Here is a 56222-nt window from a genome sequence, read left to right as displayed (position 1 = left end):
ACATCGTGCAGCTGCCGCTGCCGAAGCACCTCGACACCGACGCGATCCTGGAACGGATCGACCCGGCCAAGGACGCGGACGGACTGCACCCGACGAACCTCGGACGTCTCGTGCTCAACGTGAACGCGCCGATCCACACCCCGCTGCCCTGCACTCCCCGCGGTGTCATCGAGCTGCTGCTGCGCAACGACTACGACCTCAGGGGGAAGCACGTCGTGGTGGTCGGACGCGGTGTCACGATCGGACGCTCGATCGGGCTGCTGCTGACCCGTCGCGACCTCAACGCCACGGTGACGCTCACCCACACCGGGACGGTCGATCTGCCCCGCTTCCTCCGCGAGGCCGACGTCATCGTCGCCGCGGCGGGCGTGGCGCATCTCATCCGCCCCGAGGACGTCGCCCCCGGCGCGGCGGTCCTCGACGTGGGGGTCACGCGGGAGACCGATCCCGCCACGGGGAAGAGTCGGGTGCTCGGCGACGTGGATCCGGCCGTCGCCGAGGTCGCGGGCTGGATCTCGCCGAATCCCGGTGGCGTCGGACCGATGACGGTCGCCCTGCTCATGACGAACGTGGTCGAGGCCGCGGAGCGCGCCGCCGCAGTCTGACGGCTCCGGCGGGCGGCCCGCGTCGCGACGGGAGACTCAGCGTCCGGGGTGGACGGCCAGGATCGCGTCGAGCACGGTCTCGTAGACCGCGTCCGCGTCGACGACCGGCGGGCAGACCCGGGAGAGCTCGAGGCTCACGGCGCCGTGCACCTGCGCCCAGACGGCGATCGTGTCGCGCAGATCGGTCTCGGAATCGATCTCGGCGGATCCGGTCAGCGTGCGGATGAGGGGGAGCAGCGCGGTGCGCGCACTGGGCGGCTCCGCGGCGCCGCCGCGCGGATCGACCGTGCCGCTGAACATCAGCCGGTAACGGTCCGGGTGAGCGAGCGCCCAGGCCCGATAGGCGACCCCGAGAGCCCGGAGGCCGTGCGGCTCCGCCTCGCGCTGTGCTCGTCCGAAGGACGCGAAGGCGTCGTCGACGACCGCCGCGAAGAGCTCGGCCTTGCCGCCGAACAACGAGTAGACCGCCGAGGTCGACGTGTCCGCGGCCAGGGCGACCTCCCGCACGGAGAACCGCTCCGGTCCGTCCCGGTCGATCATCGCGGCCGCGGCCGCGAGCAACGCGGAGCGCAGGGTCGCATCGTGGGTGACAGGTCTTGCCATGAGGTCCAATCTATCGTAACGTCGTTCTGTAACAGTGTTCCATAACAACGTGATGAAGGGATCCCGCGATGGGTGCCGACGTCTTCCCCGGCCGCTACACCGCCTCCGTCGACCGCGAGGGCATCACCGTCTTCGTGATCGGCATGCGGGCCAACAGGTGGTGGCAGTTCGCCCGCGTGCAGCGCGTCGCGCGGAACATGCCCAAGATCCTGCGCCACCTCGCCACGCACCCGGAGGCGGGGATGCTCGGCGCCGAGAGCTGGCTGGGCCGCACCACGATCCTGCTGTCCTACTGGGAGAGCCCGGAGCATCTGCAGCGCTTCGCCGCCGATCGCGACGCACCGCACCTGCAGCCGTGGCGCGATTACATGAAGACGCTGCTCGGCTCGGGCAGCGTCGGGGTGTGGCACGAGACCTATCAGGTCCCCGCGCGGGATCTCGAGGCCGTCTACGCCGACATGCCGCTGTTCGGCCTGGCCGCCGCGACCGCGCACGTGCCGATCACCGCGGGCCGCAACACCGCCCGACAGCGCCTCGGACGCTGATCGGGGGCGCGTGGCCGCGGCGGGAATCGCGGCCGCGATGACCCGGCCCCCCCGGCCGGCGGGTCACTAGGATGACGCTGACCGTGACCGGAGGAGCATCCTGTGGAGATCGCGCTTTTCATCGCCGAACTGATCGTGGTCCTCGGCTGCATCGTGATGGGGACCCGCTCGAGCGGCGTCGGGCTCGGCCTCTGGGGCGGGACCGGGGTCGCGATCCTCGTCTTCGTCTTCCGAGTGGCCCCCGGCTCTCCGCCGGTCGACGCGCTGCTGATCGTGCTGACCGTGGTGCTGGCCGCCTCGATGATGCAGCTGGCCGGAGGGATCGACTGGATGGTCTCGGTCGCGGCGGGCATCATCTCGCGCAGCCCCCGGCAGATCACCCTCATCGCGCCGCTCGTCGCATTCCTGTTCTCCGTCGGCGCCGGCACCTCGAACATCCTCTACCCGCTGCTGCCGGTCATCCAGGATCTCGCCTACCGCAACGGCATCCGTCCCTCCCGTCCACTGTCCCTCTCCGTGGTCGCGACGGGCGTGGCGCTCGCGTGCAGCCCCGTCTCCGCTGCGATGGCCGCGATGGTCACCCTCACCGACACCGCGCCGTGGGACTTCGAACTCGTCGACATCCTCAAGGTCACGATCCCCGCGGCGATCGCCGGGATCGTCGTGTCCAGCATCGTGGTGAACCGCCTGGGCAAGAACCTCGCGGACGACCCCGAGGTGCAGGCGAAGATCGCCCGCGGCGAGCTCGCGCCGCCGCGGTCGGGGGCGGGCGAGGTGAAGGCCGACGTCACGGTCACTCCGGCCGGCCGCAACGCGGCGATCATCTTCCTCCTCGGCGTGGCCCTGATCGTCCTCTTCGGGCTGTTCAAGCCCCTCCGCCCGCTGGACGCGGCCGGGATGCCGATCGCGATGACGCCGATCATCGAGATCGTGATGTTCGTCGCGGGCACGGTGATCCTGCTCGTCGCGCGTCCGAAGGTCGCGGAGATCCCCGGTATGACGGTGTTCCGGGCCGGTATGGTCTCCGCGATCGCGCTGTTCGGCCTGGCCTGGCTGACCGACACCTTCCTCGGAGCGCACTCCCGCCTCATCGCCGAGGGCGTCGGCGGACTGGTCAGCGCTGCGCCGTGGATCTTCGCGCTCGGCGTGTTCCTCGTCTGCGTGCTGACGACCAGCCAGTCCACCGCCACGCGCACCATCGTCCCGATCGGTCTCGCGGCCGGGATCCCTCTGGGCCTGCTGTCGGGCATGTGGGCGGGCGCGTTCGCCGGAATCTACCTGCTGCCGACGAACGGGTCCCAGATCGCCGCCGCGAACTTCGACACCTCCGGCACGACGAAGCTCGGCACGAAGCTCGTCGACCACTCCTTCTTCGTCCCGACGCTGGTGCTGGCGGTCACGACGATCGCGTTCGGCGCGCTGTTCGGCGTGCTCTGGGGAGGATGACGCCCGCCCCGATCCTCCGGCGTCCTCAAAGCGCGCGGTAGAGGTCCCACGTCCGCCGGCAGGCCGCGGCGAGCGCGTCAACGCGCTCCGGATCCTCCGACACCCAGTCCGATCCCGGACGGTGCAGCTGCGCGGTCGCGGCGTCGCCGAGGAGGAACTCACGCAGGAACTCCGCCTGCACGGCGTCGAGTTCCGCGCCCGACTCCCGCGCCTGATCCCCGACCTCGCGGAAGCGTGCGCCGGCCGAGCGGATCTCCTGGCTGCCCAGATACGGCCGGTTCAGCGTGACGTCGCCCGCGGCCTCCACCCGGAAGCCCGCGCGATGCGCCTCCGCCAGGGCGCGCAGCCGCGCCGGATCCATCGTCGGCGGATCGGCCGGGTCACGCTCCTCGCCGCGCTCGCCCCCGCGATTCGACAGCGCGACGACCCGGGGCAGCCGGTCCTTCTCCGCGCGCGGCACGTCCACGGCGCCCTGGCGGGTCGTCGTCGTGTTCATCGTGTCGTGGAAGGAGAGGCGGGTGAGCCGCCCGCCGTGCGCGAGCCGGGCCGTCAGGAGCCGCTCGGTGAGGTCGTCCCGGATCTGTTCGTACACGCCGAGGCCTCGCTCGGCGACCTCCGCGAACGCCTCCACGAGCCGGCGCATCTCCGCATCCGTGTCGGGCACGCGCAGCAGGGGGAAGAACGAGAACGTCACGGGACGGATCGCGTCGACGCCGCTCAGGTCGACCGGGTTCCCCGGACCGGCCGCGCGCACGCGCCGGAGCGCCTCCGTGAGATCCGCGGCGACGTCGGCGGGCTTCGGGCGGTTGGGATCCCGGACCAGACGCGGGTGCGGATTCACGACCGCCACGACGTGCGGATCCTGCGCGGCCCACCGCCGCACGACCGAGGCGGTCGAGACGTCCGTGAAGTCGTACTGCAGCCGACGGGTCAGGGCGGGGGACAGGAACTCCGCGAGCTCCTCGGGGATCGCAGCGCCCGCGTGCGGGGCGCTCACGAGCACGTCGGCGTCCTGCAACGCCTCGTCGAGGGTGCGATGTGCGGGATCGGCGTAGACGACGATGTCGTCGAGCGCGAACGTGCGGCCGGCGGGGATGGTGTCGAGGGCGCCCATGCCGGCCATGCTAACCGGCGGGTCGTGCTCCGCGGGGGAGGACGAGGGGGCCGGGATCAGGCCTGCGCGGGCTGACCGAGCTGCGACTCGACGCCCGCGATGCGCGCGTACTCGTCGAAACGGAACGTCGCGCTGCCGCTGGCGTCGCTCACGACGGCACCCGAGTAGGCGTCGTCCGTCCACTGCATCGACCATCCGGCGAGGCGCGCGAGGTCCCAGACCGAGGAGCGCGGGTCGGAGAGATCGAGCCCGCTCAGGACCCGCGGCAGCGCGAGGACGGCGTCGGCCACGGTAAGCGGGGGAAGGGGGGCGTCGAGCAGGAACACGGCGCGGGTGCCGCTGCCGACCGGTGCCGAATAGTACGGGGAGCGACCGGTGATCTCCTCCGCGACCGCGCCCACCTGGTGCGCGGCCGCAGCGATCCAGGCCTCGACGTCCGCGTCCGCCTCGGCGGGGAACGGAAGCTCCGGCTCCGACAGCTCGGCGATCGCGTAGGTCGTCCCGTAGTCGCGCAGCCCCGCGATCGACGCGTCCGCTCCTCCCTGCGGGTGCGCCCAGGCCCACATCAGCGAGCGGGGACCCGGTGCGATCGTCGCGACGAGCGAGGCGCGGGCGACGAGCTGCCGGCTCGGATCCGCCTCTGCGGTGAACGTCAGCGTGCCCGCGGCCAGATCCGCGTCCCAGCGGTGCTCGCCGAGGGCGGCGGTCGCCGTGACGAGCTGATCCTGACGGAGAGCGGCGAACAGGGCCGCACGGTCGGCGAGGGGCGCGAGAGCGGGGAACGTCATGGCATCATCCTGCCGTCCGTGGCTATGAAAACGCCAGTCGCATCCCGGGAGGAGCGTCGCGACGGCCCGGCGCCGCGTCAGTAGCTGGGACGCGGCTCGTCGGCTTCGGCGTCCTCGGTGGACGGAAGGTAGCGGGTCGCGAGCGCCTCGGACGCCCGCGCGAGCAGGGCGACGTCCGCGCCCACCGCCACGAAGTCGGCGCCGGCGGCGACGTACGCGTCCGCCGCCGCGGGATCGAACGCGTTCACGCCCACGGCCTTCCCCGCCTTCTTCACGGCCGCGAAGACGTCTGTGACGGCCTCGACCACGGCGGGGTGCGTCTGCTGGCCGAGGAGCCCCATCGACGCGGCGAGGTCGGACGGTCCGACGAACACGGCGTCGACGCCGTCCACGCCGGCGATCCCCTCCGCCGCCTCGACGCCCGCGACGGACTCGATCTGCACGGTGAGGGAGACGTACTGATCGGCATCGACGAGATACTTCTCCACCCTGTTCCAGCGGGCGCTGCGGGCGAGAGCGGATCCGACTCCGCGGATCCCCTCGGGCGGGTAGCGGGTCGCGGCGGCGGCGGCGAGGGCCTCGTCCACGGACGACACCATCGGCACGATGAGATTCTGCGCGCCGAGGTCGAGCACCTGCTTGATCGCGACGGCGTCGTTGAACGGCACGCGCACGAGCGGCGTGACCGGATAGGCGGCGGCGACCTGCAGCTGCGTCTGGATCGTCTCGAGCGTGTTCGCGGAGTGCTCGCCGTCGATGAGCAGCCAGTCCAGCCCCGAGCCCGCGGCGATCTCCGTCACGAGGGGGCTGCCGGTGCAGGCCCACAGTCCGAACAGCGGTCGCACGGCCACGCCGAGCTGCTCGCGGAACGTCGGGTTCAGTTGAAGCGGCATTCGATGACTCCCATCTCGCCATAGTCGCATCGCACCTCGTCGCCGGCGGACACCCACATCGGCCGGGTGAAGGATCCGGCGAGGATGATCTCGCCCGCCTCGAGCCGGGCGCCGTGCTGGTGGAACTTGTTGGCGAGCCAGGCGACGCCCGTGGCCGGATGGCCGAGGACGCCCGCGGCGACGCCCGTCTCCTCGATCTCGCCGTTGCGGCTGAGCACGCCGGGCACCCAGCGCAGATCGATCTCGTCGGGACGCTTGTGCACGGAGCCGAGCACCATGGCGCCGTACGCGGCGTTGTCGCTGATCGTGTCGACGATCGTGCGCCCCTCCAGTTCGATGTGCGAGTTGAGCACTTCGAGGGCGGGGACGGCGTAGTCGATCGCGGCCAGAGCGTCGTCCAGCGTGCAGTCCGGGCCCTCCAGCGGGGTCTTCAGGACGAACGCGAGTTCGACCTCGATGCGCACGTTGGAGAAGTCGGAGGTGGGGATGACGGATCCGGACGGGTAGACCGTGTCGTCGAACATCACGCCGTAGTCGGGCTCGGTGATGCCCGTGGCCTGCTGCATGGCCTTGGACGTGAGGCCGATCTTGCGGCCGACGAGGCGGCGGCCCGCGGCGATCTGGGCGTCCCGCCAGACGCCCTGGATCGCGTACGAGTCCTCGACGGTCGCCTCGGGATGGCGCGCGGTGATCCGCGGGATCACGCCGTGGGTGCGGTCCGCCTCGGCCAGCTCGGCGGCCAGGGCGGCGATGGTGTCTGCGGGAAGCATGGGGACATCCTCTCGTGCGGATGGGGCGTTTCGTCTCGGTCGCTGCGCGTCCTCGCTCAACGACCGTGGGGTGGGGCGTTTCGTCTCGGTCGCTGCGCGTCCTCGCTCAACGACCGTGCGGGTGGGGCGTTTCGTCTCGGTCGCTGCGCGTCCTCGCTCAACGACCGTGCGGGTGGGGAGGCGAATCGGGGACGTTGAGCGAGGACGCCGAAGGCGACCGAGACGAAACGGCGTCTCCGAGACCTCAGAGCTGGTGGCCCAGCTTGTACTCGCCCTGCTTCCACTCCGGCATGCCCTCCGCGGCGGCGCCGTCCTCGGGGGCGCGGGTGTAGCTGAAGCCGTCGGCTCCGATCGTCACCGCCATCTCGCTGCTGTCCGTGCGTGCGACGACCGGCTGCGGGTTGCCGTCCAGGTCGAGCACGAGCGACGCGTCCGTGTACCAGGACGGGACGACGGGGTTGCCCCACCAGTCGCGGCGCTGATTGTCGTGCACGTCCCAGGTGACGACCGGGTTGTCCGGGTCTCCCGTGTAGTAGTCCTGCGTGTAGACCTCGACGCGGTGGCCGTCGGGGTCGCGCAGGTACAGGTAGAACGCGTTCGAGACGCCGTGGCGGCCCGGGCCGCGCTCGATCGCGTCCGAGCGGCGGAGCGCGCCGAGCTTGTCGCAGATCGCGAGGATGTTGTGCTTCTCATGCGTCGCGAAGCACACGTGGTGCATGCGCGGGCCGTCGCCGCCGGTCATCGCGGTGTCGTGCACGGTGGGCTTGCGGCGCATCCACGCGGCGTAGACCGTGCCCTCCTCGTCCTGGATGTCCTCGGTGACGCGGAAGCCGAGGTCCTGCATGTACTTCACCGCGCGCGGAACGTCCGGCGTGACCTGGTTGAAGTGATCCAGGCGCACGAGCTCGCCCGGGATGTGCAGGTCGTAGCGCCAGCTCATCCGCTCGACGTGGTCGGTCTGGAAGAAGAACTCATAGGGGAACCCGAGCGGATCCACCACCCGCACCGAGTCGCCGATGCCCTTGACGAAGCCGTCCGGGTTGCGGCGCACATCGCAGCCGAGCTCGGTGTAGAACGCGACGGCGCGATCGAGATCCTCGGGCGTCCGCACGCGGTACGAGAACGCGGCGACGGCCGCGACCGGACCCTTGCGCAGCACGAGGTTGTGGTGGATGAACTCCTCCGTGGAGCGGAGGTAGATCGCCTCGTCGTCCTCCTCGGTCACGTACAGGCCGAGCACGTCGACGTAGAACTGGCGGGAGGCCGTCAGATCCGTCACGACGAGCTCCATGTAGGCGCAGCGCAGCACGTCGGGCGGGCTCGCCTGCGGCGTCGGGATCGGGTTGTCGGTGGCGATGGGCGCCTCCTGGCTCGTGAAGAAGCCGGAGGAGGTGAGCGTCATGTCGGCGCGGTTGGTCATGTCAGCGTCCTTGCGTGAGAGAAAGTCGGTTCGGGTTCTGCTCCCGTCGCGATGGCTGTCGGTATGAGCGCGTCAGAGCGGCAGGAATCGCGACGGGAGCAGGGGGAGCGAGCGGGTCCGAGCAGGGGATCCGGTCAGCGGGGGTCCGGGTCGTCGAGGTCCTGCTCGGCAGGCGGCGCCTGCTTGCCGAAGACCGGGTTGTGCGGCTCGCCCAGGGTGATGTGCACGCTCTGCTGATCGGTGTAGAAGTCGATCGAGCGGTAGCCGCCCTCGTGTCCGAGGCCCGAGGCCTTGACCCCGCCGAACGGGGTGCGCAGGTCCCGCACGTTGTTCGAGTTCAGCCACACCATGCCGGCCTCGACGGCGCCCGCGAAGTTGTGCGCGCGCTTGAGGTCGTTCGTCCAGATGTAGGCGGCGAGGCCGTAGCGCGTGTTGTTCGCGAGGGCCAGTGCCTCCTCGTCGGTGTCGAACGGGGTGATGGCGACGACCGGTCCGAAGATCTCCTCCTGGAAGATGCGGGCGTCCGGGGAGACGTCGGCGAAGACCGTCGGCGCGACGTAATTGCCCGTGGGGAAGCCCTCGGGGCGCCCGCCGCCGGCGACGAGGCGGCCCTCCTCCTTGCCGATCTCGACGTAGCTCATCACCTTCTCGTAGTGCTCGGGGTGCACGAGCGCGCCGACCTCCGTCGTGGGGTCGTGCGGCAGGCCGACCTTGACCCGCTTGGCCTGGGCGGCGTAGCGCTCGACGAACTCGTCGTAGACGTCGCGCTGGACGAGGATGCGGGATCCGGCCGTGCAGCGCTCGCCGTTCAGCGAGAACACGCCGAAGATGCAGGCATCGATCGCGGTGTCGAGATCGGCGTCGGCGAACACGACTGCGGGGCTCTTGCCGCCGAGCTCCATCGACAGCCCCTTGAGGAAGGGAGCGGCGTTGCCGAAGATGATCTGCCCTGTGCGGCTCTCACCGGTGAACGAGATGAGGGGGACGTCGGGGTGCTTGACGAGGGCGTCGCCCGCGTCCTCGCCGAGTCCGTTGACGAGGTTGAAGACGCCCTGGGGCAGCCCCGCCTCCTCGAAGATGCCGGCCCACAGCGATGCGGACAGCGGGGTGAACTCCGCGGGCTTCAGCACGACCGTGTTGCCGGTCGCGAGCGCGGGGCCGAGCTTCCACGACTCGAGCATGAACGGCGTGTTCCACGGCGTGATGAGGCCGGCGACGCCGATCGGCTTGCGGTTGACGTAGTTCATCTGCTTGCCGGGGACCTTGAACGCGTCGTCGGCCTGGGCGACGATGAGGTCCGCGAAGAAGCGGAAGTTCTCGGCGGCGCGTCGGGCCTGACCCAGTGCCTGGGTGATCGGCAGGCCGGAGTCGAAGGACTCGAGCTCGGCGAGGCGCGCGTCGCGCGACTCGACGATGTCGGCGATCCTGTGCAGCACGCGCGAACGCTCGCGGGGGAGCATCCGCGGCCAGGGGCCTTCGTCGAAGGCGCGCTTCGCGGCGGCGACGGCGAGCTCGATATCGGCCTTCTTGCCGGCGGCGGCGTGGGCGTACGTCTCGTTCGTGACGGGGTTGAGCACCTCGAAGGTGTCGCCGTCGATCGAGTCGACGAACGCGCCGTCGATGTAGTGCTGGATGGTCGCGGGCAGGTCCGCGGGGGTGTAGACGTCGGTCATCATCGTCCTTCCGAGGGGGTTCTGTCGGGTTCGTGCGGTTCGGGTGGTCAGTCGGCGTGCGGATGGCGGCTGGCGAGGAACGCGTCCATCGTGCGCCAGCGGTGGTTGCGGGCCGCGAGCTCGATCTCGAGCGGATCGGCGCCGGAGCGGATCAGGTCGAGGATCTGCACGTGCTCCTCGACGGAGTGCTCGGCACGGCCGGGCACGAAGGCGAACGTCGAGTCGCGGATCCCGCTGAGGCGGGCCCAGCCACGGTGCACGAGGTCGAGGATGTGCGGATTGGGGCAGGGCTCGTACAGCACCGAGTGGAAGGTCTTGTTCAGCTCGGTGAAGGTGTGCGCGTCGAAGTGCGCGAGCAGGTGCGTCATCCGGTCGTTGACCTCGGCGGCCCGATCCAGCGCCTCGGCGTCGAGGAAGGGGGCGGACAGAGCGGTCGCGGCGCCCTCGATGAGCCCGAGCGACTGCATCGTGTGCACGTACTCGCTCTCGTCCACGAGGGAGACCCTCGCGCCCACGTTCCGCTCGAACGTGACGAGGTCCTCCGCCTCGAGCCGCCGGATCGCCTCGCGCACCGGGACGACGCTCATGTCGAGCTCCTCGGCGATCGTGCCGAGCACGAGGCGGAATCCCGGGCCGAAGGCGCGCGACGCGATGCGGGAGCGGATCCATTCGTATGCCTGCTCCGACTTGCTCCCGGTGAGGGCGGTGTCGGTCATCGCCGGCCTTCCCGGCCGTCCGCGAGCCAGGCCTCGTACGTCGCGCGCCACGCGGCGTTCATCGGGAACAGTCCGTCGACGGGGTGGCCCGACTCGACCTGCTCGGCGATCCATGCATCCTCGTCCTCCTGGGCGAGGGTCGCGTCGACGACCTCCTCCACGAGCGCAGGAGGGATCACGACGACGCCGTCCGCATCGCCGACGATCACGTCGCCGGGCTGGACCGCCGCCCCGCCGCACGCGATCGTGACGTCGACGTCCCACGGGACGTGCCTGCGCCCGAGCACGGAGGGATGAGCGCCCTGCGAGAAGACCGGAAGCCCGATCTCGGCGACCGCGGCGAAGTCGCGCACGCCGCCGTCGGTCACGACGCCGGCCGCACGGCGGGCCTTGGCGCGCAGCGCGAGGATGTCGCCGAGGGTGCCCGAGGTGGCGTCGCCGCGGGCCTCGATGACGATGACCTCGCCCTCCTCGACTGTGTCGAAGGCGCGCTTCTGCGCGTTGTATCCGCCGCCGTGGCTCGCGAACAGGTCTTCGCGGGCGGGCACGAAGCGCAGCGTCTTGGCGGTGCCGACGATCTTCGCGCCGGGGAGGTTCGCGCTCACGCCGTCGATGAAGCAGTGGTGCAGGCCGCGCTTGCGCAGCTGGGCCGAGAGCCCGGCGGTCGGTGCGGCGAGGAGCCTCGTGCGCAGCTCGTCGCTCAGCCGGGGCGCGGTGCGGGGCGTTTCGTCTCGGTCGGCTTCGCCGTCCTCGCTCAACGACCCCTGGGGGTGGGCGGCTTCGGTGGTCTCGGTCGACGACGCCTGGGGGTGGGCGGCTTCGGTCGACGGGTCCTCGGGGGGCAGACCCGCCTCCTCGCGCGAGCCCCACGCCTCGGCGCGCTGCAGATCGTCGACGGCGGGCAGGGATCCGAGCGCGCCGTCGAAGGGCACGTCGCCCTGCGCGACCGTGGTGCGCAGGCCTCCGGAGGTGTAGGTCTTCGCGGAGTGCGGCGCATCGACCTCGACGACGACGACGTCTCCCGGCTCGATCACGCTGGATCCGGCCGGGGTGCCGGTGAGGATCACGTCGCCCGGCTCGAGGGTGAAGTGCTGGGACAGATCGGCGACGAGCTGCGGCAGCGGGAAGAGCAGACCGGAGGTCTCGTCGTCCTGACGGAGGTCCCCGTTGACCCAGGCGCGCACCCGGAGCGAGCCGGGATCCACCTCGGCGGCCGGGATGAGGTCGGGGCCGAGCGGGGTGTAGCCGTCCCCGCCCTTGGAACGGACGTTCGACCCTTTGTCGTTCGCGCGCAGGTCGTAGAGCCCGAGGTCGTTCGAAGCGGTCACCCAGGCGACGTGCGACCACGCGTCCTCGACCCCGACGCGGTGCGCCGCGGTGCCGATCACGAGCGCGATCTCGCCTTCGAAGGCGAGGAGCTCGGTGCCCGCGGGACGCTCCACCGTGGCGTTGCTGCCCGCGAGCGAGGAGGAGGGCTTGAAGAAGTACGAGGGGGCGGCGGGGGTGCGTCCGCGCTGGTCCGCCCGCGAGCGGTAGTTGAGGTGGATCGCGATGATCTTGCCGGGCCGGGGGATCGGGACGGACGTGTCGGTCATCAGAGGGCGCCTCCTCGCGCGGATCGGCCAGGATCGGTTCCTTGGCGTCGTATTCGAAATCGTATATTATCGTGCAGGAGGGCGGCAAGCACCGATCCGGTCGCCTCGGAAGGCCCGCCACCACGGGCCGCGACGACGACGTCACCACGCACGACGTCATGCAAAGGAGCAGACAATGTCCGCAGAGCCAGGAGGCTTCACTCCCACGGGGACCATCGCCTCGCCGGCCGACCGCCGCCGCGTCGTCTTCGCGACGGTGATCGGCACGACCGTGGAGTGGTACGACTTCTTCATCTACGCCTCGGCGGCGGGGCTCGTCTTCGGCCAGCTCTTCTTCGCCCCGGCCGGGGAGGGATTCGCGCAGATCCTGTCGTTCATCACCGTCGGGATCAGCTTCCTCTTCCGTCCGCTCGGCGCCTTCCTCGCCGGACACCTCGGCGACAAGCACGGACGCCGGTTCGTCCTCATGCTCACCCTCGTGCTCATGGGGGCCTCGACGACGCTGGTCGGCTTCCTGCCCACGTTCGCGCAGATCGGCGTCGCGGCGCCGATCCTGCTCGTGCTGCTGCGGATCCTGCAGGGCATCTCGGCAGGCGGCGAGTGGGGCGGCGCGGTGCTCATGGCCGTCGAGCACGCGCCGAAGGCCAAGCGCGGCATCTTCGGGGCGTCGCCGCAGATGGGCGTCCCGCTCGGTCTGCTGCTCGCCTCGGCGGTGCTCGCGCTGCTCGCGATCCCGGGGCAGGCCTGGTTCCTGGCCTGGGGCTGGCGCGTCGCGTTCTGGCTGAGCGTCGTGCTGATCCTCATCGGCTACTATGTCCGCCGCAGGGTCGAGGAGAGCCCGGTCTTCCTGGAGCTCGCGGAGCGCAAGGCCGAAGCGCGCATGCCCATCGTGCAGCTCTTCCGCAAGCACGCTCTGCTCGTGATCATCGCGGCGCTCGTCTTCGCCGGCAACAACGCGGTCGGGTACATGACCACCGGCGGATACATCCAGCGCTACGCGACCGACCCCAAAGGTCCGATCGGCCTCAGCACCTCGGACGTGCTGTGGGCCGTCACCCTGTCCGGCGTCACCTGGCTGATCTTCACGTGGATCGCCGGTCTGCTCGCCGATCGGATCGGTCGCCGGACGACGTACATCGCGGGCTGGATCCTGCAGCTCGTCGGCGTGTTCCTGCTGTTCCCGCTCGTGAACACGGGGAGTGTCGGGATGCTGGCGCTCGCCCTCGTGATCCTCACCGTCGGCCTCGGCCTCACCTACGGCCCGCAGGCCGCTCTCTACACGGAGCTTTTCCCCGCCTCGATCCGCTTCTCCGGCGTCTCGATCTCGTACGCGATCGGCGCGATCCTCGGCGGAGCCTTCGCGCCGACGATCGCCCAGACCCTCGTCCAGGCGACGGGCTCGACGCAGGCCGTGACCTGGTATCTCGCGGGCATGACCGTCCTCGGTCTCATCGCGACCCTGCTCCTGCGCGACCGCAGCGGGATCCCGCTCGGCCCGGAGGCCGAGGAGGAGCAGGCGAAGAGTCCGATCTACGGCCTGTCCCGCGCCTGACGCATCGCGTTCTCAGGCTCGTCCCGCCGTTCGGGGAGGATCCACGTCGGATCTGCCCCGAACGGCGGATCCGTCCTGAGACGGGTGCGCTGGGTCGCGGCGACAGGGCGCGGGGACGGATCCCGGTGTTGGCCGTGTTCAGGCCCCGAGGGACTCGCGGATGGCCTCTGCAGAGCGCAGCAGCCGCCCGGCGATCTCGGCGTCGGTGCGATCCGTCGCCACGTGCACGACCGCGATCGCCGCGGGCCGTCGGCCGCGCAGGGCGAGCGGCACCGCCACCGACTGCACCGTGGGGATGACCTCGTCGTGGCTCGTCGCATAGCCGTCGAGCCGGGCCGCCGCGACCGACTCGCGCAGCCCGCGCGGGACGGGAGCCGGCCACTCGGCCTCGACGAGCTGGGTCAGGATGGCCTTGCCCGGGGCGCCGACCGTGACGGAATGGCGTGCGCCGGGGCGCTGGGCGACGCTGGCCACGGCATGACGGGGCTCGACGCTGACCAGGGTGATGCACTCCTGCCCGTCGAGCACGACGAGGAAGCACGTCATCCCGAGGTCGTTCGCGACGGAGGTCAGCTCGGGGAGCGCCTCGGACTGCAGATCGTGGGCGACCCCGGCCGCGAGGGCCGCCATTCGGGCGCCGAGCGCGACGAGCCCCGCGCGGTCGCGATCCACGAGGCCGTGATCCTCGAGGGTGCGCAGGAGGCGGTAGGCGATCGAGCGGTGGACGTCGAGGCGTGCGGCGATGTCGTCGATCGACAGGGATCCGCGGGCCTCTGCGAGGATCTCCAGGATCCTGATGCCGCGACTCAGTGTCTGCGACGCCGGCGCTTCGGCCATCGGCGCTCCTCCTCGGGGTGAGACCTTGCCCGATCCCCGGGGCTCGGTTACGCTGTGTTCAATAGTAGAACGGTGTGTTCGAATATAGAACACTGGGTGCTCATACGCAAGAGCGGATGACGCCTCCGGGCAACCGCCGTTCCGAAGCCCCGACCCCGACGGCGCCGTCAGGAAGGAATCGACGACGATGCAGTTCCACCACCACGGATACGTCTCCGGCGACCCGCGCGTGCTTCCCGCAGCGGGGGCGGGGATCGACCGCCCCGACGCCCTCCCGGATGAGACCGACGTGCTGATCGTCGGATCCGGCCCGGCCGGCATGCTGCTGGCCGCGCAGATGTCGCAGTACCCGAGCGTGACGACGCGGATCATCGAGAAGCGCGAGGGCAGGCTCGTGCTCGGGCAGGCGGACGGCATCCAGCCGCGCAGCGTCGAGACGTTCCAGGCCTTCGGCTTCGCCGAGCGGATCGTTGCGGAGGCCTACAACATCGGGTGGATGAACTTCTGGGGCCCGGATCCCGAGAACCCGCAGAACATCGTCCGCACTGCGCGGACCGCCGACTATGCCTACGACATCTGCGAGTTCCCGCACCTGATCGTCAACCAGGCCCGCGTGCTGGACTACTTCGCCGAGGCCGCCGCCGACGGCCCCGGTCGCATCCGCCCCGACTACGGCGTCGAGTTCCTCGGCCTCACCGTCCACGACGAGGGCGAGTACCCCGTCGAGGTCCGCGTGCGGCAGAGCGATCCCGCGACGGGGGACGCCGTCGAGCGGACGATCCGGGCGGCCTACGTCGTGGGCTGCGACGGCGCCCGCAGCGGCGTGCGCGAGGCGATCGGCCGCACGCATGTCGGCGGGATCTCCGCGCACGCCTGGGGCGTTATGGACGTGCTCGTCAACACCGACTTCCCGGACTGGCGCACCAAGTGCGCGATCAACGCCGAGGCGGGCAACATCCTGCACATTCCCCGCGAGGGCGGCTACCTCAGCCGCATGTACATCGACCTCGGCGAGGTCGCCGCCGACGACAACCATGCCGTGCGCTCGACGCCGATCGAGGCGATCATCGCGAAGGCCAACGACATCCTGCACCCCTACTCGATCGACGTGAAGCAGGTCGCCTGGCACAGCGTGTACGAGGTCGGCCACCGCATCACCGACGGCTTCGACGACGTCGACGAGGGCTCCGAGGCGACTCCCCGCGTGTTCCTCACGGGTGACGCCTGCCACACCCACAGCGCCAAGGCGGGGCAGGGCATGAACGTGTCGATGCAGGACGGATTCAACCTCGGCTGGAAGCTCGGATCCGTGCTCACCGGTCGCGCCCCGGCCGCGCTGCTGAAGACCTACGGCGCCGAGCGGCGGCCGGTGGCGCAGCAGCTCATCGACTTCGACCGCGAGTGGTCCTCGCTCATGGCCCGCAAGCCCGAGGAGATCTCGGACCCGCAAGAACTCGCCACCTACTACCTCGCCACCGCCGAGTTCCCGTCCGGTTTCATGACGCAGTACACGGAGTCGATGATCACGGGGTCCGCCGCGCACCAGGCGCTCGCCGAAGGCTTCCCCCTCGGCAAGCGGTTCAAGAGCGCGGAGGTCGTGCGGGTCGGCGACGGCAACGCGATCCACCTCGGGCACCACGCGAAAGCGGACGGGCGCTGGCGGGTGTATGCGTTCGGGGATCGCGACGGATCGGGACTGGACGCGTGGGCCGCGGCCGCCGCGCCCGTGTTCGCCCGGTTCACGCCGGCGGACGCAGACGTGGACGCCGTGTTCGACGTGAAGGCCGTCTATCAGCAGCCCTACGAGGACGTCGACGTCACCCGGACGCCCGCGCTGTTCCAGCCGAAGACGGGTCCGCTGGGGCTGACCGACTGGGAGAAGGTCTACGCCGCTGCCCCGTCGCATTGGTCGAGCACGGACATCTTCGAGGCGCGAGGGCTCTCCCGCGACGGCGTCGTGGTCGTCGTGCGCCCCGATCAGTACGTCGCCGCGATCCTTCCCCTGGACGCGGTCGCCGAGCTCGACGCCTTCCTCGGCGGTGCCTTCCGGGAGGCGTGAGCCTCCCTCCGGGGCGTCAGCGGATCGGGGTCGCGCCGCCCGTGACGACGATCCCGCCCGTCTCGGGGATCGAGACGGTCAGCAGACTCGGCCGTCCGACGTGCGCGCCCTGGTGGATCCGGATGCGACGCGACGGCGGGACGCGACCGGTCTCGCGCAGGTAGGCGCCGGTCGCCGCGGCGGCGGAGCCCGTCGCGGGATCCTCCGTGATCCGGCCGACGGGGAAGACGTTGCGGGCGAGGAACTCGTCGTCCGCGACGGCGTGCAGCAGCGTGATCGTGCCCGACCAGCCCTGCGCGCGCATGAGCGCGGCGACCGGCTCGGGCGCGAACCGGAACTGGTGGAAGAGCTCGCGATCGGTCAGCACGAGCACGGGGTGCCAGTTGCCCGCGAACGACTCCCGGGCGGGGTACGCCGGATCCAGGTCGTCGGGGCGCAGGCCGAACAGCTCCAGGGTGCGGGCGAGGACTTGCGGATCGAGCTCGCGCACGATCGGGTCGACGCTCGTGAACGAGACCAGGATCGCGCCGGACTCCGTGGCGGCCGTGAGGGCCACCTCGCCGACCGGGGTCTCGAAGACCATCGCGCCCTCGCCGTCGCGTTCGGCGAGGGCGACGGCGGTCGCGACCGTCGCATGCCCGCAGAACGGCACCTCCGCCTCGGGCGACCAGTACCGGATGCGGTGGCGGCGGACCCCGTCGGCGTTGGTAGAGGAGAGCAGGAAAGCCGTCTCCGGATAGCCGATCCGCGCCGCGATCCCGAGCATGTCGGCGTCCTCGAGTCCCGCCGCGTCGAGCACGATCCCCGCGGGGTTGCCGCCCTCGGGCGTCTCGGCGAAGGCGGCGTAGCGGAGGACGTCGGGCGTGGCGCTCATGAGACCGAGCCTAGGGCGTCCGCGGTCCGCGGGCCTCAGGAGTTCACGCGGATGATCTCCTGCTGGTACGGCGCGATGACCTCGCCCGAGATGCGCAGATCCAGGACGAGGTACGGGCGGCTCTGCGGATCCTGCTGCGCCCACTCGGCGAGCCGGTCGAGGTCCGCCAGGGTGCGCACGACGACCCCCTCCGCCCCGACGGCGGCGGCGAAGGCGGCGAAGTCGACCTGGGGGATGAGCATGGGCTCGCGGGCGAGACCCTTGAGGCCGTACAGGTTGACCTCGGCGCCGTAGGCGGCATCGTTCCAGATCACCGCGAGTCCGTGCCCGCGGGCGCTGCGCACGGCGGATTCGAGGTCCGCGATCGCCATGAGGCCGCCGCCGTCGCCCGAGGTGAGCACGACGGTCGCCTCGGGGCGGGCACGCGTGGCGCCGACGACGCTCGGCCATCCCTGGCCGATCGCCTGGAACGCCGTGCCGATCATCATCATCCGGTCCGGGGAGGCGACCGGCCAGTACATGTTCGCCCAGCCGATGAAGTGCCCGCCGTCGGAGACGACGACGCGGTCCTCCGGGAGCAGCTCGGCGATCCGTCGCGCGGCCGAACGGGGATCGAGGCGGCCGTCGGGCGCGATCTCGTCGCCCGGCTCGTACGCGCGCGCCGCCGCGACGTCGACGTTCTCCCGCCAGCCCGATCCGCTCGCCCCGTCCAGGCGGGCGACGAGCGCCTCGGCGGCGACACGCGCGTCGGCGCGGACGTATCCGCCCACGTGCGCGTGCGTGGCGGACGGGGCGACGTCGATCTGGAACACCTGCGTGTCCGGGGCGAAGAGGTCGCCGAAGCGCATCGTGAACTGGTTGAGCGACGCGCCGAACACGACGGCGACGTCGGCCGTGCGGATGAGCTCCATCGCGCCCTCGGCGCCGAAGCCGCCGGTCACGCCGAGGTCGTAGCGCTCGTCGGGGAAGACGCCGCGGCCCAGCGCCGACGACGCGGTGAGCGCTCCCGTGGCGTCGGCGAGCGCGCCCAGCGCCTCTCCCGCCCCGGCGAGCCAGGCGCCGCGGCCCGCGAGCAGGAACGGCCGCTGCGCGGTGCGGAGCGCCTCGGCGACGCGGTCGAGCATCCCCTCCGCGAACTCCCCGGTCGGGGCGAGCGGCGCGGGCACGCGGGGAGCCGGGGCGGCCGGGACCTCTCCAGCCTCGCGGGCCGCCACGTCGTAGGGGATCGCCAGGACGACGGGGACGCGGTAGGTGAGCGCGTGCTCGATCGCGATGACCGTGGTGGCCGCCGCGTCCGCGCGCCCCACAGTGTACGTGCGGGCGCCGACACCGGAGGCGAGCGCGATCTGGTCGACGTCCCAGGGGCGAGGACCGCTCGTCGGCTCGTCGCCGACCACGAGCACGAGGGGGATGCGGGCCTGCACCGATTCGGCGAGTGCGGTGAGCGTGTTGGTGAACCCCGCGCCGTAGGTGCTCGTGGCGGCCGCGATGCGGCCGGAGGCGCGGAAATGCGCGTCGGCGGCGACCACGGCGCCCTGCTCGTGGCGGACGGCGGTGAAGGACGCATCGGTCTGCTTCTCGATCGCGTCGAGGAAGTACGCGTTGCCGTTGCCCATCACGCCGAAGACGGCGTCGAGGTGCTGGGCGAGGGTGAGGGCGACGTGCGCGGAGACGGAGGGCATGCGGAACGTCCTTTCGAGACGACAACGGAAGAGGATCCGTATGTGTCTCGCCGGAGCGCGGCGTCGCGCTGCGGGCTTCGTGCCCCTTTTTCGAGCACCGGCGCATGAGCGGGACGCGCGCGCCGGACCTCGCCATTCTACCGCCACCGGGGCAATCGCTCCGTTCCTCGTGGGCTCCTCGGTGCCGCCCGGACGGATCAGCCGCGCAGAAGCGCCCGCAGGGACGCGATCGTGTCGGCGTCCGCGGGGGTCTTGTCGGGGCGGTAGTGCTTGACCCGGGCGAAGCGCAGGGCGATCCCGCCCGGATAGCGGGGGGACCGCTGAACGCCGTCGATGGCGATCTCCACGACCAGCTCGGGGTGCAGCATCACCGTGCCGGCGGTGCGGCTCGCCTCGTGACGAGGGAACTCCTCGGTCTGCCAGCGCAGCAGTTCGTCGGTGAGTCCCTTGAAGGTCTTGCCCACCATGACGAAGCCGCCGGGCTCGCCGAACTCGCCGTCGGGGTCGCGGGCGCCGAGGTGCAGATTCGACAGCCAGCCGCGACGTCGTCCCGAGCCCCACTCCGCGCCGAGCACGACGAGGTCGAACGTGAGCACCGGCTTGACCTTGACCCAGGACTTCCCCCGCCGTCCCGCCGTATAGGGCGCGTCGATCGCCTTCACGACCACGCCCTCGTGACCGGCCGCCAGGGCATCGCGCGACAGCCGTTCCGCGGCCTCGGCGTCGGCGGTGACGAGGCCGGGAACCCGCCAGGGCCCGGCCACGCGGTCGAGCTCGGCGAGGCGGAGCGCGAGGGGTTCGTCGATGAGGTCGCGTCCGTCGACGTGCAGCAGGTCGAAGAACCACGGTCGCAGGACGAGCTCGCGCGACGCCTCGGCGCCGAACCGGGACATGGTCTCCTGGAACGGACGCGGGCCGCCGTCCTCGTCGAGCGAGAGCGTCTCGCCGTCGAGAATCAGGTCGTGCGCGGGGAGCCCCCGCACGACCTCGACGATCTCGGGCAGGCGGTGCGTCACGTCGGCGAGACTGCGGGTGTACACGCGGACGTCGTCGCCGTGGCGGTGCACCTGGATGCGCGCGCCGTCGAGCTTGTACTCGACCGACGCCTCACCCGTGATCTCCAGGGCCGCGGTCGGCGTGCCGGCCGACGCGGCGAGCATGGGCAGCACGGGCCGGCCCACCGCGAGGCCGACGGCCGCGAGCTCCGCCTCGGTGCCCGTGAGGGCGAGCAGGGCGGTCTCGGCGAGGTCTCCGGAGAGCATGGCCGCCCGGCGCACCTCGTCCTTGCCCCGCCCGGAGGCGCGGGCGATCGCGTCGAGGAGCACCCCGGCCAGCGCTCCCGTGCGCAGTTCGCCCCCCAGGGCGCGCGCGAGCAGATCCCACTCCTGCGCGGTGGCCCGCGAGGAGAGGTCGGAGAGCAGCGCGCTGCGGCGCGCGGCCGATCCGGATCCGGAGGCGTCGGCGAGCGCGTCGAGCACGGCGTCGACCTCGCCGAGGGTCAGCGCGCCCTCCGCGGGATGCGTCGTGTCGACGGCCTGGAGGCCGCGCCAGCCGACGCCGAGCCTGCCCTGGCGCGGTTCGGCCAGCAGCAGGCCCACGAGCGGCCCGATCTCGTCCGGGGCGGCCGCGCGCAGCAGGAGGGCCAGGGCGTCGATCTTGGCGTTGCGCGAGGGCGTGGCGGCGACCTCCGCGGTGGCGGTGACGAGCGCGGCGAGCCTCATGGCCACATCCTCCCACCGGGGTCGGACATCCGCCCGCGCCCGGCTCAGCGGGTGCGCTCGAGGAGCGCGAGCAGCGCCTGTGCGTAGGCCTCCGCAGGATCCGGATGCTCGAAGCGCAGCGACGTGCCGGCGATCTCGACGGTGACCTCGAAGGTGTCGGGAAGGCGTTCGAGGCGTCGGAACGTGCCGCGCAGGAGGTCGCGGAGCTGATCCTCCCGTGGCAGCCAGACCGCCTCGGCGAGCGTGACGGCGTCGAGCGCCCATTCCGTCGTGCCGTTGAAGGCGAGCTCGGTGCCGCTCGGCGTCCGGCGCGCCTCGATCGTCATCTCGCTCACGGTGAAGACCTCGGCCTCCGCCTCGAGCTCGACGTCGTCGGGCAGATCGAGCTGGAAGCGATCGCCCTCGGCGGGATGCCAGCGCAGACCGGCGTCGCGCAGGGCCGCCGCGCGCTCGCGGGTGATCATCGCGCGCTCCCGCGCGAGAGGGACGGACGACGGCTCATCGTTCGAGCCTAACCCCGCCGGGAGTGCGAGGCCCGTGCGCGAGGGGCCTCAGCGCACGCGGCCGAACGCCCGGACCGGATGCTCCAGCAGCTCGACCACCCGCCGCAGGAACGAGGCCGCGTAGCCCCCGTCGCACACGCGATGGTCGAACACGAGGGAGAGCTGCGCGATCCGCCGGGCGACGATCGCCCCGTCCACGACCCAGGGACGTTCGATGATCCGCCCGATCCCGAGGATCGCGACGTCGGGGTGATTGATGATCGCCGCGGATCCGTCGACCCCGAGGCCGCCGTAGTTGTTGAGGGTGAAGGTCGAGCCGCGCAGCCGCTCCGGCGGCGTGGCCCCGGAGCGGGCGGTCGCGGCGAGCTCGCGCAGGGCCGCGTCGAGCTCGTCGATGCTGAGCCCGTCGGCGTGCGGGATCACCGGCACGAGGAGTCCGCGGTCGGTGTCGGCCGCGATGCCGAGGTTGACGCCGTCGAACCGCACGAGCTCGGCGCCGTCCTCGCTGAGACGCGCGGCGAGGAGCGGATGCTCGGCGAGCGCGATGAGCACGAACCGTGCCGCGAGCGCCGTCACCGAGGGCGCCCTGCCGTCCCGCGGCGCCATCTGCGCGCGCAACGACCAGAGCTCGGTGACGTCGACGTCGACCCACACCGTGGCTTCGGGGATCTCCGCGCGACTCCGGCTGAGCCGTGCGCTCACCGCCTTGCGCAGCGGGGAGAGCCGATCCCGGGAGAGCACGGTCAGACCGTCGACGGTCTCTCCCGCGGACGGCGCCGCGGGGTGCGAACCGGGCGTCTGCGCGGCGACCGCGTGCAGCGCGCCGCTGTCCACCGCGTGGTCCACGGCGGCGCGGAGCACGTCGGCCCGGGTGATCGCGCCGTCGACGCCGGTGGGCGGGATCGCGCGCACGTCGAGGCCCAGGTCGCGGGCGAGACGCCGCACGAGCGGCGAGCGGACGGCGACGGGAGTGCGGGTCGCCGCATCGGCCGGCGCGGGGGTCCCGGCCGGAGCGGGCGCGCCGCGATCCGCGGGTTCCTCGGACGCCTCGGCGCCGGGGACGGACGTCGCAGCCGTCGGCGCGGAGCCGACCGATCCGGTGCGGCGGGCGCGGCGGCGTCCCGATCCGGCGCGCTCGCTCGTGCCGTAGCCGATCAGCACGTTCCCGGATCCCGCGCGTTCCTCCGTGCGGTGCGCCTGGGTCTCGACGGCCTCCGCCGCGACGCCGGCGGAGGAGGCGGCAGGGTCCGCCGCGGCCGCGTCCGCGACCTCCAGCACGGGCGCGCCCACGTCGATCGTGTCGCCCGGTGCGCCGTGCAGCGCGGTGACGACGCCGGCGAACGGGGAGGGAAGCTCGACGACGCTCTTGGCCGTCTCGACCTCGGCGATCGCCTGGTCGGTGCGGATCGTGTCGCCGACCTGCACGAGCCATTGCACGAGGCCGGCCTCGGTCAGGCCCTCGCCGAGATCGGGAAGGCGGAACACGCGAGGGGTCAGCGTGGTCATCGGGCGCCTCCCGCGTTGCTCGCCGCGTCGGCGGCGTCCTCGTCGAGGTGCAGCGTGTCGATCGCGTCGAGCACCCGATCGGCGTCGGGCAGGTACCAGTGCTCCAGCTTCGGCGGCGCGTAGGGCGTGTCGAACCCCGTCACCTTCCGCACGGGCGCCTCGAGGTGCTCGAAGCAGCGCTCGAAGAGTCGCGACTGGATCTCGCTCGCGACGCTCGCGAAGCCGGGCGCCTCGGCGACCACGACGGCACGGCCCGTCGCACGCACGGCGGCGGTCAGCGTCTCGTCGTCGATCGGGGAGAGCGTGCGCACGTCGATGACCTGCACGCTGCGACCCTCTTCTGCGGCGATCTCCGCGGCCTCCAGACAGGTCGCGACGGAGGATCCGTAGGACACCAGCGTGACGTCGGTCCCCTCCCGGGCGATGCGGGCGGATCCGAGCTCCGCGACGACCGACGTGTCCACCTCGCCCTTGGTCCAGTACAGCTTCTTCGGTTCGAGGAAGACGACGGGATCCGGCGACGCGATCGCCGCGCGCAGGAGCGAGTAAGCGTCCTGCGGGGTCGAGGGGCAGACCACCGTGAGTCCCGGCGTGTGCGCGTAGTAGGCCTCGGAGGAGTCGCAGTGGTGCTCGACGCCGCCGATGCCGCCGCCCGTCGGGATGCGGATCACCAGGGGCAGCCGCACCGCACCACGCGTGCGGTTGCCCGTCTTGGCGACGTGGCTGACGATCTGCTCGAACGCCGGAAGGGCGAAGGCGTCGAACTGCATCTCGACCACAGGGCGCAGGCCGTTCATGGCCATCCCGACCGCGGCGCCCACGATGCCGGACTCAGCGAGCGGCGTGTCGAAGCAGCGGTCCTCGCCGTAGCGCGCGGTGAGTCCGTCGGTGATCCGGAACACGCCGCCCAGAGCGCCGACGTCCTCGCCGAACACGAGCACGGCGGGATCGGCCTCGATCGCGTCCGCCAGCGCACGGTTGAGGGCGGCGGCCATGGTCATGGTCTGCGTCCGAGCGGACGCGGGCGCCGGGTCGAGCCGGACGTCGTCGTGGGCGATGGTCATCGTGCGCCTCCTGCCGGGCCGGATCCGCCGGGCGTTGCCGCGGTTGCGGAGCGGTCGATCTCGTCCTTCAGCTGCCGCCACTGCTCCTCGAGCTGCGGGGAGCGCGTGTCGCGGACGAAGCGGAACAGGTCCTCCGGGTCGGGAGCGGTCTCGGCGTTGAGCGCGTCGCGGAGGGCCGCAGCGATCCCCTCGGCTCCGGCGGCCAGGCGCTCCTCGATCGCGTCGTCGAGCACGCCGGTCGAGCGGAGGTGGGCGCGCAGCCGCGAGAGCGGATCCCGCGCGAGCCAGGCCTGCACCTCGGAGCGCTCGCGGTAGCGGGTGTCGTCGTCCGCGTTCGTGTGCGCCTGCATGCGGTAAGTGTGGGCCTCCACGAGCGACGGGCCGCCGCCGCGCCTGGCACGTGCCACCGCCGCCCCGAGCACGGACAGCAGAGCGGCGGCGTCGTTCCCGTCGACGCGCTCGCCGGGCATGCCGTAGCCCACCGCCTTGTGCGCGAGGGAGGGCGCGGCGCTCTGCCGGCTCAGCGGGACCGAGATCGCGAACTCGTTGTTCTGCACGAAGAAGACCACGGGCAGGTGGAAGACCGCGGCGAAGTTCAGCGCCTCGTGGAAGTCGCCCTCGCTCGTGGCGCCGTCGCCGCACAGCGCGAGCACGACGGTGTCCTCGCCGCGCAGCTTCGCCGCGTGCGCGAAGCCGACCGCGTGCAGCAGCTGCGTCGCCAGAGGCGTGGACTGCGGGGCGACCCGGCGGGCGCGGGGATCGTATCCGGAGTGCCAGTCGCCCTTGAGCAGCACCATGGCGTCCGCGGGGGAGACCCCGCGCGCGATCACGGCGACCGAGTCGCGGTACGTCGGGAAGAGCCAGTCGTCCTCGGCGAGCACGAGGGCGGCCGCGACCTGGCAGGCCTCCTGGCCGTGCGAGGACGGATAGACCGCGAGACGGCCCTGACGCACCAGCGCGTGCGCCTGCTCGTTGATCCGCCTGCCCTCGACGAGTCCCTGGTAGGCGCGCAGCAGCAGCGCCGGATCCGGCAGGGCGTGCGTCGGATCGGCGGTCGCCCGCCCGTCCGCGTCGACGAGGCGCACGGGCGTCTCGCGGGGGAGGAGCGTCTGCGGGTCGTCCAGGGACGCGGTGTTCATCTGGTTCGCCTTCCTTGCCGAACGGGACCCCTCCAGTGTGCGCGCACGGAGTGCAGTCATCCCATCTGATCCGCCCGAGTGTGGACGATTGGCGCTGAAGTGCGTGAGAATCGTACGAAGTGTCACATCGACGCGACGACGGAGAGGACCACGGGCCGTGCACACCCTGGACGACATCGACCACGCCATCCTGGAGCAGCTGCGCCGAGACGCGCGCGTCTCGATGACGGCGATCGCCGACGCCGTGCACATCTCCCGGGCCGGCGCGCACGCCAGGATCAAGCGCCTCACCGACGCCGGGATCATCACCGGCTACTCCGTGCGCACGGATCCCGTGCTCCTCGGGCACCACGCCTCGGCCTACGTCATGCTGGCGCTGGAGCAGCCGGCGTGGCAGGAGGTGCGGGATCGGCTGCAGCGCATCCCGGAGGTCGAGCACATGGCGCTCGTGGGCGGGGACTTCGACGTCATCCTGCTCGTCCGGGCGAGCGACGCCCGCGACCTGCGCCGGATCGTCCTGGAGGACATCCAGGCGATCCCCGCGGTGCGCTCCACGCGCACGACGCTCATCTTCGAGGACTTCGCCCGCGCCTGAACCGGATCCCCTCCTGACGGGCGCGCGTCGCCGGCGCGCACGCGGCACAATGGATCCATGACGGACACGGCGATCGAGCGCGAAGTGCTCACCTGGGACGGTTTCGGTGAGGCGACGCGGGATCTGGCCCGCGACATCCTCGCCTCGGGCTTCGAGACGGAGGTCGTCGTCGCGATCGCGCGTGGCGGACTGCTCCCGGCGGGGGCCGTCGCCTACGGGCTCGGGGCGAAGAACTGCGGGGCGATCAACGTCGAGTTCTACACCGGGATCGGCACCGTGCTCGATGCGCCGGAGGTGCTGCCTCCCGCACTCGACATGGACTACCTGAACGGGCGACGGGTGCTGCTCGTGGACGACGTGGCCGACTCGGGGCGCACCCTTGCGCTCGCCGTCGAACTGCTGCGGGGCAAGGGCGCCGACGTGCGCTCCGTCACGATCTACACCAAGCCGACGACCATCATCCAGCCGGACTTCGCGTGGAAGGACACCGATCGCTGGATCGACTTCCCGTGGTCGGCGAAGGGAACGGTGCGCGAGGAGGACCTGGGGCTGGATCCGACCGCCTGACGAGCGACTGCGCTGCGCGGGGGAACCGCTACCCGGTCCGATCCTGTGCCGTGGCGGCGCGGGGCGGCCAGGACGTGCCGCCCAGTTCGCGGGAGACGTTGCGCGCCGTATCGCGCAGGGCGGTGAGCACGGTCGCGGGTGCCGGGCCGTCCGCGGTCGCGAAGACGACGGCCACCGTCGCGATGACGTCGCCGCGCGCGTCGCAGATCGGCGCGGCCAGCGACGACTCGCCGAGCACGGCCTCGTCCTCCTCCGCGGCCCACCCGCGGTGCGCGATCGGATCCAGGAGCGCGGCGAGCGCGGACGGGTCGGTGACGGTCTCCGCCGTGAGACTGCGCAGGGGCCGGGCGAGCACGGCGGCGCGGAAGGCCTGGTCGTGGGCGAGGAGGACCTTGCCCATCGCCGAGGCGTGCGCGGGCACGGCCATGCCGGTCTCCAGCATCTGCGGGGTGTCGTCGGGGCGCAGCACGTGGTGCACCACGAGCACGTCCGAGAAGTGGGGGGCGCCCAGGCGCACGGCCAGGCCGGTGCGGCGCGCGAGATCCTGCGTCCAGCGCAGGGCGCGGGAGCGGACGTCGAGCGTGTCGAGGTAGACGTTGCTCAGGGCCAGCAGCGTCGGGCCGAGCATGTAGCGCTGGCCGCCGCGCTCTTTCGCCACGAGCCCGTGCTCCCGCAACGACGACACGATGCCGTGCACCGTGGACGGCGGTAGGTCGAGCGCCGCGGCGAGGTCCGTGATGCCCAGATGGCGCGCGCCCTGCAGCAGCTGGAGCACTTTCGCGGCCCGGTCGATCGCTTGGATCATCCGCTTCTGCTCCCTCCCGGATCATCCTTGACTTTCCGACATCATGCACGCATATTCGACATTGACGAAACCTGTGTCGTCGATCCGCGCGCGGAACGACCCGCCGACAGGTCTTCCTCGGCCGGCGCCGTCGTCTCGTCGAAGCCACTGCTACAAGGAGGTTGCAGGATGAAGAAGCTCATCAACGCCCCGGAGGACGTGCTCATCGAGTCGCTGCGGGGCCTGGCCCTCGCGCATCCCGAACTCGACGTCGATCTGGACCATCGCGTCATCCTGCGCCGGGAGCGCAAGGAGGAGGGCAAGGTCGGCCTTCTCTCCGGCGGAGGATCCGGGCATGAGCCGCTGCACGGCGGGTTCGTGGGGCGGGGCATGCTCGACGCGGCCTGCGCGGGGGAGGTGTTCACCTCGCCGACGCCGGACCAGATGCAGTTCGCGACGCAGGCGATCGACCGCGGCGCCGGGGTCCTGCACATCGTCAAGAACTACACGGGCGACGTCATGAACTTCGAGATGGCCGCTGAGCTCGCCGGAGCGGACGGGATCGACGTGCGCTCGGTCGTCGTCGACGACGACGTGGCCGTCCAGGACTCGCTCTACACGGCCGGGCGCCGCGGCGTCGGACTCACGGTGCTGTTGGAGAAGATCGTCGGGGCCGCCGCGGAGGAGGGGCGGGATCTCGCGTCCGTCGCCGACCTCGCGGCGCGCGTGAACGGGCAGGGGCGTTCGATGGGCATGGCGCTCACGAGCTGCACGGTGCCGTCGGCGGGCAAGCCCACCTTCGACCTCCCGGACGACCAGATGGAGATCGGCATCGGCATCCATGGCGAGCCGGGGCGGCACCGCGAGCCGCTGGCGCCGGCGCGGGACATCGCCGTCCAGCTGGTGGAGCCGATCCTCGCCGACCGCGACTTCACGGGCTCGGGATCCATCGTCATGCTCAACGGCATGGGCGCATCGCCCCTCATCGAGCTCTACCTCATGTACGGCGAGGTCGCGGCGCTGCTCGAGAAGGCCGGGGTGCGGATCGCGCGCAGCCTCGTCGGCAACTACATCACCTCGTTGGACATGGCCGGCTGCTCGCTCACCGTGCTGCAGGCGGACGACGAGATCCTGCGCCTCTGGGACGCGCCCGTGGTCACCCCCGGCCTGCGCTGGGGGGCGTGAGCCGTCCGCATCCCCTCCTCCCGCGCGCGGTCATCGGGTGCCGTCTCCGACGGCATCGCGCGACGGATCCGCAGACCCGATCGAAGGAGAACAGCTGCATGTCGAACACCATCCCGCTCACCGTCCTCGTCGACTGGCTCCACCGCTTCCGCGACGCCGTCGTCGCGCAACGCGACTGGCTCACCGAGCTCGACTCGGCGATCGGGGACGCCGATCACGGCGCCAACATGGCGCGCGGCATGACGGCGGCGGTGGAGAAGGTGGACCAGACGGCGCCGGCGACCGCGGACGAGCTGTTCAAGGCGGTCGGCATGACACTGGTCTCGACGGTCGGCGGGGCGAGCGGGCCCCTCTACGGCACGTTCTTCCTTCGCCTCGGCACCTCGCTCGGAGCCGTGACCGAGGTCACCGCGGACGCGCTCGCCGCCGGGCTGCGGGCCGGGCTCGACGGGATCGTCGCGCGCGGCAAGGCCGAGGCCGGCGACAAGACGCTGTTCGACGCCATCTCGCCGGCGCTGCAGGCGATGGACGCGGCGCTCGCCGAGGGCGCCTCCGCCGGAACCGCGGCCAGGGCGGCGGCATCCGCGGCCGCGGACGGACGGGATGCGACGACAGACCTCGTCGCGCGCAAGGGACGGGCGAGCTACCTCGGCGAGCGCAGCGCGGGGCACGTCGATCCGGGATCGGCGTCCGCCACGCTGCTGTTCGAGGCGCTCGCGGCGGCGGTCGCGGCCTGAGCGCGCGCTCGGGACGCGGACGGGCACGGATCGACGGGATCGGTCGCATGGGCACGGGGATCGTCGTCGTCTCGCACAGCCGACGTCTCGCGGAGGCGGCGCGCGAGCTCGCGAGTCAGATGGTGCCGGACGGCGCCGTGCCGGTCCGGCTCGCCGCCGGTGCGGGCGAGGAGCCGGACGGCACCCCGATCCTGGGCACGGACGCCACACGGGTCGCCGCGGCGATCGATGAGATCGCGTCGGAGTGCGACGGCGTGCTCGTCGTGATGGACCTCGGGTCCGCCGTGATGAGCGCCGAGTTCGCCCTGGAGCTGCGGGAGAGCGACGTCCCCGTGCGGCTCAGTACCGCGCCGTTCGTGGAAGGGCTGCTCGCGGCGTGCGTGACCGCCGCCCAGGGCGCCTCGCTCGCCGACGTGGCGGCGGAGGCGGACGGCGCCCTCGTCGCCAAGGTCGCGCAGCTGCGAGACGCCGGCGGCTCCCCGGAGGGCGCAGCGGACACGCTCCCCCCGGACGCCCCCGCGCCCGACGCCTCCGCGCCCGACGTCCCCGTGTCGGAAGGGGGCGGGTCAGACGCCGAGACGGTGCGGACGGTGAGGGTGCGCAATCCGCTCGGGGTGCATGCGCGGCCCGCGAGTCTCATCGCGCAGGCGGCACAGGGCGAGGAGCTGCGCCTTCGTCGTCTGCCCGACGGGGATCCCGTGCCCGCGGCGAGCATGATGCGGCTGCTGGCGCTCGGTGTGCGCGAGGGCGAGGAGATCGAGGTGCGCGGCGATCCCGCGGCGGTCGACCGCGTCACGGCCCTCTTCGACGACGGCTTCGGCGAGCTGGCCCCAGCAGGCGACGGCGGCGCCGCCCCTGTTCCGTCTCCGCCGGTGCCGTCACCGGCCGAGCCGAGCCCGACCCGCGGCGGCGAGATCGCCTCCTCCGAGGAGGGGACGGCCTCCCCGGTCGATGCGGGGACGGCGCTGCGGGGTCGAGGGGTGAGCCCGGGGCGCGCTGTCGGACCGGTCGTGACGCTCGGGGCGTCGCTCGCCGAGCCCGACGCCTCGGTGCGGATCGCGGAGGACGCGAGGGGCGCAGAGGCGGGACGGATCGCGCCCGCGGCCGCCGCCGTCGCCGAGACGCTGCGCGAACGCGCCGCCCGGAGCACGGGCGAGGCGGCGCAGATCCTCGCCGCGACGGCGCAGCTGGCCGCCGATCCGGATCTGGCCGAGGGCGCCGCCGCCCGTGTCCGTGCCGACGGCGTCACCGCGGCCCGAGGGGTGTGGGAGCAGGCGCACGCGCAGGAGCGCATCCTGCACGGCCTCGGGGGACGCATGGCCGAACGGGTCGCCGACGTGCGCAGCGTCCGGGATCGCCTCCTCGCACAGCTCACGGGACAGGAGCTCCCCGGGGTCCCGGAGCGCGAGGATCCGTTCGTCCTCGTCGCGGCCGACCTCGCCCCGGCGGAGACGGCGGCGCTGGACGAGAGCGCCTGCGTCGCCCTCGTCACGCAGGAGGGCGGACCCACCTCGCACACCGCGATCCTCGCGCGTGCGCTCGGCCTGCCGGCCGTCGTCGGCCTCGCCGGGGCGACCGCGCTCCCGGCGGGCACGGTGGTGCTCGTCGACGGCTCCGCGGGGACCGTGCTCGTCGACCCTCCTGCGGCCCTGCGCGATGCCCCCGTGGAGGTCGTCGCACCGTTCGACGGGCGGGCCGGGCTCGCGGACGGCTCCCCGGTGCCCTTGCTCGCCAACGTCGGAGACGCCGCGGGTGCCGTGTCGGCGGCGGAGGCGGGTGCGGACGGGATCGGACTGTTCCGCACGGAGTTCTGCTTCCTCGACCGCACGACCGAACCGACCGTCACCGAGCAGATCGAGGCGTACCGCGGGGTGTTCGCGCCGTTCGCCGGGCGCAAGGTCGTCGTACGCACCCTGGACGCCGGATCGGACAAGCCGTTGCCGTTCGCGACCGCCGCGCGGGAGGAGAATCCGGCGCTCGGTGTCCGAGGGCTGCGCATCGCCCGTGCCCACCCCGAGATCCTCGCGCACCAGCTCGAGGCGATCGCGCGGGCGGCGGAGGGGGAGAGCGCCGAGGTCGAGGTGATGGCGCCCATGGTCGCCGCGATCGACGAGGCCGAGGCGTTCGTGCGCGCCTGTCGCGACGCCGGCATCGCCCGCGCGGGCATCATGATCGAGACCCCCTCGGCGGCGCTCCTGGCGACGGAGCTGCTCGCCGTCGTCGACTTCGTGAGTCTCGGCACGAACGACCTCGCCCAGTACACGATGGCGGCGGACCGGTTGTCCGCGCCGTTGGGAGCCCTCAACGATCCCTGGCAGCCGGCCGTGCTCCGTCTCATCGGGCTCGTCGGAGAGGCCGGACGGGCGACGGGCAAGCCGGTCGGGGTCTGCGGCGAGGCCGGAGGGGACCCCGCTCTGGCCCCGGTGCTGCTCGGCCTCGGCGCGACGAGCCTGTCGATGACCGCGCGCTCGCTCGCTCCGGTCGCGGCACGGCTGCGCACCGTGAGCGCCGAGGACTGCCGGCGGGCAGCGGGGGCCGCGCTCGTCGCGCGCACCGCCGCAGACGCGCGGCGAGCCGCCGAGGAGGCACTCGGCTGAGGGTTCGATGCGGCCGATCCCCAATACCGATATGTTGACAGGGACCGGGCCGGCACGGATCGATGTGCGCAACACGGGCGGTCGCCGGGGAGGCACGCGTGTTCGGGACGCAGAGATCATGGCGGATGTGGGCGACGGGGCTGCTGACCAGCCTGCTCCTGATCCTGGGAGCGCTGGTGGTCGCTCCCGCGGCCTCGGCCGCGACGAACACGTCATGCTCGACCGCGACGCCGGGATCCGGTCGCTACGCGTCCACACTCTGCTGGTTCGACTTCTCCGGTTACGACCCCGCGCAGGCGTCCAGCGCGGCGGGGCAGGCGATGGTCGTGTCGCTGCCCGGCGGTTCGACGCTCGCCTTCACGGTCAAGGCGTCGGGCGGCCCGGCCACGAGCAGCAGCTTCCCCACCTACAGCGCCGCCTACCTGGGCAACGGCTCCTATACGGGCGTGAGCGGCCGCCCCGCGTTCTACCAGAGCCAGCCGGGCACGACGACCGATCTCAGCCTCAGCGACATCGCCTTCCGCACCCCCACCGGCGACCGATCGACGGCGTTCTCCCTCGTCGGGGCGGACGCGGAGAGCACGGACACCAACGAGTCCATCACCTGGCGCTCGGACAACCCGATCTACTCGCTCACCGCGCAGGGCGCGGATCCCGGGATCGGCAACGCCTGCAACGGCGGCTTCACGGGCGTCGGGACGCAGCAGGTCACCTGTACCGCCCGCTCGTCCTCGACCAAGACCGGGACCGCGATCCTCGCCAGCCGCGCGCCCGCCACCTTCACCCAGCGCATGGTCGGCGGCGGCCGGCAGGCGGTCGCGTTCGGCGTGCTGATCTCCCGCGTCGAGCTGGCCAAGACCGTCGCCTCCCGCTTCACCGGCGACGCGTTCGCGCTGTCGATCAAGGACGCGAACGGCACCGGTCTGTACTCTGCGGCCACCGGGCCGATGGGGACGAGCGCGACGACCGGAGCACAGTCGGTCATCGCGACCGACGGGGGAGCGTCCTTCCAGTTCGCCGAGGCGGCGACGAGCGGATCCCTGAGCCGCTACGACATCTCCTGGAGCTGTACGCGCAACGGCCAGTCGGATCCCACGCTGCCCCTCGGGCGAGGGGTCGGATCCGCAGCGACCGTGCAGGTCGGCATCGGGGACTTCGTCTCCTGCACGATCACCAACACGGCCAAACCCACCACGCTCCTCCTGCGCAAGCACGCCGGGACGGTCGATGACGTCAACGGCAACGGCCTCGCCGACGCGGGCGACCGGATCCCGTACACCTTCGACGTCACCAACACCGGCGACCTGCCGATGAGCGGGGTCGCCGTGAACGACCCCAAGGTCGGCGCGGTGACCTGCCCCGCGGGCGAGCTCGCCCCCGGTGCGACGGTGACCTGCACGGGGGACGCCCCCTACACGGCGACCCTCGCCGACCAGTCGGCGGGGTCGGTCGACAACACCGCCACGGCGACCGGGAATCCGACGGGGACCTCCGACACCGTGACCTCCAACCCGTCCTCCACGTCGACGCCCCTCACGGCGCCGAGTCCTGAGATCACGCTCGTGAAGGTGGGCACGCCGAACGACGCCGCGTCTTTCGTCGTAGGGCAGGTGATCTCCTACAGCTTCGTCGTCACGAACACCGGCAACGTGCCGGTGCGCGACATCGCGGTCACGGAGACCGCTTTCACCGGCACCGGCACGGCCCCCGTCATCGACTGCCCCGACACGAGCACGACTGCACTCGCGGTGCGCACATCCCTCACCTGCACGGCGAGCTACACGATCACGCAGGCCGACGTCGATGCCCTGCCGCAACCGATCCGCAACACCGCGACGGCGAGCGGGGATCCGGTCGGCGGCGGTGCACAGCTCGTGACGCCCCCGGCCACGGTCGAGATCCCGGGTGACGCTCACCCCGCGCTCGGGCTGCAGAAGTCGGTCACGCCCGACGTCGCGCACGTCGCCGGAGACCGGGTCGACTACACGTTCCACGTCACCAACCTCGGCAACGTGACCCTGTCCGACCCGCGGATCCGTGAGACGACCTTCTCCGGAACGGGCGGGATCCCCGCCGCGACCTGCCCCGCGGGACCGTTGGCCCCTGGAGCCTCCGTCGACTGCACCGCGTCCTACCTGCTGACGCAGGCCGACATCGATGCGGCCGCGGTCGACAACACCGCGGTCGCCACCGCCGACAGCCCCTCGGACGGTCCGGTGGACTCGCCTTCCTCGAGCGCCGCGGTGCGCATCCCCCAGGAGGCGGGGCTCGCTCTGGTGAAGTCCTCGCCCGACACCTCCTACTCGGCCACCGCTCAGACGATCACGTACCGGTTCGCGATCACGAACACCGGCAACGTCTCGATCTCCGGGATCACGGTCACCGAGGACGAGTTCAGCGGGGCGGGGCGGATCGGCGCCGTCGACTGCCCCCGCTCGACCCTGGACGGAGGCGCGTCGATGACCTGCTCGGCCGTCTACTCTGTGCAGCAGGGCGACCTCGACGCAGGATCGCTCTTCAATAGGGCGACCGCTCACGGCACCCCAGCGGGCGGATCCGACCCGATCGACACCGCGCCGAGCGACGTGACGATTCCCGCCGTGCAGGCCTCGACGCTCCACCTGGACAAGACGGCGGATCCCGTCGAGGCGTCGAGCGGTGAGTCCATCGAATATCGCTTCCGCATCACGAACTCGGGCAACGTGTCGGTCGTGCGGCCGCAGGTCGTCGAGACGACGTTCAGCGGCTCCGGCGCGTTGAGCGGGATCGTGTGCCTGGAGGAGATGCTGGCGCCCGGTGCCTCCGCGGACTGCGTGGGCTACTACACGGTGACCGATGAGGATCGCTCCGCCGAGGTCGTGAACAACACGGCGTACGCGACCGCGACCCCGCCGACCGGGGTGACCCCTCCGCGCTCGAACGATTCCTCGGCGACCGTGACGGTGCGAAACCCCGTCCTCGCCCTGGTGAAGGCGGCGGACACGGACCGCATCACCCGCATCGGTCAGACGATCCACTACACCTTCACGCTCCGCAACACGGGCAACGTCGAACTGGTCGCCCCGCGCGTGGTCGAGGTGAGCTTCACCGGGCACGGGACGCTCGGCGCCGCGGCGTGCCCCGCGGACGCGCGGATCGCGCCCGGCGGATCGATCGTCTGCACCGCGGACTACGCGGTGGTCGCGGCGGATCTGACGGGCGCCGACCTGCGCAACACCGCCGCGAGCACGGCCGAGACGACCACCGGGGTGGCGGTCACCTCCAACGAGTCGCGCGTGGACATCCCCACCGTCGCACCGCCCGCGGTGACGGCGCCCGGCGGTGACGATCTCCCGACCACGGGCGGACAGTTCAGCGTCGCCGCGGTCATCGCCGCGATCGCCCTGATCGTCGTCGGAGCGGGTGCGCTCGTGATCTCCCGTCGCCGGAGACAGCAGGAGTGACGGCGGCCGCGCGCGATGGGAGCACGTCTCCTGCCGCGCGCGGCGGCGGCGGGTCGAGCGGGCGCGAGGTCGGACGGCCTAGTCGACGGCGATCGCGAAGCCGTCGCCGTCCGGAGCGATCCGGACGTGCGTGAGATCGGCCACGACGGCGTCGGGTGAGTGCGCCGCGGAGCCGGTGCCGACGCCGATCACGCGCATGCCCGCGGCCCGGGCCGCCTGGATCCCGGCGGCGGAGTCCTCGAAGACGACGCAGTCGGCGGGGGCGATGCCGAGTCGCCGAGCGCCGAGGAGGAAGCCCTCCGGATCGGGCTTGGAGGCGGACACCTGCTCGGCGGTCACCGGGTCGGCCGGAACGTCGAGGCCGGACGCCCCCATGCGCGCCCGGAGGAGGCGGTCGTCCGCCGACGTGACGACGAGGTGCGGGTAGGGGGCGAGCGCGGCGAGGAACGCGGCAGCGCCCGGCACCTCGACGACGCCGTCGAGGTCGTCGCTCTCGGCCGCGAGCATCGCCCTGTTCTCCACGAGGTTCTGCGCGTGCGGGCGATCCGGGAGAAGGATCGCCATGCTCTGATGCCCCTGGCGTCCGTGAATCACCCCCAGGACGTGATCGCGATCGAGCCCGTGCGACGCCGCCCACGCCAGCCAGAGCCGTTCCACCACGGCGGTCGAGTCGACGAGGGTGCCGTCCATGTCGAGCAGGGCGGCATGGGCGGGGAAGATGCGGGTCACCGTCCACAGCGTACCGGGGCGGCGGCGCTCCTCGTCCGCGGATCCTTCGCGGGCGGACATGCGCGGCGCGCTCGCCGACAAGTGGGGGCGCCGGTCGCGGATCGACAATGGAAGACGCATCGTCGACAGAACGCTCGAAGGAGAGAACGATGACCGATTCGTCTGCAGTGTCCGCACTGCTCGACCGCATCCAGCCGCCGGAGGGCGAGGGGCGGGAGATCCCCGACGCCGCCACGCGCGAGACGATCGGCCGGGCCCCCGTGCAGACGGTCGCCGACCTCGACGACGCGATCGCCCGCGCCAAGGCCGCGCAGCCCGGCTGGGAGGCGCTCGGTCACGAACGACGCAGCGAGCTGCTGCTCGCCGCCGCCGATGCGATCGACGCGAACGCCGAGGCCCTCGCGCACCTCCTCTCCCGGGAGCAGGGCAAGCCGCTCAACGGGCCGAACGCCCGGTTCGAGCTCGGCGCGTGCTCCGCCTGGCTGCGGACGAACGCCACGACCGTCCTGGAGCCGCAGGTGCTCGTCGACGACGAGAACCTGCATGCCGAGCTCGTCTACAAGGCGGCGGGCGTGGTCGGGGCGATCGGGCCGTGGAACTGGCCCCTCATGATCACGATCTGGCAGATCGGTCCTGCGCTGCGGATGGGCGACACGGTCGTCGTCAAGCCGAGCGAGTACACCCCGCTCAGCGTGCTCGCGATGCTCTCGGTCATGAACGAGGTGCTCCCGCCCGACGTGCTCATCGGGGTCTCGGGGGATCGGGAGATCGGCGCGCGTCTCAGCGCGCATCCCGACATCGCCAAGGTCATGTTCACGGGATCCACCGCGACGGGGCGCAAGATCGTCGAGGCGTCCGCGGGCAACCTCGCGCGCCTCACCCTGGAGATGGGCGGGAACGACGCGGGTATCGTCCTGCCGGGCACGGACCCGGCCGCGATCGCGGAGGACCTGTTCTGGGGCGCGTTCATCAACACCGGCCAGACCTGTGCCGCGATGAAGCGCCTCTATGTGCACGACTCCGTCTACGACGAGGTCGTGGATGCGCTCGCCGGGATCGCCGCAAGCGTTCCGATGGGCAACGGCCTGGACGAGGCCAACGTGCTGGGGCCGCTGCAGAACAAGCCGCAGTTCGACATCGTCTCCCGGCTCGTCGAGGACGCGAAGGCGCGGGGTGCGCGCATCGTGACCGGCGGCGAGGCGGCACCGGAGCTGGGCGAGCTGTTCTACCGTCCGACGATCGTCGCCGACATCCCCAACGACGCCGCGCTCGTGCAGGAGGAGCAGTTCGGTCCCGCCCTGCCGATCATCCGCTACACCGACGTCGACGAGGCGTTCGCGCAGGCCAACGCCGTGGACGTGGGCCTCGGCGCCTCGGTCTGGTCGAGCGACCCGGAGGCGGCGAGGGACGCGGCGACCCGGATGCAGTCGGGCACCGTGTGGATCAACTCGCACGGCGGCCTGCATCCCATGGTGCCGTTCGGCGGCGTGAAGAGCTCGGGCTACGGTCTGGAGTTCGGCGTCGAGGGACTCAAGTCCGTCTCGGTGACGCAGGTCGTCTCCGGGCCGGGACGGAAGGGCTGAGTCATGGCGCGATCCGCGATCGTCGTGGGAGCGGGCACCGCGGGCAGCATCGTCACCCGCCGGCTGGTCGACGCCGGCTGGGAGGTGACCCTCGTGGAGGCCGGCGGATACGACACGAATCCGGCGATCCACGACCCCGCCCGCGCAGGCGAGCTCTGGCACTCCGCCGAGGACTGGGACTACGCCACCGTGCCGCAGGAGCATGCGGCAGGACGCCGGCTGCATCTGCCGCGCGGCAAGGTGACGGGCGGATCGCATGCGCTCAACGCGATGATCTGGGTGCGCTGCGCGGCGAGCGACTTCGACGGGTGGGAACGCGACGGCGCCACGGGATGGGGCTGGTCCGCCGTGGAGCCCGTGTACGAGCGGATCGAGAACGACCTGCTGCCCGTGACCGACGACTACCCGCTCGTCCCGATCCAGCAGTCGATCCTCGACGCCGCGGTCGAGGAGGGGCTCACCCGCAATCCGGACTACAACGGGGGCGTGCTCGACGGCGTCTCGCAGGAGCAGGTCACGATGCGCGACGGTCGTCGCGTCAACACGTGGATGGCCTACGTGCGCCCCGTCGAGGACGCGCCGAATCTGCGCGTCCTCACCGGAGCCGAGGTGCACTCGGTGATCGTCGAGGACGGGCACGCGGTCGGGGTGCGGCTCGGGGACGGATCCGAGCTGCGCGCCGACGAGGTCGTCCTCGCGGCCGGCGCGCTCGGCAGCCCCGCGATCCTCCTGCGCAGCGGCATCGGCCCGAAGGCGGACCTGGAGCGGCTCGGGATCGACGTGGTCGCGGACGCCCCCGAGGTCGGAGCGAACCTGCACGACCACCTGCTCTCCCCGGTGATCTTCACGACGGACGAGCCCGTCGGTCCCCCGCAGCCGGGGGTCTCGGTCACGCAGACGCACCTGTTCTGGCGCTCCAGAGACGATCTCGCGGAGCCCGACACGCAGCCGATCCACTTCTCCGTGCCGATGTGGGGCGAGCTGGAGCCCCGCCCCGGCGCACACGGAGAGGGGGACGGCTTCTCGCTCATGGCGGGGCTCGTCACCCCCTACAGCCGCGGCACCGTGCGGATCTCCGGCCCCGACACGACCGATCCGCTGCTCGTCGACCTCGGCGCGCTCTCGGACGACCGCGACGTCGCCGCGCTCGCCGCGTCGGTGCGCCAGGCCCGCCGGATCGGTGCCCGCCCCGCGCTCGCTCAGACGTGGGGCGCGACGGAGGCGTATCCGGGTCAGGACGTCGCGGACGAGGATGTCGAGGACTGGGTGCGGCGTACCGCGATCACGTACCACCACCAGGTCGGCACGTGCCGCATGGGCTCCGACGCGACGGCGGTCGTCGACCCCCGTCTGCGGGTGAACGGCGTGCCGGGCCTTCGGGTGATCGACGCCTCGGTCATGCCGACGATCACGACGGGCAACACCAACGCGCCGGCCGCCGTGATCGGCGAGCTCGGGGCGCAGTTTCTGCTCGAGGACGCCGAGGCCTGAGGCTGCGAGGTCACCCTTCGGGTGGAGCCGCCTCGCCGGCGAGCGCCAGGCTCGCGCTGTAGGGAACGCGCATCGTGGCGGCGAACCGCGCGAACAGCTCCGGATCGCCGTCGACCTCGACCGCACCCGACGAGAGCGCCTCGTCGGCGCTCAGCGTTCCCGCGAGCAGGTCGCGGATGCCGGGTCCCGCTGAGATCCTCACGTCCGCCCGCTCGGCGGGGCCGGGGTCGGCGGTGATCCGACCGCCGCGCATCACGACGTGCGCGTCGATGTCGCCGATCCGGACGTCGTAGATCGTGTCCCAACTGTCGGGGACGAAGCCGTCCCCTGCCGCGACCCGGAGTGCGGCGGTGATCGACGAGGGGGTGACGATCTCGCCCTCGCGCGGTTCGCGCATGCCCGCCGCGCCCCAGCGCGAGAGCGCATCGAGAGCGGGCGCGAGCTCGCGCCCGCGGGGCGTGAGCCGGTAGACCATCGCCCGCTCCGATCCTGCGGGGGTCGATCGCTCGACGACCCCCGCGTCCTCCAGCTCCTTGAGGCGCGAGGCGAGCGTGTTGGTGGGGATTCCCGGCAGGCCCGCGACGAGGTCCGAGTACCGCCGCGCGCCCACGGACAGGTCGCGGAGGATGAGCAGCGTCCAGCGCTGTCCGACGATCTCGGCAGCGCGCGCGAGACCGCAGAACTGGCCGTAGTGCTGATTCGTCATGGATCTCAGAATAGCACTTGACTTCATTATTTGCAGTGTGCTTTATTTTTTGAAGTTACTCGATCGTCGCGCATGACGGGATCGGGCTCGCCTCAGAAGGAGAAGGACATGACCGTCACCACCGTTCCGGCCGACGTGGACACGTCGACCCCCGCCCGGACCGCGGCCCGAGATCGCACGGTCCTGCGGCTGCTGCTGGCCGCCGTCTTCGTCGTCTTCCTCAACGAGACGATGATGGCCGTGGCGCTCCCGCGGATCCAGGAGTCGCTGCACGTCGACGCGACGCAAGGACAATGGCTCACGACCGCGTTCGCGCTGACGATGGCCGTGGTCATCCCCACGACCGGCTGGCTCATGCAGCGGCTGCGCACCCGGACGGTCTTCACGCTGGCGATGGCGGCCTTCGTCCTCGGCACCGTCGTCGCCGCCTGTTCCCCGGTCTTCGAGATGCTCGTCGCGGGGCGCGTCATCCAGGCGACGGGCACGGCGGTGATGATGCCGCTGATGATGACGACCGTGATGACGATCGTCCCCCCGGAGGAGCGCGGACGTGTCATGGGCCGGGTGTCGATCGTCATGTCGGTGGCGCCCGCCGTCGGCCCGATCGTCTCCGGCGCGCTCATCCAGATCCTGCCGTGGCAGGGGCTCTTCTGGGTGATGACGCCCATCGCGATGGCGATGCTGGGGATCGGGGCGCTCCGGGTGCCGAACGTGTCGGAGACCCGGCGCGTCCCCCTCGACACGCTGTCCGTGGTCCTCGCGGCTCTCTCCTTCTCGGCCCTCGTGTTCGGGCTGAGCCAGATCGGCGCCGCCGAGATCGGGCAGGCCGCTCTGTCGCCGTGGATCCCGGGTGCGGTGGGCGTCGTCGGCCTCGGCCTGTTCGTCTGGCGTCAGCTCGTCCTCCAGCGCACGGACGCGGCGCTGCTCGACCTGCGCACGTTCTTGTCGCGTGACTTCGCGATCGCGGTGGCCATGATGACGGCGGGCATGGTCGTCCTCTTCGGCACGTTCATCGTGCTTCCCCAGTTCGCCCGCTACACGCTCGGGCTGGACCCGGTGTGGGTGGGGGCGATCCTGCTCCCGGGAGGGTTGCTCATGGGCCTCGCCGGCCCGACCGTGGGCCGTCTGTACGACCGCTTCGGTCCGCGTCCCCTGGTCGTGCCTGGGGCTATCGGGCTCGCCGGATCACTGTGGACGCTGGCACTGGGACTGGGCGAGCACTCCTCGTGGATCGTGCTGCTCGGCGCGCACATCGCCCTGATGCTGTCCCTCGCCTTCCTGTTCACGCCCGCGTTCAGCTCCTCGCTCGGCTCGCTCGCCCCGCATCTCTACTCTCACGGGAGCGCGACGATCGCGACGCTGCAGCAGGTCGCCGGAGCGGCGGGGACGGCGATCTTCGTCGCTCTCTACGCGACGGGCGTCGCGGCGACGGGAACGGCGGACCCCGAACTCCCCACCGCAGCTGCGGCAGCTCAGGGTTCGCATCTCGCCTTCCTGGCCGGGGCCGTGCTGTCGCTCGGTGTGGTCGTGCTCGCCCTCTGCGTGCGCACCTCCCGACCGGCCGAGGCGCCGGGGCTCTGATCGGCGCTCTCGTCCCGCAGGCGGGGAGGCGCGGTGCCGAGAGGGCGCCGCGCCTCCCCGCGGTCAGTCGTCGAGCAGCGCGGCGGCGTACATCGGTCGCGCGGCGTCGGCGCTCGGCGGGTGGAACAGGCCCGCGGTCGCGTCCCGGAAGAGCCTGCTGGCTTCGCTGCCGTCGTCGAAGCCCGCGCCGCCCGTGCACAGGAGCGCGGTCTCGGCGGTTCGGCGCGCCGCGGTGGAGGCGTTCAGGCGCGCGCTCACGAGCAGGAGCGGCCAGTCCGATCCGTGGTCGACCCGCTCGTCGAAATCGCGGCAGTACGCCTCCAACTGTGCGGGGACGGCGAGGAATTCGGCGTAGGCGTCGGCGAGCCGGACGCGCGACTCCGGCACCTCCGCGAGGGACGAGCCCGCCTTCGCGGAACGCCGGCGCCGCAGACCTTCCGCGCCGAGCATCAACGCGCGCCGGGCGACGCCGGCGTAGACGGATCCGATCAGCAACTGGAAGTTGCTCGTGATCGCGAAGGTGAGCAGATCCGGGACGCGTCCGACGGGGATGCGGCGGACGATGCGCTGCGGATCCAGTCGCACGTCGTCGAGGATCGTCGCGCGGCTCTGCGATGCCCGCATGCCCATCACGTCCCACTGGTCGGAGACGGCGATCCCCGGTGCGTCGCGGGTCAGGAAGCCGTAGACGAGGGTCGGGTGCTCTGGGTCGGAGTCGTCCCGCCCGTGCGTGATGAGGCGCGTCCACACGGGGGAGAGGGATGTGAAGATCTTCACGCCCTTCAGCGTGTAGCCGCCGTCCTCGTTCGGGGTCGCCACGGTCCGCGAGTCCTGCATGACCCAGTCGTTCGAGGGCTCGCTGATACCGAAGGCGAAGATCTCCCCGGCCATCGCCTCGGCGAAGACCGCGTCGAGCGCGTGGTCCCCGCGGTCGGTCATCGCCTTCGCGACGCCCGTGCACATCAGATGCATGTTGATCGCGAGCGCGGTGGCGGGCGCCGCCGACGCCAGACGCTGCTGCAGGTGCGAGACCTCGTCGAGCGAGAGGCCGGGACCGCCGTGCCGTTCCGGCACGAACAGCAGGGGGTAGCCGCGCTCGACGAGCTCGGCGAAATCCTCGTCGAAGAAGCGGTTCTCCCGGTCGTACACGGCCGCGCGCGTGCGGAAACGGGCGAGCAGCTCGTCGGGCAGGTAGCGCTCGGCGAGCTCGGCATGCCGGGTGAGTCGGTCGGTCATCATGCCTCCGTGAGGTCGGGGTGTTCCAGGATCAGGGCGGCGTTGTGGCCGCCGAAGCCGAAGGAGGTCGACAGGATCCGGCGGACGGATCCGGTCGTGCGGGGAGTGGTCACGATGTCCCAGTCGGGGAACTCCGGGTCGTCGAGATTGATCGTGGGCGGGATCACCCCGGTCTGCAGCGTGCGGATCGCGAGGACCGCCTCGACGGCGCCCGACGCGCCGAGCAGATGCCCGGTGCTCGACTTCGTCGCGGTGAGCGGGATCGACCGGGCGAGGGCCCCGAAGACCCGTTCGAGGGCGGCGAGCTCGGCGGCATCCCCCGCCGGCGTTCCGGTCCCGTGGGCGTTGACATGGTCTATGCCGTCGTCGGCATACGGGTCGATCCCCGCGTCCGCGAGCGCGTCCGCCACCGCCTCCGCCGCTCCCTGGCCGTCCGGGCGCGGGGCCGTCGGATGATGCGCGTCGCTCGACGCGCCGGACCCCGCGAGCACCGCGAGAGGCGTGGCGCCGCGGGCGCGGGTCGAATCCTCCGCCTCCAGCACGAGTGCGGCGGCCCCCTGCGCCATGGCGAAGCCCCTGCGCGCGCGGTCGAAGGGGCGGCTGGCCCGCGTGGGGTCGTCGTCGTCACCGCGCGCGAGGGCGCGCAGATTCGCGTTGGAGGACAGGTTGACCGGATTCAGGCAGTCCTCCATGCCGACGACGATCGCGGCGTCCGCGTACCCGTGGCGGATCCTCCGGAGCGCGTCTCCGAGCGCGACCGCGGCGGATGCGCAGGTCGCGGTCACGCCGTGCGCGGCGCCCCGTGCGCCGTAGCGCTGGCTGAGCAGGGCGGCGGCCGCATCCGGGGCCCCGTGCACGACGAGCGAGAGCGGCACGGCCCGGGGTCCGCGGTCGTCGAGGGCGCGGGTCGCCGCCTGCATCTGGTCGACGGGGCCGGAGCCCGTGCCGGCGAGGACCACCGTGCGCCGCGCGTCCCACGGCAGAGGCCGGCCGCCGCGGACCCGGTCCGGATCCGCGGCGGCCTGCGCGAGCGCCTGATCGGCCGCGGCGATCGACCAGAGCTGCACGGGACTCAGGCGTCTCGCGAGCGGTGGGTCGACCAGGCCGGTCGCGTCGAATCCGACGACGGGTGCGCCGATGCGCACCGGCAGCCCCGCGAAACCGGGTGCGTCGAGCCGGGTGATCGCGCTGCGGCCCGCGACGACCGCATCCCACAGCGCCTCCACGTCGAGTCCGCTGGGGGTCACTGCGCCGAGACCCGTGACGACGACCCGCCGCGGCGAACCCGAGCGCGACGTGCGCGCGCTCACAGCCGCTCCGCCTCTCCGCGAGCGACGAGCAGGGCGGCCTCGCCGCGCCGGATCTTCCCTCCGGCGGTGCGCGGCAGAGCGTCGACGCGGTACCAGCGTCGCGGGACGAACTGCGGCGCGAGTCGCTCCCGTGCCCAGGCCTGCAGCGCGGCCTTGCCGGGAGGGTGGTCGTCGTCCGCGGCGGTCGCCGGGGCTTCGACGACGAGCGCGACGAGCGTTCCGAGGCGCGGATCCGGCACGGCGACGGCGCAGGCGGCCGCGATCCCCGGCAGGGCCTCGAAGGCGCGCTCGATCTCGGGCAGCGACACCTTGTGCCCGCCCGTCGCGACGACCTCGCCGGCGCGCCCCGCGAGCTGCAGGCGCCCGTCCCGGTACCGGGCGAGGTCGTGCACGGTCGCCCAGCCGTCGGCATCGCGGAGGGCGGCGTCGGTCGTCGCCGCGAGATAGCCGTCGGAGCTGGCCGCCGCGCGGATCCACAGCGTCCCGAGCTCTCCCTCGGGCAGGCGTGCGCCGGACTCGTCGCGGACCTCGGCCTCGATCCCGTCGTACACGTCGAGCACGGTGCCGTCGCCGTCGCGACTGTCACCGATGAAGCCGATCTCCGCCGCGCCGTAGTAGCTGATGAGGCGCACGTCGAGGAGCACCTCGGCGAGTCCGGAGCGAAGCGCGGGGGACAGGTGCGCACCGCCGGTCACGACGAGCTCCAGCCCGGCGAGCGCGGCCGGATCCCGTCGTGCGGCGTCGGTGAGCGCGGAGACCACGGCGGGGACCGCGACCACGCGCGAGATCCCTTCGTCGGCGATCCGGGTCGCGATCCGGGCGGGATCGAACCGGTCCGCGAGATGCACGCCTCCGCCGGTCGCGAGGCATTCGATCACCGCGTAGAGGGTGAGGCTGTACGAGACCGGCCCCGGCGCGAGGGTCTGCACGCCGGGGCGCGGCCCGAGGTGCGCGGCGGAGACGGCCACGTTCTCCCGGTACTGCCTCCGTGTCTTGAGGAACGCCTTGGGGTCGCTCGTGGTGCCGGAGGAGAACAGCAGCAGGAACGGCTCTTCCGCGTCGCGCACGGTCGGGGGATCGGCCGGCGCACCGGCGCCGTGATCCCCGGCTCCGGCGTCCCGGCGGGCGGCGGCCTCTCGATCGCGCAGCTCGGCGAGCGAGAGGAGCGTTCCGGTCCACCCGCGACGGGAGAGGGCGTCCGCGAGATCCGGCGAATCGGCGACGACGAGCCCGATCCCGGCCCGTTCGATCACGCCGACGCGGTGGCTGAGCGGCCAGTTGGGATCGATCGTCGCCGAGACCGCCCGGTAGCCGGCCAGTCCCGCGACGACCCTCGCGGCATGGAACGCGCTCGCGGTGCTGACCGCGGTGATCGGGATGCCCCGCGTCTCGGGTGCCGGGGCCGGCGGGCGGGGCTGCGCGCGATGCGCGGCGTCGACGACGGCGAAGAGGCGCCGCGAGTCCTCGACGAGCTCGGCGTAGGTGAGGGATCCGTCCTCGCCGGCGATCGCCGGACGATCCGGATGGATCCGCGCGGTCTCGAGCACGGATCTCGTGATCGGCATTCCGCATCCTCTCGCGGCACAGGAGCGCGTGCCGGATCAAGTCTAGAACGCGAGCGCGACGGGCGGGTTGTCGAATCTTGCGTTGCACGATAGCTTGTGTGACATGACACCGGACGTCGGGGCGCAGATGCGCAAGGGCGTCGTCGAGTACTGCGTGCTGGGCCTGCTCGCACGGGGACCGATGTACGGCTGGGAGCTGGCGGAACGCCTCTCCTCCGAGGGACTCATCGCGAGCATCGGCACGCTCTATCCGCTGCTCTCGCGCCTGCGGCAGAGCGGCTGGGTGCGCACGTTCGAGCAGCCGTCCGCGACGGGTCCGGTGCGCCGCTACTACGAACTGACGACGGAGGGGGCCGCGCAGCTGGAGGGATTCCGGCGATCCTGGGCGCCGTTCGCCCGCAGCGTCGTGGCACTGACCGCAGAGGGGACATCATGATCGATCGGGACGCGCAGCAGCTGCGTGAGGACTATCTGGCCCGGCTCGACAGCGCGATCGCGGATCTGCCGTGGCGCGTCGCGAACGACCTGCGCACGGGGATCGCGGAGGAGCTCGACGGACTCGATGCGGCCGGGCTGCACCAGCGGATCGCGCAGCTCGGCGATCCCGTGCAGGTCGCCGCCGCGGCCAGGGACGAGGAGGAGGCGAACCCGTCGCCGATCATCGTCGTCGCCCCGGCCACACCCGCCGCGCCGTCGCCGAAGCCGCCGATGGTCGACACCAAGGGGTTCGCGATCGCCGGGGCGCTCGTGCTCGGGGCGGGCTCCTTCCTGGTGCCGTTCGGCGGCTGGGTGATCGGGGTGGGTCTCGTGACGTCGAGCCGGTTCTGGCGGCGGTGGGAGAAGACGGTCGCGATCCTCCTCCCGCTCGCGGTCGCCGTGCTGCTGTTCTTCGTCTCGCTCGCAGGAACGCTCCTGCAGGCCCCGTCGGACGGTGCGGGGGCGAACCCGCTCGGTCAGCAGGGGAACGGCGGGTTCTTCGCTCCCGGTGCAGGGGCGAACCCGCTCCTCCCATCCGGATTGGACCTCTGGCACTCCTCGATCCTGATCGCGGTCCTGGCCGTGCCGGTGGGCGCCCTCTGGCTGCTCTGGCGTCTGCGCGGACGCGTCCGTCCGTTCGAGCGTCGCTGACCGCGCCGTCACTCCGCGGAGTACACCTCGCGTCCGGCGAACCAGGTCGAGAGCACGCGGGCGTCGATGATCCCCTCCGCCGGGCCGCCGATCGCGTCGCGGTCGAGCACCACGAAGTCGGCGGACTTGCCGACCTCGATCGATCCGGTCTCCCCGTCGAGCCCCATCGCACGGGCGGCGTTGCGGGTGAAGACCTGCAGCGCCTCCTCGGCGGTGATCGCCTGCTCCGGCCACAGCGTGCCCGGCGCCCTGTGCAGCGGGTCGGCCCGGGTGACCAGGCCCTGGATCCCCTCCAGCGGGTTGGGCGACTCGCTCACCGGCCAGTCGGATCCGCCCGCGACGAGCGCGCCGGCGTCGATGAGGGCGCGATTGGGCTGCGAGTGCTCCGCGCGCTCGCCGAGTACTTCGGCGAGCATCTGCGGGATGATGCCGGGGAACCAGATGAACGGCGAGATGTCGGCCGTGACGTCGAGCTCGGCGAGGCGCGGGATGTCGCTGTCCGCGAGGAACTGCCCGTGCGCGATCTGCACCGCGGTGGTGAACCCTTCCGCCCGCAGCCTCTCGACCGCGTCCAGCACGAGCCGCGCCGATCCGTCTCCGGTGCAGTGCACCTTCGCGCCGAGTCCGCGCTCGGCCACGCGACGCAGCCACCCGTGCAGTTCGTCGAGGTCCATCGTCGTCTCGCCGTGGAAGTGCGCGCCGTGGACTACGTCGGGGACGTAGGGCTCCAGGAAGGAGGCCGTCCGCGCCGGCGGCACGCCATCCAGGAAGATCTTGACGAAGTCGGGCCGATGATGCGCGGTGCGGAACTCCTCGCCGCGATCGATCAGGGCGGATCCGACGGGGTCGAACCCGAAGATCTCGTCGTTCACGAGCAGGGAGGAGACGACCCAGGCGTTCAGCGCGTGGTCGGCGTCGAGGCCCGACAGCGCCTCCAGGATGTCGAGGGAAACCCCGGCGTCCTGGAACGCGGTGATCCCGTACGAGTTCGCCAGGCCCACGCCGTGCGCGGAGGCCTGCCGGTGCTGCGCGGCGGTCAGCCCGCCCGCCCGGTCGTACGCCTCCTGCACGGGGATCCCCGCGGCCTCCAGCAGCACCCCCGTCGGCGTTCCGTCGTCGGGATCGAGCACGGTGACGCCGCCGGCGGGGATCGCGTCGGCCCGGATTCCGGCGAGCTCGAGCGCCCGCGAGTTCGCCCAGCGGTTGTGCCGCGAGTCCTCCGCGATCACCACGGGCCTGCCCCCGGCGGCATCGTCGAGGCGCTGCCGCGCGGCGGTGTTCGCGAGGGTCGGCAGCAGCGTGCTGGCCACGACGCCGCCGATGATCCACGCGTCCTCCGGCAGGGATCGGGCCTTCTCGGCGACCCTGTCCAGGATCTCGTCCAGCGTCAGCGACGGCGGCAGGGTCAGCTCGAAAAGGGCGGTGCGCCCCGCCAGCGCGTGGTGGTTGTGCACGTCGACGAACCCGGGGTACACGGCGCCCCCGCCGACGTCGAGCACCCGGGTGCGCGGACCGCGGAGCACCTCGACCTCGCCCGCGGATCCGACCGCGACGATGCGGCCGTCCCGCACCGCGAACGCGGTCGCCGAGGCCGCGGCGTCGGCCGCGACCGTGCGGATCGTCGCGGCCGTGACGATGAGATCGGCGGGCGAGGTCATCTCAGGCCTTCGCCTGCGGGGCGGAGCCCCAGTCGGCCGGCTCGAGCGCGGGGGTGTGCCGGGTGACGGAGAGCAGCGTGCCCCAGGCGCCGAACGTGAAGTGGGTCGGGACCTCGCCGGTCTCGTCCAGCCCGAACAGCACGCCGTGCGAGCGGATCCGGTTCACGTCGCGGTGATCCGCGATGGTCACGGAGGCGCACGGGATGACCTTCTCCCGCCAGGCGAAGACGTAGATCCCCGGGCGGACCTCCCACACGCTGTTCTCGTCGGTGTCGGCGAGGCCGCGCTCCGGTCCCGCGAGGCACTGCCAGCTGTACCAGCGCTCGGAGAGGTAGACGTGCTCGTAGGCGTGCTCGGGGCTGTAGACCCACTCGACGCGGCGTCCGATGAGCGCGGTCGTGGGGTGCGGCTCCGCACCGCTCGCCTCCGTGCCGTCGATCGTCGCGGTGCCGAAGTGGTGCACCACCCGCGTGGATCCGGGCTCGAGGGTCGGGAGGATCTCGCTGATGATCGAGAGCACGCGGCCCGCGCGCAGGTCGATGACCAGCGAGACGGCCTCGTTCGGCAGGTAGCGGTGGTGGAACTGCACGTAGAACAGCTCGTCGTCGACCTCGAACGCCTCGTACGCGTCGGTGTCGCTCGCCGGGGCGGTCGGATCGCCCTCGCCGGGCGAGTAGGTCCAGGTGACCTCGTCCTCGGCGAACGTGTGCGCGATGCGGGTGCCGTTCGGCGCGGTCAGGTCGATCTGCCGGCCGGCGAGCGCGGAGGTCCGCGGGGCGCGGTTGGCGTCGAAACCGGGCGCCAGCCCGTCCAGCGGCAGCCAGGTCGACGTGTCGGCGGGGTTCATGGTGGTCATGATGCTCCTTCGGGGGGATCTCTTCGCGGTGCTCGGGGATCGGGTGGTTTCGGGGAACGGACGGTCAGCGGTCGCTGATGCGCTCCAGGTCGGCGGACAGGCCTTCGTACACGGCCGGCCTGTTCCTTCTCAGGTACGCCGCATAGACGATGCCGCCCACGAGGGCCAGGACCAGCAGCAGGGGCAGCAGGTTGATCCAGAGCTCCTCGGATCCCGCGACGATGTTGAAGTTGAAGATCGCCAGGATCGAGATGGACGCGATGCCGAGGAAGCCGATCCCTGGCGCGATGAACGTGCTCCACCAGCGGGTGTCGCGCTGCCGGCGGAAGTACACGACGATCGACAGCGCGGCGAGACCCTGCAGGATCAGCACGCTCAGGGTGCCGAATCCGAGCATCGCCGGCACGACCTGGACGATCGGATCGGCGCCCGCCACGAAGAAGATCAGCGCGACGATCGCGGCGAAGCCGGCCTGCACGATCCCGGCGACGGCGGGAGCTCCGCTCGCCCGGGTGCGGGCGAGGACCCGGGGGAGGATCCGTGCGCGACCGAGCGCGTACAGATAGCGGCTCGCGGAGTTGTGGAAGGCGAGCATCGCGGCGAAGAGGCTCACGAGCAGCAGGATCATCATGACCGTGGTGAGCGGGCTCCCGAGGTAGCGCTGGGCCAGCGTGAAGATGAGATCGCCCGTGGGCAGGTGCTTCACCGCGACGGCCTGCGCGTCGGGCACGCCGATCGCGCTGACGACCGCCCAGGTGGTGACGCCGAGGATCACGCCGATCGCGATGATCGCGGTGTAGGTCGCGCGCGGGATCGTGCGCAGCGGCTGCTTCGCCTCCTCGCTGAACAGCGCCGTCGCCTCGAAGCCGAGGAACCCGGTCGCGGCGAGCAGCATGCCGATCGGCAGCGATCCGGAGAACACCCACTCCGGGCTGAACGCCGCGAACGAGAAGCCCTTCTGCACGAGGACCGACACGTCGAACACGACGAGCATGAGCGTCTCGAGCACGAGGCACACCCCCAGCACCTTGGAGGAGAAGTCGACGCCGATCCGCGCGAGCACGAAGCACACCGCGATCGAGAGCAGACCCCACAGGATCCAGCTCATGTCGAAGCCGGTGAGCTCCTTGATGATCGACTGCATGAAGAAGCCGCTCGTGCCGATCGTGCCGACGACGAAGAAGTTGTAGCCGAGGGTGGCGATGAGTCCCGCGATGAGGCCGCCGGTGCGTCCGAGTCCCTTGACGACGAAGGCGTAGAACCCGCCCGCGTTGACGAGCTGCTTGGACATCTGCGCGTAGCCGACCGCGAAGAGCAGCAGGATGGCGGCGACGAGGAAGAACGACATGGGCGCGCCGCCGCCGTTGCCGAGGGCGATCGCGAGAGAGGCCACGACGACGATGCCGGTGAGCGGCGCCACGGCGGCCAGCACGAGGAAGACGATCCCCGCGACGCCCAGCGCGCCGGGGCGCAGCGTCGTGTGGGAATGCTCGGGGGTGGTTGTCACGTCGGCTCCTTCGCTCGGGTGACGGCGCGTCCCGATGATTCGGGCGAGGGGCGCGCACGCAATGCGGACGTCTGCCACTCTGCCCGTTGGCGGCAGGGCGAGGCTTGCCCGTCAGCGAAGGACGATGGTGCGAGCGCGCACACCCCGTCTGCCTGGTCTCGTCGCGTGCGGACCCCCGGAGCAGGATGGCGAGGGCGGGGCGGTGCGCCCCCGTCCGTGATCGGAGGGAGCGGCGATGGAGCTGCAGCTGCAGGGCAGGACCGCCCTCGTCACCGGCGCCGCCGGCGGGATCGGCCGTGCCGTGGCGCAGGCGCTCGCCGCGGAGGGCGTCCGCGTGGCGGTGCTGGACCGCTCGGTGCAGGCTCTTGCGGAGACGGCCGCCCTGTGCCCTGGCGCCGTGGCGGTGCCCGCCGACGTGACCGACGAAGCGGCGGTGCGCGCCGCCGTCGACGAGGCGGTCGCGGCGCTCGGCGGCCTGCACACCGTCGTCTGCTGCGCGGGCGTCTCGGGACCCGTCGGATCCGGGATCGAGCAGACCTCGCTCGCGGACTGGCAGCGGGTGTTCGCCGTGAACGTCACGGGCGCCTTCCTGGTCCTGCGCGCCGCGCTGCCCGCTCTGCGCCGCGCGCGGGACGCCTCGGTCGTGCTGCTCGCGAGCGATTCGGCGTTCGTCGCCTCGCCGGGGATGGCGCCGTACTGCGCCTCGAAGGCCGCGCTCGTCCAGTTCGGCCGTGCGCTCAGCGTCGACCTCGCGGACCACGACGTCCGCGTCGTGACCGTCTCGCCGTCGATCGTCGACACGCCCATGAGCCGGGGAGACCTCGGGGACGAGGCGTTCGCCGCTCCCGCGTTCCCCGTGCAGAGCGCCGCCGAGGTCGCCGCGCACGTGGTGTACCTCGCCTCACCCGTCGCCCGGGCGGTGAACGGAGCGGGGATCCTCAGCGACTTCGGCTTCGGCGCGCGCTCCGGGTTCCCCGCCTGAGCTCCCTTCCCTCTCGACCATCCCCACAGGAGGAACCATGACCACTGCAGGATCGACAGGACGCGTCGTCGTCATCACCGGAGGGGGGACCGGCATCGGGGCCGCGATCGCCGCCCGCTACGCGGCAGAGGGCGCCCACGTCGTCGTCGTGGGTCGCCGCGAGGAGCCGCTGCGGGAGGTGGAGCGCGCGGTCGGCGCGCATCCCGTCGTCGCCGACGCCGCCTCGACCGAGGATGCGAAGCGGGCGGTCGCCGAGGTGCTCTCGCGGTTCGGCCGGATCGACGTGCTCGTCGCGAACGCCGGCGGCCACGGATTCGCGCCCGTGGGCGAGACCGACGACGCCGGATGGGAGGCCGCGATCCGCGCGAACCTGACCACCGCGTTCGTGATGGCGCGGGAGTCGCTGCCCGCCCTCATCGAGTCGAAAGGGCAGATCGTCGTGATCTCCTCCCTGGCGGGCCTGTTCGCCGGTCCGTCGGTCGCCGGATACACGGTCGGCAAGCACGCCCTGATCGGGCTCACACGCACGCTCGCCCGCGACTACGGCAAGCACGGCGTGCGCGTGAACGCGGTGTGCCCCGGGTGGGTGCAGACGCCCATGGCCGACGAGGAGATGGACGAGTTCGCCGCGCACGCGGAGCTGGGCTCGCGCGAGGAGGCCTACGCGACGGTCACCGCCGACGTGCCCCTGCACCGGCCGGCGCAGCCAAGCGAGATCGCCTCCGTCGTGCGGTTCCTCGGGTCGTCCGAGTCGTCGTACATGACCGGATCCGTGCTCGTCGTCGACGGCGGCGCGCACATCGTCGACCTCCCGACGACCGCGTTCGAGCACGCGGGGATGTAGGGCGCGACACCTGGGGGGCCGTGCGACACGCCCAGGATCGTGTCGCACGGGCCTTCCGCGCGAGACTGGAGGGCATGGCCGCGAACCCCTCAGGGCGACTGCTCGCCTCCGTCCGTCGCATCCTGCACACCGATCCGTCCGCGGTCGCGCACACCGAGATGATGCCCGTGATCGACGAGCGCACGATTCCCCGCGTGCTCGACCTGTCGACGAGGATCGGCGAGTCGATGTTCGCGATCGGCGCCTCGGCGCACGAGGTGACGCTGTCGATCCTGCGCGTCTGCGAGGCCTACGGTCTGCGCGGCGTGCAGGTCGACGTGACCTACAACTCGATCCACGTGTCCTTCCACCTCAGCGGCGAGGCGTGGCCGGAGACGCTCGTGCGGGTCGTACAGGTCGCGGCGCCCGATCACGCGAAGCTGCAGCGCGTGCAGGCGCTGGTCAACGACATCGCCGCGGGGCTGGAGCTCGATGCGGCACGGACGGCATTCCGCACGATCCGTCGCGTGCCGTTCCGCTATCAGCAGCCGGTCGTGGTCGTCGCCCGCGCCGTGCTGGCCGTCGGCGTGAGCATCTTGCTGGGGGCGTCGCCGACCATCGTCGGGCTCACCTTCGTCGCGGCCCTCTGCGCGGCGGTCACGCAGGCGGGCCTCGCGCGGCTGCGGGTGCCGCTGTTCTTCAGCCAGATCGCGGGCGGGTTCGTCACCACGGTCGTGGCGGTCGCCGTCTCCGCCCTGGGGTCGGCCGGGATCGCGCCCTTCGTCGGCATCCGCCCGTCGATCATCGTCGCCTCGGGGATCGTGCTGATGCTCGCGGGACTGACGGTGGTCGGGGCCGCGCAGGACGCGATCGACGGGTTCGCGCTCACCGCGGGCGGTCGGATCCTGGACCTCACCGTGCAGACGCTGGGCGTCGTGATCGGGATCCTCGTGGGACTCGAGCTGGGCGGGCTGTTCGGCTTCACGATCGACCTGCCCGACGCTCCCGGAGCGCTCGGGCCCTTCGGCGCGCAGCTCGCGGGCGCAGTGATCATCGCCGTCTCCGTCGCGGTCTTCAACGGCGCGGGGATCGCGATCGTCCTGGTGAGCGCCCTGCTCAGCGCCATCACGATCAGCGTCTCCGCCGTGGCGACCGCGCTGGGGCTGCACCCGGCGGCGGCCGGAGCCGTGGCCGCGCTCGTCGCGAGCCTCGTCGGCGTGCTCATCGCCTACAACCTGCACGTGCCGTCGGTCGCCGTCACGACCGCCGCGATCGTGCCGCTCGTTCCCGGGGTCGCCGTGTTCCAGGGGCTGCTCGAGATGGTGCACGGCGGGGGCTCCGCGGGCGTCGCCGCCGGGGGATCGCTCGTCGACGCCGCCGTGATCGGCATCGGCCTGGCGTCGGGCGCCTCGCTGGGGCTCTACCTCGGCACGCCCGTGCGCGCCACGCTCGAAGGCGTCACCCGCACGCGCGCCCGCACGCGGCGCTGAGCGCTCAGACCCCGAAGGCGAGCCGGATGAGGCGGTCGAACGCTCGGTCCGGCAGGATCGCCTTCAGCCAGGTGGCGGGGATCGCGCCGAAGCCGACCCGGTAGCGCGTGCGCGGACGGCGGGACTGCGCGATCCGCACGATGGTGCGTCCCACGACACCGGGGCCGGACGCGGTGCGGTTCGCCGGGGCCGAACTGGCCGCCAGGGTGCGGGCCACCCCGTCCGCCAGGCGCGTGTAGGCGCCGGTCTCCGCCGACGTCGCGAGCAGCTGCTCGGCCGCGATCGCGCCCCATTCGGTCCGGATCGACCCCGGCTCGACGACGGCCACGTGGATGCCGAAGGGCCGCGCCTCGATCCGCAGCGCGTCGCTGAGCGCCTCGACCGCGTACTTGCTGGCGTGGTACCAGGCGCCGAGCGGCGTCACGAACCGGCCCCCCATCGAGCTCACGTTGATGATCGTGCCGGAGCGCTGCGCGCGCATGTGCGGCAGCACGAGCTGCGTGAGCCGGGCCAGGCCGAACACGTTCACGTCGAACTGGCGGCGCGCCTCCTCCAGATCCACGTCCTCGATCGCGCCGTAGGATCCGTAGCCCGCGTTGTTGACGAGCACGTCGATGCGTCCGGATTCCGCGACGACGTGTGCGACGGCCGCGGTGAGCGACTCCTCGTCGGTCACGTCGAGCGCGAGGGGCCGCACGCCGTGCCGCGCGAGCGGCTCGAGCCTGTCCTGTCGCCGTGCGGCGCCGTAGACGACGAACCCGGCATCCGCGAGTCGGACGGCGGCGTCGGCGCCGATCCCGGATGAGGCGCCGGTGACCAGCGCGATCCTCTTGTGCGTCATGGTGCCGAGCGTACCGGTGCGCGCCGCCTCAGCCACCAAGGTAGGCGCGGTGCAGCAGCTGCGGATCCGCCCGGAGATCGGTGGCCCTGCCCTGGAAGGAGACGTGGCCGCCGGCGACCACGACCGCCTCCTCCGCGATTCCCAGCGCGAGCTGGGTGAACTGCTCCACGAGAAGCACGCCCACGCCGGACTCCGCGATGGACTGCACGATCGGCACCAGGCGCATGAAGACCACGGGCGCGAGGCCCAGGGACATCTCGTCGATGAGCAGGATCCGAGGCTTCGCGGCGAAGGCGCGGGCGAGCACCACCATCTGCTGCTCGCCGCCCGAGAGCAGCGCCGTGGGGGAGTCGATGCGCTTCTCGAGCTCGGGGAACGCCGCGAGGGCCGCGTCCAGCTCCGCCGGGGTGCGCGCGGTGAGCGAGAGGTTCTCCCGCACGGTGAGCGAGGGGAACACCGCACGACCCTGCTCGATGTGCACGATCCCGTTCCGGGCGCGCGCCACCCGCGAGAGCCGGTCGATCCTCTCCCCGTCGAGCGTCAGAGATCCGGCGGAGTGCGCGGTGACCCCCGAGATCGACTCGATGAGGCTCGTCTTGCCCGCCCCGTTGGGGCCGACGAGGGCCAGCACCTCGCCGCCGCGCACCGTGAGCGAGACGTCGGAGATGACAGGGCCTGCGCCGCGGCTGACGGTGACGCCGTCCAGCACCAGTTCGCTCATGACAGCAGCTCCGTCTCTCCCATGTAGGCCTTGACGACGTCGGGATCGGCGAGCACCTCGTCCTGCGGGCCGGAGGCGAGGACCCTGCCGAAGTTGAGCACCGTGAGCATCGGGCACACGGAGCGCACGAGGTCGAGGTCGTGCTCGATGATGATGACCGCGGTCCCGTACCGGGCGGGGAGCTCGCGCAGCCGGGCCGCGAGGGCCAGGTGCTCGTCGTGCGAGAGGCCGGCGGCGGGCTCGTCGAGGATGAGCAGCCGCGGCTGGGACAGCACGGCGGCGGCGACCTCGACGAGCCGTCGCGTTCCCACGTCGACGCTCGACAGCCGGGCGCGGGCCGGAGGGCAGCCGAAGAACGCGAGCGTCTCCTCGATGTCCGCGAGTGCGAGCCGGCGCCGGGCCACGAACCGCACGTAGCCGCCGACCGTGAGCAGCGGGGGCACCCGGTCCTGCTGGAACGTGCGCCGCAGGCCGAGGCGCGCGCGCCTCGTGGGGGAGAGCCCCGCCAGATCCCTGCCGCCGAGCAGCACGCGCCCTCCGTGCTTGGGGAGGAAGCCGCTGATCGCGTCGACGAAGGTCGACTTGCCCGCACCGTTCGGGCCGATGAGGCCCATGATCGATGCGGCCGGCACGGTGAAGGAGACATCGTCGAGGGCCTTGAGCGCGCCGAACTGCACGGTCAGGCCCTCGACCGTGAGCACGGGCTCGCCGGTCAGGAGCTCCGGATCGAGCGCGGCGGTCGTCGAGGTGCGGATCTCCTCTGCGCCGGGCTCCGCGTCGGCGGGCAGAGCGGTCAGCGCCGCGCTCGCGGTCCGGCGGTCCTGCCGCTTCCAGATGAGCTGGCGGATCGTCTGGCCCAGGTTCGATCCGCTCGTCAGCGCCTGGACGCCGAGCACGCCGAAGATCACGAATCCCCAGTCCTGCGGGATCCCCCAGCGCTTGAGCAGCTCGGGGACGAGCACCCAGAGGATGCCGCCGAACACCGCCATGTCGATGAGGTGC

At 72.1% G+C, this 56222-nt stretch carries 48 protein-coding genes (2 of these 48 cut by a window edge); 19 read left to right on the top strand and 29 right to left on the bottom strand.

Annotated elements, in window-relative coordinates; genetic code table 11:
* On the top strand, positions 1 to 605 hold the 3' portion of the coding sequence (locus Q0P88_RS00500) for a bifunctional methylenetetrahydrofolate dehydrogenase/methenyltetrahydrofolate cyclohydrolase (protein ID WP_295010323.1). 280 nt of this gene lie to the left of the window's left edge; 605 of the gene's 885 nt are visible here — the last part of the coding sequence; its start codon lies off the left edge, out of view; the stop codon is at positions 603 to 605.
* A 36-nt stretch (positions 606 to 641) separates the two neighbouring features.
* Here the strand turns inward: Q0P88_RS00500 and Q0P88_RS00495 are convergent, their stop codons facing one another.
* Positions 642 to 1208, bottom strand: coding sequence for a TetR/AcrR family transcriptional regulator (locus Q0P88_RS00495; protein ID WP_295010322.1), 567 nt, complete (start codon positions 1206 to 1208; stop codon positions 642 to 644).
* Between the two features lie 68 nt (positions 1209 to 1276).
* Between Q0P88_RS00495 and Q0P88_RS00490 the strand changes: the two genes are divergently transcribed.
* The gene (locus tag Q0P88_RS00490; protein WP_295010321.1) at positions 1277 to 1753 is read left to right on the top strand and encodes a DUF4188 domain-containing protein; all 477 of its coding nucleotides are present in this window, start codon (positions 1277 to 1279) and stop codon (positions 1751 to 1753) included.
* 102 nt (positions 1754 to 1855) lie between these two features.
* On the top strand, positions 1856 to 3199 hold the full coding sequence (locus tag Q0P88_RS00485; protein WP_295010320.1) for an anaerobic C4-dicarboxylate transporter family protein: 1344 nt from the start codon (positions 1856 to 1858) through the stop codon (positions 3197 to 3199).
* A gap of 25 nt (positions 3200 to 3224) precedes the next feature.
* Here the strand turns inward: Q0P88_RS00485 and Q0P88_RS00480 are convergent, their stop codons facing one another.
* The 8 genes from Q0P88_RS00480 to Q0P88_RS00445 all read right to left on the bottom strand — a co-directional run bounded on the left by Q0P88_RS00480 (position 3225) and on the right by Q0P88_RS00445 (position 12168).
* A complete protein-coding gene (locus Q0P88_RS00480) occupies positions 3225 to 4313 on the bottom strand; it encodes an N-formylglutamate amidohydrolase (RefSeq protein WP_295010319.1) in 1089 nt (362 codons plus the stop codon).
* Positions 4314 to 4369: 56 nt separating this feature from the next.
* Complete coding sequence (locus Q0P88_RS00475) at positions 4370 to 5101, bottom strand: DUF6882 domain-containing protein (protein WP_295010318.1); 732 nt, start codon at positions 5099 to 5101, stop codon at positions 4370 to 4372.
* A gap of 77 nt (positions 5102 to 5178) precedes the next feature.
* The gene (locus tag Q0P88_RS00470) at positions 5179 to 5994 is read right to left on the bottom strand and encodes an HpcH/HpaI aldolase/citrate lyase family protein (RefSeq protein WP_295010317.1); all 816 of its coding nucleotides are present in this window, start codon (positions 5992 to 5994) and stop codon (positions 5179 to 5181) included.
* Positions 5979 to 6764, bottom strand: coding sequence for a 2-keto-4-pentenoate hydratase (locus Q0P88_RS00465; RefSeq protein WP_295010316.1), 786 nt, complete (start codon positions 6762 to 6764; stop codon positions 5979 to 5981). Before Q0P88_RS00465 ends, Q0P88_RS00470 begins: the two co-directional genes overlap by 16 nt.
* 244 nt (positions 6765 to 7008) lie before the next feature.
* The gene (gene hpaD / locus Q0P88_RS00460) at positions 7009 to 8184 is read right to left on the bottom strand and encodes a 3,4-dihydroxyphenylacetate 2,3-dioxygenase (RefSeq protein WP_295010315.1); all 1176 of its coding nucleotides are present in this window, start codon (positions 8182 to 8184) and stop codon (positions 7009 to 7011) included.
* Between the two features lie 134 nt (positions 8185 to 8318).
* Positions 8319 to 9857, bottom strand: coding sequence for a 5-carboxymethyl-2-hydroxymuconate semialdehyde dehydrogenase (gene hpaE / locus Q0P88_RS00455; RefSeq protein WP_295010314.1), 1539 nt, complete (start codon positions 9855 to 9857; stop codon positions 8319 to 8321).
* A 47-nt stretch (positions 9858 to 9904) separates the two neighbouring features.
* On the bottom strand, positions 9905 to 10573 hold the full coding sequence (locus Q0P88_RS00450) for a GntR family transcriptional regulator (RefSeq protein WP_295010313.1): 669 nt from the start codon (positions 10571 to 10573) through the stop codon (positions 9905 to 9907).
* On the bottom strand, positions 10570 to 12168 hold the full coding sequence (locus Q0P88_RS00445; protein ID WP_295010312.1) for a fumarylacetoacetate hydrolase family protein: 1599 nt from the start codon (positions 12166 to 12168) through the stop codon (positions 10570 to 10572). The genes Q0P88_RS00450 and Q0P88_RS00445 overlap by 4 nt, the downstream gene beginning before the upstream one ends.
* Positions 12169 to 12343: 175 nt before the next feature.
* Here Q0P88_RS00445 and Q0P88_RS00440 point away from each other — a divergent pair, with 175 nt between their 5' ends.
* The gene (locus Q0P88_RS00440) at positions 12344 to 13720 is read left to right on the top strand and encodes an MFS transporter (RefSeq protein WP_295010311.1); all 1377 of its coding nucleotides are present in this window, start codon (positions 12344 to 12346) and stop codon (positions 13718 to 13720) included.
* Positions 13721 to 13858: 138 nt separating this feature from the next.
* Here Q0P88_RS00440 and Q0P88_RS00435 read toward each other — a convergent pair whose 3' ends face one another.
* Entirely contained in the window at positions 13859 to 14557 is a 699-nt protein-coding gene (locus Q0P88_RS00435) for an IclR family transcriptional regulator (RefSeq protein ID WP_295010310.1), read from the bottom strand.
* Positions 14558 to 14744: 187 nt separating this feature from the next.
* On the opposite strand from Q0P88_RS00435, the gene Q0P88_RS00430 reads away from it, so the two are divergent.
* On the top strand, positions 14745 to 16616 hold the full coding sequence (locus Q0P88_RS00430) for an FAD-dependent monooxygenase (protein ID WP_295010309.1): 1872 nt from the start codon (positions 14745 to 14747) through the stop codon (positions 16614 to 16616).
* A gap of 16 nt (positions 16617 to 16632) precedes the next feature.
* On the opposite strand, the gene Q0P88_RS00425 is transcribed toward Q0P88_RS00430, so the two are convergent.
* The 7 genes from Q0P88_RS00425 to Q0P88_RS00395 all read right to left on the bottom strand — a co-directional run bounded on the left by Q0P88_RS00425 (position 16633) and on the right by Q0P88_RS00395 (position 25105).
* On the bottom strand, positions 16633 to 17490 hold the full coding sequence (locus Q0P88_RS00425; protein ID WP_295010308.1) for a PhzF family phenazine biosynthesis protein: 858 nt from the start codon (positions 17488 to 17490) through the stop codon (positions 16633 to 16635).
* A gap of 35 nt (positions 17491 to 17525) precedes the next feature.
* Positions 17526 to 19172, bottom strand: a complete 1647-nt coding sequence (locus tag Q0P88_RS00420) for a thiamine pyrophosphate-binding protein (RefSeq protein ID WP_295010307.1) — start codon at positions 19170 to 19172, stop codon at positions 17526 to 17528.
* Positions 19173 to 19369: 197 nt separating this feature from the next.
* A complete protein-coding gene (locus Q0P88_RS00415; RefSeq protein ID WP_295010306.1) occupies positions 19370 to 20893 on the bottom strand; it encodes an ATP-dependent DNA ligase in 1524 nt (507 codons plus the stop codon).
* Positions 20894 to 20937: 44 nt separating this feature from the next.
* Entirely contained in the window at positions 20938 to 21357 is a 420-nt protein-coding gene (locus Q0P88_RS00410) for a pilus assembly protein CpaE (protein WP_295010305.1), read from the bottom strand.
* 87 nt (positions 21358 to 21444) lie between these two features.
* Positions 21445 to 22902: a dihydrolipoamide acetyltransferase family protein gene (locus Q0P88_RS00405; protein WP_295010304.1), complete on the bottom strand. Its 1458-nt coding sequence runs from the start codon at positions 22900 to 22902 to the stop codon at positions 21445 to 21447.
* Positions 22899 to 23966, bottom strand: coding sequence for an alpha-ketoacid dehydrogenase subunit beta (locus tag Q0P88_RS00400; RefSeq protein ID WP_295010303.1), 1068 nt, complete (start codon positions 23964 to 23966; stop codon positions 22899 to 22901). Before Q0P88_RS00400 ends, Q0P88_RS00405 begins: the two co-directional genes overlap by 4 nt.
* Positions 23963 to 25105 carry a thiamine pyrophosphate-dependent dehydrogenase E1 component subunit alpha gene (locus Q0P88_RS00395; protein ID WP_295010302.1) on the bottom strand — a complete coding sequence of 381 codons (1143 nt, stop codon included), beginning with the start codon at positions 25103 to 25105 and terminating at the stop codon, positions 23963 to 23965. Before Q0P88_RS00395 ends, Q0P88_RS00400 begins: the two co-directional genes overlap by 4 nt.
* Before the next feature lie 157 nt (positions 25106 to 25262).
* Here Q0P88_RS00395 and Q0P88_RS00390 point away from each other — a divergent pair, with 157 nt between their 5' ends.
* Both Q0P88_RS00390 and Q0P88_RS00385 read left to right on the top strand, forming a co-directional pair.
* Complete coding sequence (locus tag Q0P88_RS00390) at positions 25263 to 25700, top strand: Lrp/AsnC family transcriptional regulator (RefSeq protein WP_295010301.1); 438 nt, start codon at positions 25263 to 25265, stop codon at positions 25698 to 25700.
* A 57-nt stretch (positions 25701 to 25757) separates the two neighbouring features.
* Entirely contained in the window at positions 25758 to 26267 is a 510-nt protein-coding gene (locus Q0P88_RS00385) for a phosphoribosyltransferase (protein WP_295010300.1), read from the top strand.
* Between the two features lie 28 nt (positions 26268 to 26295).
* Here Q0P88_RS00385 and Q0P88_RS00380 read toward each other — a convergent pair whose 3' ends face one another.
* Positions 26296 to 27072 carry an IclR family transcriptional regulator gene (locus tag Q0P88_RS00380; RefSeq protein WP_295010299.1) on the bottom strand — a complete coding sequence of 259 codons (777 nt, stop codon included), beginning with the start codon at positions 27070 to 27072 and terminating at the stop codon, positions 26296 to 26298.
* 168 nt (positions 27073 to 27240) lie between these two features.
* Here Q0P88_RS00380 and dhaK point away from each other — a divergent pair, with 168 nt between their 5' ends.
* From dhaK to Q0P88_RS00355, 4 genes are all read left to right on the top strand, one after another.
* Positions 27241 to 28236, top strand: a complete 996-nt coding sequence (gene dhaK / locus Q0P88_RS00375; RefSeq protein WP_295010298.1) for a dihydroxyacetone kinase subunit DhaK — start codon at positions 27241 to 27243, stop codon at positions 28234 to 28236.
* A 98-nt stretch (positions 28237 to 28334) separates the two neighbouring features.
* Positions 28335 to 28973, top strand: a complete 639-nt coding sequence (gene dhaL, locus Q0P88_RS00370; protein ID WP_295010297.1) for a dihydroxyacetone kinase subunit DhaL — start codon at positions 28335 to 28337, stop codon at positions 28971 to 28973.
* 47 nt (positions 28974 to 29020) lie between these two features.
* On the top strand, positions 29021 to 31570 hold the full coding sequence (ptsP, locus tag Q0P88_RS14055) for a phosphoenolpyruvate--protein phosphotransferase (RefSeq protein ID WP_363316490.1): 2550 nt from the start codon (positions 29021 to 29023) through the stop codon (positions 31568 to 31570).
* Positions 31571 to 31668: 98 nt separating this feature from the next.
* Positions 31669 to 35013: an LPXTG cell wall anchor domain-containing protein gene (locus tag Q0P88_RS00355; RefSeq protein ID WP_295010296.1), complete on the top strand. Its 3345-nt coding sequence runs from the start codon at positions 31669 to 31671 to the stop codon at positions 35011 to 35013.
* A 78-nt stretch (positions 35014 to 35091) separates the two neighbouring features.
* On the opposite strand, the gene Q0P88_RS00350 is transcribed toward Q0P88_RS00355, so the two are convergent.
* Entirely contained in the window at positions 35092 to 35802 is a 711-nt protein-coding gene (locus tag Q0P88_RS00350) for an HAD-IA family hydrolase (protein WP_295010295.1), read from the bottom strand.
* Between the two features lie 89 nt (positions 35803 to 35891).
* Between Q0P88_RS00350 and Q0P88_RS00345 the strand changes: the two genes are divergently transcribed.
* Together Q0P88_RS00345 and Q0P88_RS00340 are read left to right on the top strand one after the other, a co-directional pair.
* On the top strand, positions 35892 to 37325 hold the full coding sequence (locus Q0P88_RS00345; RefSeq protein ID WP_295010294.1) for an aldehyde dehydrogenase family protein: 1434 nt from the start codon (positions 35892 to 35894) through the stop codon (positions 37323 to 37325).
* Between the two features lie 3 nt (positions 37326 to 37328).
* Positions 37329 to 38816 carry a GMC family oxidoreductase gene (locus tag Q0P88_RS00340; RefSeq protein ID WP_295010293.1) on the top strand — a complete coding sequence of 496 codons (1488 nt, stop codon included), beginning with the start codon at positions 37329 to 37331 and terminating at the stop codon, positions 38814 to 38816.
* A gap of 10 nt (positions 38817 to 38826) precedes the next feature.
* Here Q0P88_RS00340 and Q0P88_RS00335 read toward each other — a convergent pair whose 3' ends face one another.
* Positions 38827 to 39522, bottom strand: coding sequence for a winged helix-turn-helix transcriptional regulator (locus Q0P88_RS00335; protein WP_295010292.1), 696 nt, complete (start codon positions 39520 to 39522; stop codon positions 38827 to 38829).
* Positions 39523 to 39630: 108 nt separating this feature from the next.
* On the opposite strand from Q0P88_RS00335, the gene Q0P88_RS00330 reads away from it, so the two are divergent.
* Entirely contained in the window at positions 39631 to 41103 is a 1473-nt protein-coding gene (locus Q0P88_RS00330) for a DHA2 family efflux MFS transporter permease subunit (RefSeq protein WP_295010291.1), read from the top strand.
* Positions 41104 to 41166: 63 nt separating this feature from the next.
* Here the strand turns inward: Q0P88_RS00330 and Q0P88_RS00325 are convergent, their stop codons facing one another.
* From Q0P88_RS00325 to Q0P88_RS00315, 3 genes are read right to left on the bottom strand one after another with little or no spacing between them, the layout of a single operon-like run.
* Entirely contained in the window at positions 41167 to 42339 is a 1173-nt protein-coding gene (locus Q0P88_RS00325; protein ID WP_295010290.1) for an acyl-CoA dehydrogenase family protein, read from the bottom strand.
* Complete coding sequence (locus Q0P88_RS00320; protein WP_295010289.1) at positions 42339 to 43649, bottom strand: beta-ketoacyl-[acyl-carrier-protein] synthase family protein; 1311 nt, start codon at positions 43647 to 43649, stop codon at positions 42339 to 42341. The genes Q0P88_RS00325 and Q0P88_RS00320 overlap by 1 nt, the downstream gene beginning before the upstream one ends.
* Positions 43646 to 45214 (bottom strand): class I adenylate-forming enzyme family protein, encoded by a 1569-nt coding sequence (locus Q0P88_RS00315; protein ID WP_295010288.1) that lies wholly within the window; start codon positions 45212 to 45214, stop codon positions 43646 to 43648. The genes Q0P88_RS00320 and Q0P88_RS00315 overlap by 4 nt, the downstream gene beginning before the upstream one ends.
* A gap of 103 nt (positions 45215 to 45317) precedes the next feature.
* Here Q0P88_RS00315 and Q0P88_RS00310 point away from each other — a divergent pair, with 103 nt between their 5' ends.
* The gene (locus Q0P88_RS00310) at positions 45318 to 45650 is read left to right on the top strand and encodes a PadR family transcriptional regulator (RefSeq protein WP_295010287.1); all 333 of its coding nucleotides are present in this window, start codon (positions 45318 to 45320) and stop codon (positions 45648 to 45650) included.
* Positions 45647 to 46342: a hypothetical protein gene (locus Q0P88_RS00305; protein ID WP_295010286.1), complete on the top strand. Its 696-nt coding sequence runs from the start codon at positions 45647 to 45649 to the stop codon at positions 46340 to 46342. Before Q0P88_RS00310 ends, Q0P88_RS00305 begins: the two co-directional genes overlap by 4 nt.
* Positions 46343 to 46350: 8 nt before the next feature.
* Here the strand turns inward: Q0P88_RS00305 and Q0P88_RS00300 are convergent, their stop codons facing one another.
* The 3 genes from Q0P88_RS00300 to Q0P88_RS00290 form a co-directional block, all read right to left on the bottom strand.
* The gene (locus tag Q0P88_RS00300) at positions 46351 to 48000 is read right to left on the bottom strand and encodes an amidohydrolase (protein ID WP_295010285.1); all 1650 of its coding nucleotides are present in this window, start codon (positions 47998 to 48000) and stop codon (positions 46351 to 46353) included.
* Position 48001: 1 nt separating this feature from the next.
* Positions 48002 to 48856: a molybdenum cofactor biosynthesis F family protein gene (locus Q0P88_RS00295; protein WP_295010284.1), complete on the bottom strand. Its 855-nt coding sequence runs from the start codon at positions 48854 to 48856 to the stop codon at positions 48002 to 48004.
* Positions 48857 to 48920: 64 nt separating this feature from the next.
* A complete protein-coding gene (locus Q0P88_RS00290; protein WP_295010283.1) occupies positions 48921 to 50363 on the bottom strand; it encodes an APC family permease in 1443 nt (480 codons plus the stop codon).
* Positions 50364 to 50598: 235 nt separating this feature from the next.
* Here Q0P88_RS00290 and Q0P88_RS00285 point away from each other — a divergent pair, with 235 nt between their 5' ends.
* The 3 genes from Q0P88_RS00285 (at position 50599) to Q0P88_RS00275 (ending at position 53658) form a co-directional block, all read left to right on the top strand.
* A complete protein-coding gene (locus tag Q0P88_RS00285; protein WP_295010282.1) occupies positions 50599 to 51345 on the top strand; it encodes an SDR family NAD(P)-dependent oxidoreductase in 747 nt (248 codons plus the stop codon).
* A gap of 37 nt (positions 51346 to 51382) precedes the next feature.
* Positions 51383 to 52189, top strand: coding sequence for an SDR family NAD(P)-dependent oxidoreductase (locus Q0P88_RS00280; protein ID WP_295010281.1), 807 nt, complete (start codon positions 51383 to 51385; stop codon positions 52187 to 52189).
* 74 nt (positions 52190 to 52263) lie between these two features.
* Entirely contained in the window at positions 52264 to 53658 is a 1395-nt protein-coding gene (locus Q0P88_RS00275) for a threonine/serine exporter ThrE family protein (protein ID WP_295010280.1), read from the top strand.
* A gap of 4 nt (positions 53659 to 53662) precedes the next feature.
* Here Q0P88_RS00275 and Q0P88_RS00270 read toward each other — a convergent pair whose 3' ends face one another.
* The 3 genes in view from Q0P88_RS00270 to Q0P88_RS00260 are tightly spaced (at most 28 nt apart) and all read right to left on the bottom strand, a layout consistent with a single transcriptional unit that may run on beyond the window.
* Positions 53663 to 54499, bottom strand: a complete 837-nt coding sequence (locus Q0P88_RS00270) for an oxidoreductase (RefSeq protein WP_295010279.1) — start codon at positions 54497 to 54499, stop codon at positions 53663 to 53665.
* Positions 54500 to 54527: 28 nt separating this feature from the next.
* A complete protein-coding gene (locus tag Q0P88_RS00265) occupies positions 54528 to 55220 on the bottom strand; it encodes an ABC transporter ATP-binding protein (RefSeq protein ID WP_295010278.1) in 693 nt (230 codons plus the stop codon).
* On the bottom strand, positions 55217 to 56222 hold the 3' portion of the coding sequence (locus tag Q0P88_RS00260; RefSeq protein WP_295010277.1) for an ATP-binding cassette domain-containing protein. It continues 797 nt past the right edge of the window; 1006 of the gene's 1803 nt are visible here — the last part of the coding sequence; its start codon lies off the right edge, out of view; the stop codon is at positions 55217 to 55219. The genes Q0P88_RS00265 and Q0P88_RS00260 overlap by 4 nt, the downstream gene beginning before the upstream one ends.

The organism is uncultured Microbacterium sp. (assembly GCF_945952435.1).
Taxonomy (GTDB): Bacteria; Actinomycetota; Actinomycetes; order Actinomycetales; family Microbacteriaceae; genus Microbacterium.
Note: the sequence above shows the minus strand (reverse complement) of the source record. Positions and strands in the feature narration are given on the sequence as shown.

Excerpts from the sequence above, each read along its gene's own strand:
- Q0P88_RS00440 (WP_295010311.1), top strand. The coding sequence starts at position 12,344 with ATGTCCGCAGAGCCAGGAGGCTTCACTCCCACGGGGACCATCGCCTCG.
- Q0P88_RS00270 (WP_295010279.1), bottom strand. The coding sequence starts at position 54,499 with ATGACGCACAAGAGGATCGCGCTGGTCACCGGCGCCTCATCCGGGATC.
- Q0P88_RS00330 (WP_295010291.1), top strand. The coding sequence starts at position 39,631 with ATGACCGTCACCACCGTTCCGGCCGACGTGGACACGTCGACCCCCGCC.
- Q0P88_RS00425 (WP_295010308.1), bottom strand. The coding sequence starts at position 17,490 with ATGAGCGCCACGCCCGACGTCCTCCGCTACGCCGCCTTCGCCGAGACG.
- Q0P88_RS00445 (WP_295010312.1), bottom strand. The coding sequence starts at position 12,168 with ATGACCGACACGTCCGTCCCGATCCCCCGGCCCGGCAAGATCATCGCG.
- Q0P88_RS00345 (WP_295010294.1), top strand. The coding sequence starts at position 35,892 with ATGACCGATTCGTCTGCAGTGTCCGCACTGCTCGACCGCATCCAGCCG.
- Q0P88_RS00430 (WP_295010309.1), top strand. The coding sequence starts at position 14,745 with ATGCAGTTCCACCACCACGGATACGTCTCCGGCGACCCGCGCGTGCTT.
- Q0P88_RS00265 (WP_295010278.1), bottom strand. The coding sequence starts at position 55,220 with ATGAGCGAACTGGTGCTGGACGGCGTCACCGTCAGCCGCGGCGCAGGC.
- dhaK (WP_295010298.1), top strand. The coding sequence starts at position 27,241 with ATGAAGAAGCTCATCAACGCCCCGGAGGACGTGCTCATCGAGTCGCTG.
- hpaD (WP_295010315.1), bottom strand. The coding sequence starts at position 8,184 with ATGACCAACCGCGCCGACATGACGCTCACCTCCTCCGGCTTCTTCACG.
- Q0P88_RS00450 (WP_295010313.1), bottom strand. The coding sequence starts at position 10,573 with ATGACCGACACCGCCCTCACCGGGAGCAAGTCGGAGCAGGCATACGAA.
- Q0P88_RS00300 (WP_295010285.1), bottom strand. The coding sequence starts at position 48,000 with ATGACCTCGCCCGCCGATCTCATCGTCACGGCCGCGACGATCCGCACG.
- Q0P88_RS00405 (WP_295010304.1), bottom strand. The coding sequence starts at position 22,902 with ATGACCACGCTGACCCCTCGCGTGTTCCGCCTTCCCGATCTCGGCGAG.
- Q0P88_RS00380 (WP_295010299.1), bottom strand. The coding sequence starts at position 27,072 with ATGATCCAAGCGATCGACCGGGCCGCGAAAGTGCTCCAGCTGCTGCAG.
- Q0P88_RS00470 (WP_295010317.1), bottom strand. The coding sequence starts at position 5,994 with ATGCCGCTTCAACTGAACCCGACGTTCCGCGAGCAGCTCGGCGTGGCC.
- hpaE (WP_295010314.1), bottom strand. The coding sequence starts at position 9,857 with ATGACCGACGTCTACACCCCCGCGGACCTGCCCGCGACCATCCAGCAC.
- Q0P88_RS00305 (WP_295010286.1), top strand. The coding sequence starts at position 45,647 with ATGATCGATCGGGACGCGCAGCAGCTGCGTGAGGACTATCTGGCCCGG.
- Q0P88_RS00350 (WP_295010295.1), bottom strand. The coding sequence starts at position 35,802 with ATGTCCGCCCGCGAAGGATCCGCGGACGAGGAGCGCCGCCGCCCCGGT.
- Q0P88_RS00385 (WP_295010300.1), top strand. The coding sequence starts at position 25,758 with ATGACGGACACGGCGATCGAGCGCGAAGTGCTCACCTGGGACGGTTTC.
- Q0P88_RS00340 (WP_295010293.1), top strand. The coding sequence starts at position 37,329 with ATGGCGCGATCCGCGATCGTCGTGGGAGCGGGCACCGCGGGCAGCATC.
- Q0P88_RS00295 (WP_295010284.1), bottom strand. The coding sequence starts at position 48,856 with ATGACCACCATGAACCCCGCCGACACGTCGACCTGGCTGCCGCTGGAC.
- Q0P88_RS00285 (WP_295010282.1), top strand. The coding sequence starts at position 50,599 with ATGGAGCTGCAGCTGCAGGGCAGGACCGCCCTCGTCACCGGCGCCGCC.
- Q0P88_RS00475 (WP_295010318.1), bottom strand. The coding sequence starts at position 5,101 with ATGACGTTCCCCGCTCTCGCGCCCCTCGCCGACCGTGCGGCCCTGTTC.
- Q0P88_RS00335 (WP_295010292.1), bottom strand. The coding sequence starts at position 39,522 with ATGACGAATCAGCACTACGGCCAGTTCTGCGGTCTCGCGCGCGCTGCC.
- Q0P88_RS00480 (WP_295010319.1), bottom strand. The coding sequence starts at position 4,313 with ATGGGCGCCCTCGACACCATCCCCGCCGGCCGCACGTTCGCGCTCGAC.
- dhaL (WP_295010297.1), top strand. The coding sequence starts at position 28,335 with ATGTCGAACACCATCCCGCTCACCGTCCTCGTCGACTGGCTCCACCGC.
- Q0P88_RS00400 (WP_295010303.1), bottom strand. The coding sequence starts at position 23,966 with ATGACCATCGCCCACGACGACGTCCGGCTCGACCCGGCGCCCGCGTCC.
- Q0P88_RS00395 (WP_295010302.1), bottom strand. The coding sequence starts at position 25,105 with ATGAACACCGCGTCCCTGGACGACCCGCAGACGCTCCTCCCCCGCGAG.
- ptsP (WP_363316490.1), top strand. The coding sequence starts at position 29,021 with ATGGGCACGGGGATCGTCGTCGTCTCGCACAGCCGACGTCTCGCGGAG.
- Q0P88_RS00410 (WP_295010305.1), bottom strand. The coding sequence starts at position 21,357 with ATGATCACCCGCGAGCGCGCGGCGGCCCTGCGCGACGCCGGTCTGCGC.
- Q0P88_RS00420 (WP_295010307.1), bottom strand. The coding sequence starts at position 19,172 with ATGCCCTCCGTCTCCGCGCACGTCGCCCTCACCCTCGCCCAGCACCTC.
- Q0P88_RS00465 (WP_295010316.1), bottom strand. The coding sequence starts at position 6,764 with ATGCTTCCCGCAGACACCATCGCCGCCCTGGCCGCCGAGCTGGCCGAG.
- Q0P88_RS00325 (WP_295010290.1), bottom strand. The coding sequence starts at position 42,339 with ATGACCGACCGACTCACCCGGCATGCCGAGCTCGCCGAGCGCTACCTG.
- Q0P88_RS00490 (WP_295010321.1), top strand. The coding sequence starts at position 1,277 with ATGGGTGCCGACGTCTTCCCCGGCCGCTACACCGCCTCCGTCGACCGC.
- Q0P88_RS00435 (WP_295010310.1), bottom strand. The coding sequence starts at position 14,557 with ATGGCCGAAGCGCCGGCGTCGCAGACACTGAGTCGCGGCATCAGGATC.
- Q0P88_RS00310 (WP_295010287.1), top strand. The coding sequence starts at position 45,318 with ATGACACCGGACGTCGGGGCGCAGATGCGCAAGGGCGTCGTCGAGTAC.
- Q0P88_RS00415 (WP_295010306.1), bottom strand. The coding sequence starts at position 20,893 with ATGAGGCTCGCCGCGCTCGTCACCGCCACCGCGGAGGTCGCCGCCACG.
- Q0P88_RS00315 (WP_295010288.1), bottom strand. The coding sequence starts at position 45,214 with ATGCCGATCACGAGATCCGTGCTCGAGACCGCGCGGATCCATCCGGAT.
- Q0P88_RS00280 (WP_295010281.1), top strand. The coding sequence starts at position 51,383 with ATGACCACTGCAGGATCGACAGGACGCGTCGTCGTCATCACCGGAGGG.
- Q0P88_RS00275 (WP_295010280.1), top strand. The coding sequence starts at position 52,264 with ATGGCCGCGAACCCCTCAGGGCGACTGCTCGCCTCCGTCCGTCGCATC.
- Q0P88_RS00495 (WP_295010322.1), bottom strand. The coding sequence starts at position 1,208 with ATGGCAAGACCTGTCACCCACGATGCGACCCTGCGCTCCGCGTTGCTC.